The following is a 56,643-nucleotide window of genomic DNA, read 5'->3' on the forward strand; positions in this document are numbered from 1 at the left end:
TCAAGCGCTGGTACGACGCGCTGATGGTCCGCCCTGCCGTCAAGCGCGGCATGGAGACGAAGCTGGATTGAGGGCAAAGCCCAGCGCCACCCTCTCTTCCAGACCCTTATCGTATGGAGCGCCGCGGTTGCGGCGCGTCTCGAACCATGAGGCCACATGGGGGCCTCGCCCTTTGAGACGCCTGCCTGCGGCGTGCTCCTCAGGGTGAGGGTTGAGAGGGGGCCGACAAGCCGGCAGGGGGCTAGCTCGCTGGCGAGAACCGCTAACCCCGCCGCGCCTCCAGCGCCATGCGCACCGCGAGGCCGGCGAGCACCGTGCCCATCAGATAGCGCTGCACCAGCGCCCAGGTCGGCCGTGTCGCCAGGAACAGCGCGATCGATCCCGCGGCCATTGCGATGACGGCGTTGACACTGACGCTGATCACGATCTGGATCGCGCCGAGCACCACCGACTGCGTGAGCACGCTGCCGGCGGCCGGATCGATGAACTGCGGCAGCAGCGCCAGATACAGCATCGCGATCTTCGGATTCAGCAGATTGGTGACGAGCCCCATCAGGAACAGCCTGCGCGGGCTGTCGACCGCGAGCTTCTTTACCTGGAACGGCGAGCGTCCTCCCGGCTTCACCGCCTGCCACGCCAAATAGAGGAGGTAGGCCGCGCCGGCGAGGCGCAGCGCGTCATAGGCGAAGGGCACGGCGAACAGCAGCGCGGTGATGCCGAACGCCGCGGCCAGCATGTAGGCCACGAATCCGACAGCGACGCCGCCCAGCGAGACCAGCCCGGCCGTGTGGCCCTGCGTGATCGAGCGTGAAATCAAGTAGATCATGTTCGGCCCGGGTGTCAGCACCATGCCGAACGAGACCAGCGCGAAGGCAAGCAGGGATGAGGTGTGCGGCATGACCGGCCCGATGATGAGGATTGCCGGTCGATGCTTAGCGCAGCCGATCGTTCACCGTCATCCGATCAATTGCACCGAGAGCAATCAGCCGGCTGCGGGCGGCGCGACGTTGAGTTCGGGCACCTTGCGGCCCGCGCGGTCGAACACGCCGGCGATGCTCAGCACCAGCAGCACCAGCAGCAGCGCCGCCGCGAGCGGAAGGCTGTGCGTGATCATCGCGAGCAGGCAGGCCCCCAATGCGATCACCAGACCGATCTCCAGCGGAGCGATCGGCTCACCCGCATCGACCCGCGCCTTCCAATGGATCGCGATCCCCGCAGCCACCATCGGCATGTCGTAGATCATCGCATAGGGCGTGACGACGATGCTGCCGACCGCGACCAGCGCGATCGCCTGATCCGTCATGCCGCGGCGGCAGGCCTTCCACACCAGCGCGACGATTGAGCAGGACAGCATCAGCTGGATCATGAGGCCAACGGTCGGCGGCGCGCCGAGCGCGTGCAGGCCGGCGATGACCGTCGGCATCATGTGATCGAGGCTGGCCTGGTTGGCCCCGAGCTGCGCCCGGTAGTCCGGAAATCTCGCGATCCATTGCAGCCAGATCCAGGGATCGAGCGCAGCGCTGGTGACGATGACGACGATCATCGTCGTGATGATCGCAGACAGGATGGCGCTCCAATTGCGCGAGGCCAGCAGCACGACCGGCATCAGCAGCACGAATTGCGGCTTGTAGGCGAGCAGGCCGAGCAGGCCGCCTGCGACGACCGGATGGCTCGCGAGCAGCCGCAATCCGCCGATCATCAGCGCCGCGGAGAGAAAGCCGTTCTGGCCGGTGATCGCGTTGATCAGGGTCGTCGGCGCGGCGAGCAGCGCGAGGCCGGCCAGCGAGCGCCAGTCACGACCCAGCGTGGCAAGGCCATAGAGCACGAACGTGACCGAGATCCAGCAGGCATAAGCGACGGGCAGTGCCAGCATGCCCAGCGGGATCATCACCAGCAGGAAGGTCGGCGGATAGGGATAGGGGAAGCCGCCGCCGCCGAGCGTGGGATCGAGCGTCTGCTGGTAGTTGGCGAGCGCGATGGGATCGTAGATCCCGGCGCCTGCGAGTGCCGCGTATTTGCCGAACGACCACAGCCCGAAAAAGTCGCCGAATGCCGGCTGCGGCGACGACAGCACCCAGCTGATGAGATACGCGCCGTTGTAGAGCACGAGCGCGACGAGGCCGATCAGGATCGCGCGCCGGTCGCGCGTCGCGGGGTGAGCTGCGGATGCGATCGCGGTCATGGAGCTGTGCGGGGTCGAGGTGTTCGGCGGCATCGGCATGATCGTGGCATGAATGGGTGGCCCACGTGATCGCTCGCGCGCGGTGCCCCTCGAATTCTGGCCGGACACGGCTGCATGCCGCGTTACCAGCGGTCCGGATGATCAGGCGACGATGCCATCGTGCCTAACGACAGGTAAAGCCGCTGCGGGCCGCGCGGCCTCGATCGGTGAGCCATACCCGCACGAGACGATGCTATCCGACATCCTTCGAAGATTTCGATTGCTATTTTTCAGAAATCATGCTCTACTCCGCGCATCCCGCCCTCATGCAGAGGGGCGTACGCGTCGTCACGATACGTTGAGGCGGGGAGCGGTGGCCGCGGGTCTGTCGGGTGCTCATGCGCTGGACGATGGACAGCTCGCGGACGGTCAAGCCGTGTGGTCCTGGCGCCCCGATGCTGGCGCTAAGTCCGTTGTGACATGATCAGTGACATGACGTGTCGCGAGGGCGACGGGGGCAAGAAAGCCCGGTCCCCGGGGAGAGCACGGAGCAGCCGTTAAACCCATCGCGCAGGGAGGGCCGGGTCTGTCCGGCTGAACCTGTGGTACCTGCCGCCTGCATTTTTTTGAGCAGGCGGGCCACGGGCCTCAGTCGAGGTCCGGCCTTCCCTGCGCCCTTTGCACTATTTGCAGGGGCGGACTGATCGCAAGCCTCGGGCATGATGTGCCGCGAGACAGCGAAGCCGTGCCCTTCATGTCCTTAGCTGTTTGAACCGTGAATGCGCCCACTCACTCCGCCGTCGTCCCGGACAAGCCGTGACGCGCGACAGCGCGGCACGGCGCCGATCCGGGACCCATACTCCGCGGCGGTCGTTTTGGGCAGAAGGCCAATGACCAGAGTGCCTCGAACCGCTCCCTGGGGGTATGGGTCCCGGCTCGAGGCCGGGACGACGGAAGTGGTTGGCGATGCGATCGGGCCTCGACCAAATGTCAACAACGTCGGAAGGAGTAGCGCAATCAGCTCAATGCGCCTCGTCCCAATTGTCGGCAGCACGCGCGTCGACGTGCAGCGGCACCGACAGCAGCACCGCCGGGAAGGGGGCGTCCTGCATCACGTGCTGCACCACAGGCAAGGTCGCGGCGACCTCGTCCTCCGGAACCTCGAAGATCAGTTCGTCGTGCACCTGCAGCAGCATCTGAGCCGACAACTTCTTCGCAGCCAGCGCGTCCTCGACGCGCGTCATGGCGCGGCGGATGATGTCGGCCGCCGTGCCCTGCAGCCGCGCGTTGATCGCGGCGCGTTCGTTGAAGGCGCGCACCGAGGCGTTGGACGCCTTGATCTCAGGATAGTGGCACTTGCGGCCGAACAGCGTGACGACATAGCCGTTCTTGCGGCAGAACTCGCGCGTCGCGTCCATGTAGTCGCGGATGCCCGGGAAGCGCTCGAAATAGCGCTTGATATAGGCCGAGGCCTCCTCGCGGGCGATGCCGAGCTGGTTGGCGAGGCCGAACGCCGAGATGCCGTAGATGATGCCGAAATTGATCGCCTTGGCGCGGCGGCGCACCTCGCTCGGCATGTCCTTGATCGGCACGCCGAACATCTCGGAGGCCGTCATCGCGTGAATGTCGAGCCCGTCCTTGAACGCCTGCTTCAGCACCGGGATGTCGGCGATCTCCGCGAGCAGCCGCAGCTCGATCTGCGAATAGTCCGCCGAGACCAGCTTGTGCCCGGGCGTGGCGATGAAGGCGCGGCGGATCTTGCGGCCGTCCTCGGTGCGCACCGGAATGTTCTGCAAATTCGGCTCGTTCGACGAAAGCCGGCCGGTGGTGGTCGCGGCCAGCGCGTAGGTGGTGTGCACCCGATGCGTCTGCGGATTGACGTAGGTCGGCAGCGCGTCCGTATAGGTCGATTTCAGCTTCGAGACCTGGCGCCATTCCAGGATCTTGCGCGCGAAATCATTGCCCTGCTCGGCGAGGTCGTCGAGAATGGAGGCGGAGGTCGACCACGCGCCGGTCTTGGTCTTGGTGCCGCCGGACAGACCCATCTTGCCGAACAGAATGTCGCCGATCTGCTTGGGACTGCCGACATTGATCGGCTCGCCGGCCAGCTCCTGCAGCTCGGCCTCGACCCGCGCCGCGGTCTGGGCAAAGTCGCCGGACAGCCGCGAGAGGACCTGGCGGTCGATCGAGATGCCGCGCCGCTCCATCCGCGCGAGCACCGAGACCAGCGGCCGCTCCAGCGTCTCGTAGACTGCGGTCATGCGCTCGGCCACGAGGCGCGGCTTCAGCACCCGCCAGACGCGGTGGATGACGTCGGCAGCCTCCGCCGCATGTGCCGTGGCGCGGTCGATCGCGACCTGCTCGAAGGTCAGCTTGTTCTTGCCGCTGCCGATCAGCTCGCTTTCACTGAGCAAGGCATGGGCGAGCACGTGCTCGGCCAGCGAGTCCAGCTTGTGCGAGCCGCGTCCGGCGTCGAGCGCGTAGCTCATCAGCAGGATGTCGTCGACGTTCGCAAGTGTGATGCCGTGCTGCGCCAGCAGCACGGCGATGAACTTGATATTGTAGCCGATCTTGAGCAGCCCGGCGGATTCGAAGACCGGCTTCAGCGCCGCGAGCGCCTCGCTCTCCTTGATCTGGTCCGGTGCCAGCCCGGCATCGAACAGGCCGCCGCCATCGCCGGCCTGGCGGTGCGCCAGCGGGATGTAGCAAGCCTCGTTCGGCGCCAGGGCCAGGGCCAAGCCGCACAGGCTCGCCTGCATCGGATCGATCGAGCTGGCCTTCACCTCGATGGTGATCCGGCCGAAATCATGTGCGCGTGCCAGCCAGGCCTTCAGCTCGGGCAGGGACCGCAGCGTCTGATATTTGTCGCGATCGATGCGGGCGCTCTTCGCCGACTCCGCCCGTGTCTCGGCGAGACCGGCGGGCGTGCCCTTGCTCATCGCCGACTTGTCTGTCCGCAAGTCGCCGGTTCTCGGCGCAGCCGCCGGCTTGCTCGGTGCGCTCGCTCCCCCGCTTGTGGAGGAGGGCTGGGCGGGGGCCGCGGCCGCGACTGCCCCGCTCTTCAACTGCGCGTCCGCCGTCACGTCGGCCGGATCGATCTGCGAGTACTCCGCGACGCGCCGCGTCAGCGTGGAGAACTCCATCGCCTTGAGGAAGGCGATCAGCTTGCGCGGATCGGGCTCGTGCACGGCGAGGTCGTCGAGCGGCACCTCGAGGTCCACCTTGTCGTCGAGCAGCACCAGCTGGCGCGAGATCCGCGCCTTCTCGGCGTTTTCGATCAGCGCCTCGCGCCGCTTCGGCTGCTTGATCTCGGATGCGCGCGTCAGCAGGCTTTCGAGATCGCCATAGTCATTGATCAGCTGCGCCGCGGTCTTGATGCCGATGCCGGGTACGCCCGGCACGTTGTCGGTGGAATCGCCGGCCAGCGCCTGGACCTCGACCACCTTCTCCGGCGGCACGCCGAACTTCTCGACCACCTCGGCGGTGCCGATGCGGCGGTCCTTCATGGTGTCGTACATCGTGACGCAGTCGTTGACGAGCTGCATCAGGTCCTTGTCGGACGACACGATGGTGGTGGTGGCGCCGCGTTCGCAGGCCAGCCGCGCGTAGGTCGCGATCAGATCGTCGGCCTCGTAGCCGGCCTGCTCCAGGCACGGCAGGTCGAACGCGTGCACGGCCTCGCGGATCAGCGCGAATTGCGGGATCAGGTCATCGGGCGCCGGTGGCCGGTGCGCCTTGTAGTCGGCATAGATCTTGTTGCGGAAGGTGACCTCGGACTTGTCGAACACGATCGCCAGATGCGTCGGCCGGTCGGTCTCCGGCATGTCGCGCAGCAGCTTCCACAGCATGTTGCAGAAGCCGAGCACGGCATTGACCTGCAGCCCGTCGGACTTGCGGTTCAGCGGCGGCAGCGCGTGATAGGCGCGGAAGATGTAGGACGAACCGTCGACCAGGAACACATGGTCCCCTTTGGCCGCGCTCTTGGCGGCAGGCGCAGGGGCGGCGGGCGAGACGGCGGCTTTCTGGGGAGCTTTGGGCATGGCCGCAATGTAGGGAATTTGGCGGGGATTGACACCCTCGGAACGCCAGAATCCCGCGCGTTCCCCACGCAATTCGATGCCCCTGTCACGCTGGATCGGCGCCACAAACTTCGTCGTCGTCCCGGGCAAGCCCCGACGGCGCGAAGCGCCGGCGGGGCGCCGACCCGGGACCCATACTCCCAGGCGGTGATGAGGCGGCAAGCTGGAGCCACAGCATGCCCAACACGGACGACGGTGGATATGGGTCCCGGGTCTTCGCCCGGGACGACGCCGAGTTTGACGCTACTCCGCTGGCTGCAACGCGGCGCGCTGCTTCGGCGGCGCGATCCAGAACGCGATCGGCCGCTCGAACAGGAAGCGGGCGCCGACACGCAGCGCGAGGCGCCAGATGACGAGCGCGCCGACAACGCCGGCGACGGTGACCAGCAGCGAGATCGTGCCGACGTCCGCGATGATCCCTGTTTTCAGCAGCACGGTCCGGGTCGCCGCCATCGGCAGGAAGAAGGCGAGATAGATCACGATCGAATGCTCGCCGCAGAACCTGAGCGCGGTGAGCAGCTGGGCGCGCGCGAGCAGCGTGCCGGCGACGATGATGGCGACCGCGCCGGCATAGCCGAGCGTCAGGGAGATCACCGGCCACTCGCTGACGCCGAGCGTCACGAGGCCCTGGTTGACCACCGCCCAGGCCAGCAGGCCGGCGACGGCCAGCAGGGGCTGTGCCCGCGCGCGGTCCGACACTGCGAAGATGTAGTTCGCGAACAGATAGCCCGAATAGATGTAGACGAAGCGGGCGCAGAACTCGTCGATCACGGTCCAGCCGGTGACGATGTGCGACATTTCGAGGCCGGCCGCGATGCCCCAGATCACCGGTGCCGGCAGCTTTCGTGTCAGTTTGATGACGACGAAGAAGATCGGCAGGAGATAGATGAACCACAGCGTGCCGAACGGCTCGATGAAGGACTCCAGGTACAGATAGCCGGCGTGCTGCCAGCCGGAAGCGGCGGCAAAGCCGGGCGCCTTGAAGCCGAACTGGATCGTCACCCACAGCACGTAGAAATAGGCGAAGTGCACGACCTTGCGATCGACATAGGTCCGCCAGTCGCGGTCGATCACCAGTGGCAGAAACAGGCCGGAAATCAGGAAGAAATCGGGCATCCGGAACGGCTTGGCGAAAGCGACGACGGCATGCATGAAGCCGGTCTCGCCGGCGGCCAGCTCGACGCCCAGCACCGAGTGCATCATCACCACCATGATGATGCAGATGCCCTTGGCGTAGTCCACCCAGTCGATGCGCGTCTCGGTTCCGGCCGATTGCGGCGTACCATTCGCGGTCATGCTGTCCCTCTTTGGCGCGGAGCTGCCGCATTGTCGGGCAGAGCCGTTAATACTCCTCCCTGTCATCCAAACGTCATGCCGTTTTCTAAATTCCCCTTGAACCGCAAATGGTTTAAGACGCCAAAGTATTAACCTTGAAGGATGGGTTTCGATGCGAATTGCGATGATCGGCACGGGCTATGTGGGTCTGGTGTCCGGTGCCTGCTTCGCCGATTTCGGTCACCAGGTGACCTGCGTGGACAAGGACGAGAGCAAGATCGCCGCGCTGCATCGCGGAGAAATTCCGATCTTCGAGCCCGGCCTGGATGCGCTCGTCGCAACCAATGTGAAGGCCAAGCGGCTCGACTTCACGACCGATCTGAAGCAGCCGGTCGCGGATGCCGACGCCGTCTTCATCGCCGTCGGCACGCCGTCGCGGCGCGGCGATGGTCATGCCGACCTCACCTACGTCTATGCGGCGGCGCGCGAGATCGCCGCGTCGCTCACCGGATTCACGGTCGTCGTGACGAAGTCGACGGTGCCGGTCGGGACCGGCGACGAGGTCGAGCGCATCATCCGCGAGACCAATCCGGCGGCCGACGTCGTGGTCGCCTCCAATCCGGAATTTCTCCGCGAGGGTGCTGCGATCCGCGACTTCAAATGGCCTGATCGTATCGTGGTCGGCACCGACGATGAGCGTGGCCGCAAGGCGCTCGGGGACATCTATCGTCCGCTGTCGCTGAACCAGGCGCCGGTCATGTACACCGCGCGGCGCACCGCCGAGCTGATCAAATACGCGGCGAATGCGTTCCTGGCGACCAAGATCACCTTCATCAACGAGGTCGCCGATCTCGCCGAGAAGGTCGGCGCCGACGTGCAGGAGGTCGCGCGCGGCATCGGCCTCGACAACCGCATCGGCTCGAAGTTCCTGCATGCCGGTCCCGGCTTCGGCGGCTCATGCTTTCCGAAGGATACGCGCGCGCTGATCAAGATCGCGCAGGACTACGACACGCAGCTGCGCATCGTCGAATCCGTGCTCGCGGTCAACGACAACCGCAAGCGCGCGATGGCGCGCAAGGTGGCGCACGCCGTCGGCGGCAATCTGCGCGGCAAGACGGTCGCGGTGCTCGGCCTCACCTTCAAGCCGGAGACCGACGACATGCGCGAGGCGCCGTCGATCCCGCTGGTGACGGGGTTGCTCGACATGGGCGCCAAGGTGCGCGCGCATGATCCGGTCGGCATCGAGCAGGCCAAGAAGGAGCTGCCGGAGATCGCCTATTACGAGGATCCCTATGACTGCGCGACGGGCGCCGATGCGATCGTGCTGGTGACGGAGTGGGTGCAGTACCGCGCCATGGATCTCGACCGCCTCAAGCAGGTGATGGCCAGTCCCGTCGTCGTCGACCTGCGTAACGTCTACCGCCCCGAGGAGATGGCCGCCCACGGCTTCGTCTACGAGAGCGTCGGGCGGCCGTCGGTGACGCGCGCGTGACACGCCGTTGTCATACGCCGCGCAGGCGGAGTATGCACGACGACCGATCGCCGCGAGGCGATCTGCATGATTGGATCACCCGCCTCGGCGGGTGACAACGGGTTGGTTGATTGCCCCTTCGCTTCGACACACCGCTGCCCATCGATGCCGTGCTGGACGAATTGTCCGGCACGCTCGAACGCCGCAACACCGCCGTGCTGGTGGCACCGCCCGGCGCCGGCAAGACCACGCGGGTGCCGCTGGCGCTGCGCGATGCGCCGTGGGTCGGGGACAACAAGATCATCGTGCTGGAGCCGCGCCGCATCGCGGCCCGCGCCAGCGCCGAGAGGATGGCCAAGTCGCTCGGCGAGCGCGCCGGCGACACCGTCGGCTATCGCGTGCGCTTCGGCTCGAAGGTGTCGCGCGCGACCCGCATCGAGGTCGTCACCGAGGGCATCTTCACCCGCCAGATCCTCGACGATCCCGAGCTGACCGGCGTCGCCGCGGTGCTGTTCGACGAATTCCACGAGCGCTCGCTCGATGCCGATCTGGGCCTCGCTCTGGCGCGTGATGCGCAGCAGGGGCTGCGTGAGGACCTCCGAATTCTCGTGATGTCGGCGACGCTGGACGGCGCCCGGATCGCCAAGCTGCTTGGCGATGCGCCGGTGGTCGAGAGCGAGGGCCGGGCCTATCCGGTCGAGACGCGCTATGTCGGCCGCAAGCCGGACGCCCCGGTCGAGCGGCAGATGGCCGAGACCATCGCGGCCGCGCTGCGCGCCGATGCCGGCTCGGTGCTGGCGTTCCTGCCCGGCGCCGCCGAGATCCGGCGCACCCAGACCATGCTTGCCGAGCGCGTCCATGACGCTGCGATCGAGATCGTGCCGCTGTTCGGCGCGCTCGATGCCGCGGTCCAGGACCGCGCCATCTCGCCGGCGCCGAAGGGCCACCGCAAGGTGGTGCTGGCGACCTCGATCGCCGAGACCTCTCTGACCATCGAGGGCGTCCGCATCGTGGTGGATTCCGGCCTCGCGCGGGTGCCGCGCTACGAGCCGGACATCGGCCTGACCCGGCTGGAGACGGTGCGCGCCTCGCGCGCCGCCGTCGACCAGCGCCGCGGTCGCGCCGGCCGCACCGAGCCGGGCGTGTGCTACCGGCTGTGGGACGAGCCGCAGACCGCCTCGCTCGCGGCCTACACCCAGCCGGAAATCCTGAGCGCCGATCTGTCGTCGCTGGTGCTCGACCTCGCGCAATGGGGCGTCAGCGATCCCTCCACGCTCTCCTTCCTCGACCCGCCGCCGCTTCCGGCCTGGAAGGAGGCGCGCGATCTGCTCAGCGAGCTTGGCGCGCTCGATGCCGACGGCCGGCTCACCGACGAGGGCCGGCGCCTGCGTGCGCTGGCGCTGCCACCGCGGCTGGCGCGCATGATCGTCGATGCCGCCGATTGCGGTGCCGCTGCCCAAGCCGCGGACATCGCCGCGATCCTGACCGAGCGTGGGCTCGGCGGCGATAGCGTCGATCTCGAGGTGCGGCTCGACCAGTTCCGCCGGGACCGCTCGCCGCGGGCACAGAGTGCGCGCGATCTGGCGCGGCGCTGGGCGCAGCAGGTCGGCAGCGCCTCCTCCGCGCAATGGGACGGGGAGCTGACGACCGGCCTGATGTTGGCGTTTGCCTTCCCCGATCGGGTCGCGCGCAATCGCGGCAATGGCAGCTTCGTGCTGGCCAACGGCCGCGGCGCTGCGGTCGAGCCAACCTCGTCGCTGGCACGCGTGCCCTACATCGCCGTGGGCGAGCTGACCGGGACGGCGGCGAGCGGCCGCATCCTGCTGGCGGCGCCGCTCGCCATCGAGGACATCGAGCGTCATTTCGCGGCTCACATCGAGGCGAAGGACGAGGTCAGCTTCGACAAGGAGGCGATGGCGCTGCGGGCGCGCCGCAAGCGCAAGCTGCACGCGATCACGATGGCCGATGCGCCGGTCGCACTGACGCCGTCAGAGGAGACCGCGCGGATCTTCGCTGAGGCAGTCTGCACCGCCGGCCTCGACCGGCTGCCCTGGTCGAAGGCCGCCAAGCAGTGGCGCGACCGGGTCACGTTCCTGCGCAAGGCGGAAGGCGACAGCTGGCCGGACCTGTCGGATGCGGGCCTCGCCGCGCGGCGCGAGGACTGGCTGGTGCCGCTGCTGGCCGACAAGACCGCGCTCAAGGAGGTCTCGCCCGGGGACGTCTCGGATGCCGTGATGGCGCTGTTGCCCTGGGACCTGCGCGCGCGGCTCGACAAGGAGGCGCCGACGCATTTCGAGGCGCCCACCGGCACCATGCTGGCCATCGACTACGAGGCCGAGCAGGGGCCGACCATCGCGGTCCGGCTGCAGGAGCTGTTCGGGCTCAACGTCCATCCGTCGATCGCCCGCGGCGCGGTGCCGCTCGTTCTGGAGCTGCTGTCGCCGGCACAGCGGCCGGTGCAGGTGACGCGCGATCTGCCCGGCTTCTGGCGCGGTTCCTACGCCGCCGTCCGCACCGACCTGCGCGGCCGCTATCCGCGCCATCCCTGGCCGGAGGATCCCGCCAATGCGCTGCCGACCCGGCGGGCCAAGCCGCGAGGCACGTAGCCGATGCAAATTATACCGTCCGCGTCGTCATCGTTAACGGTTCGCTCATCGTTTTCGCCAAAATGGCACCGGCAGCCGCTCCGCTTCAGTCGCCCGTCAGCGGCTTTCATGGTCAAGTCGGTTGCGGGGTAAAGTCGGGCGTTGCGTGATGCGTAACATAATGATCTTCGCGGCCGTTCTCGTCGGCCTCGGCACCTTCATGGCGCAACTGGCCGATCGCCTGACGCCGGCGCCGGCGTCTGCGACGACGTCCGTCCGCAGCGCGACGGTGGAGACCCCCGCCGCAGGCCAGCGGAGCCTCAGCATCCCGACCGATCGCCGCGGCCATTTCCGTGCCGATGGCCGCATCGACGGCCAGCGCATCAGTTTCATGATCGACACCGGCGCCTCGATGGTCGCGCTGAACGAAAGCTCGGCCGCCCGCTTCGGCCTGCGCCCGGCGCGCGGCGACTACACTGCGACCGTGACCACGGCGAACGGAACCGTGAAGGCGGCGCGGGCCAAGCTTGCGATGGTCGAAGTCGGTGAGCTCATCGTGCGCGACGTCGACGCCCTGGTGCTGCCCGACCCGGCGTTGTCGGAGAACCTGCTCGGCCTGTCCTTCCTGTCGAAGCTGAAGCGCTTCGCGTACGCCAACGGCCAGATGGTGCTGGAGCAATAGGCCGCGCCAAGTCTGCTTGGCCTACCCATTGGCGGCCCCCATATACCGGCAGGACCAGTGATCGCGTGGGCAGGGCGATCCTGCCCGATTGTTGCCTGCATTCATCGGCCTTCTGCCATTGTCGTCTGACGTCGTGCGCGGCACGACCGTATTCTTCCATTGATGTGATTTTCCCCGAGGCTCCCTCCCGATGTTTCCCAAGCCGAAGCCGGTCCTGCTCCCCAATACCTACGCGTTCGAATCCGAGCCGATGGTGAAGCCGACGGGCTTCCGCGAATATGACGCGCGCTGGCTGTTCAACAAGGAGATCAACCTGATGGGGGTGCAGGCGCTCGGCATGGGGCTGGGCGCGCTGATCGCCGAGCGCGGCGTCAGCCGGGAGATCGTCACCGGCCACGATTTCCGCGGCTACTCCGCCTCGATCAAATACGCGCTGATCTCGGGCCTGATGGCCGCCGGCTGCAAGGTGCACGACATCGGCCTCGCGGTGACGCCGATGGCCTATTTCGCGCAGTTCGAACTCGACGTGCCCTGCGTCGCGATGGTCACCGCCTCGCACAACGACAATGGCTGGACCGGGGTGAAGATGGGCGCCAACCGGCCGCTCACCTTCGGTCCGGAGGAAATGACCCGGCTCAAGGAGATCGTGCTCAACGCCGAGTTCAAGAACGCCGGTGGCGGCGCCTATCAGTTCCACGAGAATTTCCCGGCGCGCTACATCGCCGATCTCACCAATCGTCCCAAGCTGAAGCGCAAGCTGAAGGTCGTCGCGGCCTGCGGCAATGGCACCGCCGGAGCGTTCGCGCCACAGGTGCTGGAGGCGATCGGCTGCGAGGTGATCCCGCTCGATACCGAGCTCGATCACACCTTCCCGAAATACAATCCCAATCCCGAAGACATGGAGATGCTGCACGCCATCCGCGACGCCGTGCTGGCGCACAAGGCCGATGTCGGCCTCGGCTTCGACGGCGACGGCGATCGCTGCGGCGTCGTCGACAACACCGGCGAGGAGATCTTCGCCGACAAGGTCGGCGTGATGCTGGCGCGCGACATGTCGGCCATCCACAAGGACGCGCAGTTCGTGGTCGACGTGAAGTCGACGGGCCTGTTCATGACCGATCCGGTGCTGCAGGCGCAGGGCGCGCGGACCGAATATTGGAAGACCGGCCATTCCTACATGAAGCGTCGCACCAACGAGCTCAACGCGCTCGCGGGCTTCGAGAAGTCCGGCCACTTCTTCTTCAACCGGCCGTTCGGCCGCGGCTATGACGACGGTCTCGTTTCGGCGATCGCGATCTGCGAGATGCTCGACCGCGCGCCGGGCAAGTCGATGGCCGACCTGAAGGAGGCGCTGCCGAAGACCTGGTCGTCGCCGACGATGTCGCCGCATTGCGGCGACGAGGTCAAATACGGCGTCGTCGACGCCGTGGTGAAGCACTTCCAGGCGCTGCAGCAGCAGGGCGGCAAGGTCGCGGGTCAGTCGATCCGCGATCTCGTCACCGTCAACGGCGTGCGCGTCACGGTCGAGGACGGCAGCTGGGGCCTGGTGCGGGCGTCATCGAACAAGCCGGAGCTCGTCGTCGTGGTGGAAAGCCCGGTATCGGAGCGGCGCATGCACGACATGTTCGAGGCGGTCAACGTCGTGCTGCGGACCCATCCCGAAGTCGGAGCCTACAATCAGACGATCTGACGAGGGAGTGCGAGCATGTCCACCGAGGAGGCATGCTCGCGCTGGTCCGACAGGCCGGGCGAGCTATGCGGCCCGCAATGAATTGAGGAACTGATCGACCTCCGATTTCAGCCGGGCCGATTGGGACGACAATCCGTTCGCCGATTCCAGGAGCCGGGACGCCGCGCTGCCGGTCTCGTCGGACGCCTGGGTGACGGTGCCCATGCTCTGGCTGACCAACCGCGTTCCTTCGGAGGCCTGCTGCACGTTGCCGGAGATCTCACCTGTCGCGAGGCCCTGCTGTTCCACGGCGGTGGCGATTTCCTTGGAGATGCCATCGATCTCGGCGATCGTGCCACCGATCATCTGGATGGCGCTGACGGCGTCCCCCGTGGCGGTCTGGATGCTCTGGACCTGGCTCGAGATTTCCTCAGTGGCCTTGGCGGTCTGATTGGCCAGCGCCTTCACCTCGCTCGCGACGACGGCGAAGCCCTTGCCGTGCTCGCCGGCGCGGGCGGCCTCGATGGTGGCGTTCAGCGCCAACAGGTTGGTCTGGCTGGCGATCGTCTGAATCAGCGTCACCACCTCGCCAATCTTCTGCGTGCCCGCGGCCAGGCTTTCGACCACGCTGTTGGTGCGGCGCGCCTCCTCGGCGGCCTTCGCGGCGATCTCCGCCGAGCGGGTCACCTGCTGGGAAATGCTGCCGATGGAAGCCGTCAGCTCCTCGGTCGCGGCCGCGACCGTCTCGACGTTGGACGATGCCCGCTGCGAGGCGCGGGCCGCGGCCGACGTCTGACGCGAGGCCTCCGCACTGCTCCGGCTCATCGACGACACCAAAGTCTGCACGTCGTTGGCAGCAACCGCCACGGCCTCGACGATGCCGCCGATCTTGCGCTCGAAGCCTTCGGCGAGCGCGCGCCGGGCAACGTCGCCCTGATCCTTGGCGCGCTGCTCGGCCTCGAGCCGCTCGGCATTCGCGCGTGCTTCGGCGGCCATCGCCGCGTTGGCTTCTGCGGTCATGCGCATGCTGGTTTCGAACAGCTGTGTCAGTTTGAGCGCGAGCGCGACGAGAACGCCGGCCTCGATCAGGAGGATGACCGCGTGCAGTACGACGCGGCCGAAATCGGCGCCGCCGGGGTAGATGGCGGCAGGAAAGACGAAGTTGAGAACGAGATGGTGAAGCGCGACGGCGACGGTGCCGGCCACGATGGGCCGGTAGTCGCAATAGGCGACGAGACAGGCCAGCGCGGCGAAGAAGTACATGTGCATGTCGATCTGCCATGCATGACCGGATATCTGGTAGACGAGCACGGACACGCCGCCCATGAGGGCCACGGCGACCGTGAGCTGCGTCGACAGACTGTCGCCGGCGCTGCGCCAGGACAGCGTCGCGGCCAGCGCCAAGGCGACCATCATCATGGTCGGCATCATCCAGTCGCCGCGCGACAGGCCGATGATGAGGGCGAGTGGAACGTGGATCCAGAGCACCGCCAGCAGAAGCTTGCTGGTGGTCGCACGGAGAAGCGCCAGGTCGTCAGTCTCGCCGGTCATTCCCATCCCCCAATATCGGTCTCTGTGAAAAGCAGGCCGAGATTGCCTGCGGATCGATGACGAGCCAGGCTCCTGCCTTGCGCAGCCGCGCCAAGCCCTGGTGATCACCGGGCCGGACCACCAGCAGCGACGATAGGCTCGTCGTGCGCACGAGAGCGGCGTCAGCCGATGCTGCAGCCAGCATCGTCTGTTGCGCGCTCCACCAGGGTGGAAAGGCGACGGCCACGATCTCGCGTCCGGGATGCACCTGCAGCGACAGCGCTGCCACCCCGACGAAGCTCGCGATCAAAAGGGCAATTGCATTCAGCCAGGCGCGCGACGACGAAGGTATGGTTGCACCGGACATCATCGCATCTGAAGATAGATGGATGGAGATAACTTCCGGTAAACGATGACGGGAAACGGTCCGGAAAGCCGAGCGAAGCTCGGCCGGAACGTGCGGCTGACCTAGACTGGCGGCACCGGAAGTGCCGTGACCGACTTGATCTTCTCCATCGCGAAGCGCGACGTGACGTTCTTGAGCGGCACCGCGCTGATCAGCTTCTTGTAGAACACGTCATAGCTCTGCATGTCGGCAACGACCACGCGCAGCATGTAGTCGACGTCGCCGGCCATGCGGTAGAACTCCATCACCTCCGGCATCGAGCTGACGGCCTCGGCGAATTTGCGCAGCCAGGCCTCGGAATGGTCGGCGCTCTCCACCGAGACGAACACGGAGATGCCGAGGCCGATCTTGTTCTGATCGACCAGCGCCACCCGGCGCAGGATCACCCCATCGGCCTCCAGCCGCTGGATGCGCTTCCAGCACGGTGTCGAGGACAGTCCGACCCGATCGCCGATCTCGGCGACCGACAGCGATGCGTCCTCCTGCAGGACCATCAGGATCTTGCGGTCGATGGCGTCGAGCCGGCGGTTGGCTTCGGGGCTCTGGGCGGAGACGTCGGACATGGAGAAATTTGTTCCATATGAAGGTCGAGAAGCCCTCATATAGAGAAAATCGTTCCAAGGCAAGGATCGGTCGTTCACGCCCCCTGGTGCGGTCTGCCGAGAGGATGATTTCGCGCGGCGATGGTGTCTGGGTGCCTTCAGACGCCGTCCTTGAGCCAGCGGCCGACCAGATGGTGGGCAATCGCGAACGGATGCGGGCCTGCCAGCCCGTCCGGATGTTGGCGCTGCAACATCAGCCGGGCCTCGTCGCGGCTGAACCAGCGGACGTCCTCGAGCTCGTTGCGGTCGATGACGATGTCCTCGTTCAGCGCCCGAGCGCTGCAGCCGATCATCAGCGACGACGGGTAGGGCCAGGGCTGGGTCATGTAATAGGCCACATCGGCGCAGCGGATGCCGGATTCCTCGAACACCTCGCGGCGCACCGCATCCTCGATGGTCTCGGCTGCCTCGACGAAGCCGGCGAGGCAGGAATACATGCCGGCCGGAAACTGCTTCTGCCGGCCGAGCAGGCACTTGTCGCCGGAGGCGACCAGCGAGATCACCACCGGATCGGTGCGCGGGAAATGCTCGGTCTTGCAAGCAGGGCATTCGCGCTTCCAGCCGCCCTCGCGCATCGCGGTCTTGGCGCCGCAATTGGCGCAGAAGCCGTGGCGCTGATGCCAGGACACCATGGACTTGGCCATCGCGATGGTCGCGAGCTGGTCGACCGGGATCGCGCCCTGCATCGCCATCCCGCGCAGCTCGGTGACCGACACATCGTCGCGGCCGGCGAGCTTCTCCACCGCGGCCGGCGAGATGCCCATGCCGAACACGGCTGCCCCATCGAGCAGGCCGAGGAAGATCGTCCCCGGATTGGCGCCGAACTTGAGCGCCTCGTCGATCGACAGCAGTGCGCGCAGCTGATCGCCGTCGCGCTTCAAGACCAGCGAATCGCGATGCACGACATAGGCGCGCGTCGACGGCTTGCTCTCGAAGGCGATCAGCTTGTCGTCAGAAAAACGCAGATGCGCGGCGCGCTCGATTGGATGGCCGACGAAGGCCGGCTTGCCCAACGGAAACAAGTCGAATGGCGACATCTCTCACCCTAGCCAGATCTTGCGCCTGATCGCGCTGATGAAACTCTCCACCTCCTGCGGGTCGTGCGGCACAGGCGGGGCGACGCCCCACACCGGGCGCGGCCAGGCGACGTCACTGGCGCGGCGCGCGATGATGTGGACGTGCAGCTGCGGCACCATGTTGCCGAGCGCGGCCACATTGAGCTTGTCGCATTTGGTGATCTCTTTGACGGCCCGCGACACCCGCGTGATCTCGGTCATCAACTGCGCCTGGGCGACCTCGTCGAGATCGATGATCTCGACCGCGCCCTCTCGGCGCGGCACCAGCAAAAGCCAGGGATAATTGGCATCCTTGATCACCAGCACGCGCGACAGCGGAAGGTCGCCGATATTGATCGTGTCCTTCGCAAGTTGCGGATGCAGCGACCAGGCTGATTCGGGCATGCGCTAGTGTTCCTGGCAGGGCGGTCAGGTGGGGAGATCGACGGCACCTAAAGCCTTTCCGAGCTGCGACACAAGCCCGCGCGGTGGCGGGCTGGATCGGCGAAGCTCGCGCTTGCTTTCCGAGCCGTTTGGCCCCAAATAGGCAGCGGGAGATTGGCGGTGGACGAGCCACTCGCCAACCGGGTCAGGTCCGGAAGGAAGCAGCCCTAACGAGGTCCGGATCGGGTCGCTCGTCAGTCTCCTACCTGTTTTCTCGAGCGAATCGCGCAAAGTTGGCGGGGACCCCGCGCAGGGCGGGCGCTCGACCGCACTCCGGTTGATTGCGTCGAGGCCGTTTGCGTCGACGACCGCGATCGAGACCGGCCTGGAATACTCACTTGCGGATCGCTCGATGACTGACGCTGGCGCCCCACCTGTTCCGCCCGACAGCGCCGACGCTCCCGCCAAGCCCTACCGGGTCCTGGCGCGCAAATACCGCCCCTCCAGCTTCGCGGATCTGATCGGCCAGGAGGCCGTCGTTCGCACCGTCTCGAACGCGTTCGAGACCGGCCGCATCCCGCAGGCCTGGATCCTCACCGGCGTCCGCGGCGTGGGCAAGACCACCACCGCCCGCATTCTGGCTCGCGCCCTGAATTATGAATTGCCGGATGGCTCGGTGAAGGGCCCGACCATCCACATGCCGGTGCTCGGCACCCATTGCCAGGCAATCATGGAAAGCCGGCACATGGACATCCTGGAGATGGACGCGGCCTCGCACACTGGTGTCGACGATGTCCGCCAGATCAATGACAGCGTGCGCTATGCGCCGGCCAGCGCGCGCTACAAGGTCTACATCATCGACGAGGTCCACATGCTGTCGACGGCGGCGTTCAACGCCTTCCTGAAGACCCTGGAGGAGCCGCCGGAGCACGCCAAATTCGTGTTCGCGACCACCGAGATCCGGAAGGTGCCGGTCACGGTGCTGTCGCGCTGCCAGCGCTTCGACCTGCGCCGCGTCGAGGCCGACGTGCTGATGAAGCATCTCGCCGGCATCGCGACGAAAGAGGGCGTGACGATCGAGCCCGAGGCGCTCGGCATCATCGCGCGCGCCGCCGAAGGCTCGGTGCGCGATTCGCTGTCGCTGCTCGACCAGGCGATCGCGCACAGCGCTGGCGAAGTGCGCGCCGATGACGTCCGGCAGATGCTGGGTCTCGCCGATCGCACCCGCGTCATCGACCTGTTCCATCATCTCGCGAGCGGCGACATCGCCGCGGCGTTCAAGGAATTCCGCGAGCAGTACGACGTCGGCGCCGATCCGGTGGTCGTGCTGTCGGATCTTGCCGAATTCGTGAACTTCGTGACCCGCGTGAAGGTCGTGCCGGCCACCGCCGACAACGTCGCCTTCAGCGAGACCGAGCGGCTGCGCGCACGCGATTTCGCGACCAAGCTGTCGATGCGGGTGCTGTCGCGGATGTGGCAGATGCTGCTCAAGGGCATCGCCGAGACGCAAGGCGCGACGCGCCCCGCGGCGGCGGCCGAGATGGTGCTGGTGCGTATCGCCTATGCCGCTGACCTGCCGACACCTGACGAAGCGATTCGGATGATCGAGCAGAACGGCGGGGGATCGCCGGTCGTCACCAATGGCGGCGGTTCGCGTCCTGCACCGGCGCCGAGCATGAGCGCGGGAGCTCCGCCGGTGATGGGTTCGGCGCCGATGCAGACACCGCGTGCGCAGGGCCCAACGCTTGCCGCGGTCGGCGGCGGGATGAGGCCGCAGGCCATGGCATCGCAGCCGTCGCCGGCGTCGCAGGACCAGCCGGCACTGCGACTGGGGAGCTTCCAGGAGCTTGTCGCCCTCGCCGGCAAGAACCGCGACTTGATCACCAAGAGCGCGCTCGAGATGGACGTGCGGCTGGTCCGCTTCGAGGAGGGGCGTCTGGAGATCGCGCTGGAACGGACGGCGCAGCGATCGCTTGTCTCGGACCTCGGGCGTAAGCTGGAGGACTGGACCGGCCGGCGTTGGACCGTGATCGTCTCCAATGAGCAGGGCCAGGCGACCTTGCGCGAGCAGAACCTGCGCGCCAAGAGCGAGCGCGAGGCAGCTGCGGAAGCCGATCCACGCGTGCAGGAGGTCCTGGCGCGGTTCCCAGGTACCAAGGTGATCGAAGTGCGCCGGCTTGCCCCCGAGCCGCCCGAATCGGACGCCAGTGCTGTCGAGCCTCCTGACGAGTCCGACAATGATGATGATTTCTAGAGCATGATCCGGACGAGTGAAAACCGGTTTTCCGAAAGATGATGCTCAACATGAACGGCCTGATGATGAGGTGCTCCGATGGCTGACTTTCTCGGCATGATGAAACAGGCGGCGCAACTGCAAACCAAGATGCAGGAGATGCAGGCGGAGCTCGGCAATGTCGAGGTCGAGGGCATTTCGGGCGGCGGCCTCGTCGCGGTCCGAATGACCGCCAAGATGGACGTGAAGTCGGTCAAGATCGATCCGTCGCTGTTGAAGCCGGAGGAGGCCGAGATCCTGGAGGATCTGCTGGTCACCGCCCATGGCGACGCGCGCCGCAAGGCGGAAGCCGCGATGCAGGAGAAGATGCAGGCGATCACCGGCAAGCTCGGCCTGCCGCCGGGCTTCGGCTTCGGTTAGTCCGCTCGATGATCGTCGTGAACTGATGGCCGTCGCCGGTCCCGAGATCGAACGCCTCATCCAGCTGCTTGCGCGCCTGCCCGGCCTTGGGCCGCGCTCGGCGCGACGTGCCGCGCTGCATCTGATCAAGAAGCGCGAGGCGCTGATGGTGCCGCTCGCCTCGGCGCTGCAGGTGGCGATCGACCGCATCCAGGTGTGCAAGACCTGCGGCAACATCGATACGCAGAGCCCCTGCACGGTGTGCACCGATCCGCGGCGCGATCCCGCGATGATCGTGGTCGTCGCCGATGTCGCCGACCTCTGGGCGCTGGAGCGTGCCAAGGCCTCGAACGGCCGCTATCACGTGCTCGGCGGCACGCTCTCGCCGCTCGACGGCGTCGGGCCGCAGGATCTCACCATCGACGCGCTGGTGCAGCGAGCCCATGCACCGGAGGTGCAGGAGATCATCCTGGCTTTGAACGCGACGGTCGATGGCCAGACCACTGCGCACTACATCACCGACCTCCTGCAGGAGGCGAACGTCAAGGTCACGCGGCTGGCGCACGGCGTGCCGGTCGGCGGCGAGCTCGACTATCTCGACGAAGGCACGCTCTCGGCCGCGATGCGCCAGCGGACCTTGTTCTAAGCACAGACGGAAGTGAATGATGACGAACCGCGGATTCGGCAAACGGCTGGCTTTGGGCGCAATTTGCGTGGCACTCTCGGCGCCATCCGTGTTGGCGCAGCAGGGTGAGGCGCCGCAGAAGGCAGGGCGTCCGCTCAATATGGGCGACGTGCTGTCGGGCGAATTGACCGCGCTGAAGCTGAAGGGCGCCAAGCCGGGCCAGCCCTCCGCGGCCTATCAGATCACCAGCGAGCCGCGCCGCCTGCCGCCGCCGAGCGGGCTGTGCAATCTCGAGACCGGCCCGGAGACGTTCCAGCTCGTCACCGCCACCCCGGCGCAGGCCTCGCAGCTCAAGGGCCTGCTCGGCAAGCAGATCGCCGTGAAGGTCGACGAGATCGCCTGCGCCCAGGATGCGGGGCAGCTCAGCGAGGCGGTCGTGACCAAGTGGAGCTTGGTGAAGCGGTGATCCTCGGCTAAGTTCCCTTACAATAGCACCGCGTATTTGTCCGGTGTGTATCGCTTGGGGGGGGCCGGTGAAGGTCGGATTGATGTTCGTTACAGCCACACTCGCGACAATCTCGGCGGCAGTGTCCGAGGAAGTCGCCAAGGTCGATCTCGGCTATCCGGATGTTGCTGCTGCCATGGCCGGCCTGCGGGCCAAGCCGGGGATCAAGAGTTCTACGCGATCCGGCTGGACAATCTTCGAGGACGCCGACGCGCGTGCGGTCTGGTCGTTTCCGCCGCAAGATCACGCGGCCTATCCCACCGCGGTTCGCCGCCGCATGGTGCAGAAGGGCGATGAGGTGGTCATCGATATGGACGTTCGCTGCGAGGCCGCGAAGCCGGCCTGTGACGCCGTCGTTGCGGAGTTCGAGCGCCTCAACGACAAGGTCCGACAAGAACTCAAGCGTTAGCTCAAACGCGGGTCTGCAAACCGTCGAAATGTCCGCGCCGCTGCAGCCAGGCGAGCAGCACGAGACTCGGGATCGCGACCAGCACGCAGATCGCGAAGAACAGCGGCCAGCCCGTCGCCTTCGCCACGTAGCCGGCGCCTGACGACAGATAGGTGCGCCCGACCGCGGCCAGCGCGGTGAGCAGCGCATATTGGGTCGCGGTGTGCAGCGGGTTCTGGCACAGCGCCGAGAGATAGGCGACGAAGATCACCGTGCCGATCGCGCTGGTGAAATTCTCCGCCGAGATCGCCAGCGCCAGGGCCCATTGATTGACGCCGACCACCGCGAGCCAGGAGAACGACAAATTGGCGAGCGCCTGCACCACGCCGCCGATCCAGAGACTTGTCGCAAGCGAATAGCGCCGCGCGACGAAGCCGCCGGCAAAGCCGCCGGCGAGCGTGGCGGCGAGGCCGACGCCTTTGACGATCGCGGCGTAGTCGACCTTGGTGAAGCCGAGATCGATGACGAACGGCGCGGTCATCGTGCCGGAGAAGGCGTCGGTGAACTTGAACAGCACGACGAAGGCGAGCGCGGCCAGCGCGTCGCGGCGGCCGAGGAATTCGAGGAAGGCACCGCTGGCCGCATGCATCACGCGTGTGAGCGCAGTGTCCGCGCTCATCTCGGCCTCGGCCTGCTTCGACTGCGCTGGTTCTGTCGCCGCCAATGCGGTGATGGTGCCAATCAGCACCAGGGCTGCCATGACGACGTAGCCCCACATCCAGGACGACGGACGCGACAGCCCTGCGTTCTCGAATGCGCTGACGACGACGAGCGCGCCGGCGGTCGAGACCAGCATGCCGATCCGGTAGGCCGCGACATAGGCCGCCATGCCGGCGGCCTGCTCGCTTTCCGGCAGGCTCTCCACGCGAAAGGCATCGACCACAATGTCCTGGGTCGACGACGTCGCGGCGACCAGCAGCGCGGCCAGCGCCACCATGAATGGCGCATGCGCCGGGTCGGTCAGCGCCAGCAACAGGATCGCGCCGATGAGCAGGAGCTGCGCGAACACCAGCCAGCCCCGCCGCCGTCCGAACGCGCGTGTCAGCAGCGGCACATGCAGCGCGTCGACCAGCGGCGCCCACAGGAACTTCAAGGTGTAGGGCGTGCCGACCAGCGCGAACAGCCCGATGGTCCCGAGATCGACGCCGAGCTCGCGCATCCAGATCTGCAGGGTCGAGCCGGACAGCGCCAGCGGCAGGCCCGAGGAGAAGCCGAGGAACAGCACCACGAGCACGCGCGGCTGCAGATAGACGGCCATGCTCTCGCGCCAGGTCGGGGCAGGGTTGGCCGGGCCGGGCGCAGCGCTGGTCGCGATATCGTGGGAAGAAGCCTCGGGTGCTGTCATACGCAGGTGGTAGCAGATTCCGCTGGTGCCACAAGCTCAGCTGTCATCGCCCGGCTTGACCGGGCGATCTAGTATCCCAGAGGCCTATCCATCGCCTCCCGCGATCTGCGGATAGAGATCGTTCCAGTCCGGGTTGTCCTTTTCGATCAAGGAGATCTTCCAGTCCCGCTGCCACTTCTTGAGTCGCTTCTCGCGATGAATGGCTTGCTCGATCTGTTCAAAGACTTCGAAGTAGACGAGTCGGGTCACGCCGTAGCGCTTGGTGAAGCTGTCGGAGACCTTGGATCTGTGCTCGGCGACCCGTCGAACCAGATCATTGGTCATGCCGATGTACAAGGTGCCGCCGATGTGGCTGGCGAGTATGTAGACGTAGTACGAGCGCGTACCCATCGGACGCCTCTGGGATACTGGATCGCCCGGTCAAGCCGGGCGATGACAGTGTTGTTGGATTGCCGCCACTTGCAACAACAGCAGATCGCTCTCACTCCCCCGCCTGCATCCGCCCCGCCAACGGAAACAGGTCCGGCGTCGCACCCGTGCCCGGCGCGATCCGCGGCGACTCCACCGCGGCATCCTGCTTGCTGAAATCCAGCTCCTCGATGCGTGCCGCACGTTTCTCGATCTTGTCGGCGGAGATCAGGATCTGGCGGATGTCCTCGCCGACGTCACCGAAATGCTTCTGCAGCTTGAGCACGCGTTCGCGCAGGCGGCCGAGATCGTCGCCGAGATGGATCACCTCGTTGCGGATCTGGTCGGCGGCATCGCGGATGCGGGCGTCCTTCATGATCTGCTGCATGACCTGGATCGCCAGCATCAGCAGCGACGGCGACACCAGCACGACACGGGCGCGATAGGCTTTCTGGATCACGTCGTCGAAGCCGTCATGGATCTCCGCATAGACCGATTCCGACGGCACGAACATCAGCGCCGTATCCTGCGTCTCGCCGACGACGAGATACTTCTCGGCGATGTCGTTGACATGGCGCAGCACGTCGGTGCGCAGGCGCTGCGCGGCGGCGCGCTTCTCCTCCTCGGTGTCGGCATCATGCAGCGCGGTCATGGCTTCGAGCGGAAACTTGGCGTCGATGCAGAGCGGCCTGCTGTCGGGTAGGAATACGACGCAGTCCGGCCGCTTGCCGCTGGCGAGCGTGTACTGGAACGCGTAGCTGCCCTTCGGCAATCCGTCCTGGACGATCGCCTCCATCCGCGCCTGGCCGAATGCGCCGCGCGACTGCTTGTTGGCGAGCACGTCGCGCAAGGTGGACACCTGCGTGGTCAACTCGCTCAGATCGCGATGCGCGTTGTCGATGATGCCGAGCCGTTCGTGCAGGACGCGCAAGCTATCCATGGTGTGCCGCGTGGTCTGCTCCATCGACTGGCCGACGCGGTGGGTGACGGCGTCAAGCCGCTCGTTGACGCTGCGGGCGAGATCTACCTGCCGGCCGGCGAGCAGTTGCGCCATGGCGTCGACCCGGCCGGAGGCCTCGCTCTGCACCCGGATCATCTCGCCGAACCGCTGTTCGATCTCCTCGGTGCGCATCGCCTGCTGGGCGGCAAGCTCCGCGCTCCGCCGTCCGGAGCGGGCCACCGCCAGGCCGATCATCATGAGCAGAAGCAGCACCAGCACGCCAAACCCGATCAGCGCGTCGCTGGCGCGGACGGGCAGGTCGCCGATCATGACGACGACAGGATTGAGCGCAGAATTCAGCGCAGGATTCAGCGATTGGCTGGCGGTCATCACCCCCGTCTATCCGATTCGCAAACCGTCGCGAACGAAGAGAGAACATTTATGGTTAAGGCCGGGTTAAGAAGTATGATTAACGGATCGTTGAAATTCATGGTTAGCGAACTCTTAACCGCGCGTCCTCACATTGACCGCGCCTGTTCCGGGGCTTAAATCGCGCGCCATGTCCCTTAGAGAAATCATCATCCTGCCGGACCGGCAGCTCCGGCTGGTGTCCAAGCCTGTCGAGAAGGTCACGCCGGACATCCGGCAGCTGGTCGACGACATGTTTCAGACCATGTACGACGCGCCCGGCATCGGGCTCGCGGCGATCCAGGTCGCGCAGCCGCTGCGCGTCATCACGATGGATCTGGCCAAGCCTGACGCAAACGGGGAAGGCAAACGCGAGCCGCGGGTCTTCATCAATCCCGAGATCATCGCCAAGTCCGACGAGCTGTCGGTCTATGAGGAAGGCTGCCTGTCGATCCCCGAATACTACGAGGAGGTCGAGCGGCCGGCGCGGGTGCGCGTCCGCTTCACCGATCTCGACGGCGTGGTCCGCGAGGAGGACGCGGAGGGGCTCTACGCCACCTGCATCCAGCATGAGATCGACCATCTCAACGGCGTGCTGTTCATCGACTATCTGTCGAAGCTCAAGCGCGACCGCGTGATGAAGAAGTTCACCAAGGCCGCCAAGCGCGCGGGCGAGTAACGATCAACTCTCTCCTTCGTCATGCCCGGGCTTGACCCGGGCATCCACGTCTCGCCGCTTGTCTTGGTCGCGCGACGTGGATGGCCGGGCCTACGCCGCGCCGAAGGGGCTTCGGCCCCGCAGGCGGGACAAGCCCGGCCATGACAGCGGAGTAGAGGCTTTGCAGGGTCTCAGACCACATGCCACTTCGCCTGATCTTCATGGGCACGCCGGATTTCGCCGTGCCCACTCTGCTCGAGCTCGCCGGCCACGGCCACGAGATCGTGGCCGTCTATACGCGCGCGCCGAAGCCCGGTGGCCGCCGCGGGCTGGCGCTGCAGCCGACGCCGATCGAGATCGAGGCGCGCCGGCTCGGCATCCCCGTGCTCACGCCGAAGACGCTGAAGACCGAGGAGGCCTTGGCAGAGTTTCGCGCCCATGAGGCCGATGCCGCCGTCGTTGTCGCCTATGGCATGATCCTGCCGCAGGCGATTCTCGATACGCCCAAGCTCGGCTGCTACAACCTGCATGCCTCGCTGCTGCCGCGCTGGCGCGGCGCCGCGCCAATCAACCGTGCGATCATGGCCGGTGATGCCGAGAGCGGCGTGATGGTGATGAAGATGGATGTCGGCCTCGACACCGGCGACGTCGCGATGGCCGAGCGTCTTGGTATCACCGATGCGATGACCGCCTCCGATCTGCACGACAAGCTCTCGCGCATCGGCGCCGACCTGATGGTGCGCGCGATGGCCGCGCTGGAGCGCGGCGGACTGACGCTGACGAAGCAAGCCGAGGACGGCGTGACCTACGCCGCCAAGATCGACAAGGCCGAGGCGCGGATCGACTGGGCGAAGCCGGCGCACGCCGTGCTGCGCCACATCCACGGCCTGTCGCCGTTCCCCGGCGCCTGGAGCGAGGTCCTGTTGGACGGCGAGGCGGTGCGCCTGAAGATCCTGCGCTGCGCGCTGGCCGACGGCGCGGGCGAGCCGGGCACCGTCCTCGACGATCACCTCACCATCGCCTGCGCCGGCGGCGCGATCCGCATCACAGAGCTGCAGCGCGCCGGCAAGGGGCCGATGAAGGCCGCGGATTTCCTGCGCGGCACGCCTGTCGCGCCGGGCCTGCGCTTCAGCTGACCATCTCAGCTCGTCATGCGCGGGCTTGACCCGCGCATCCATCTCGCGAACAAGCTTCGTCCCTGGATGGATTGCCGGGTCAAGCCCGTCAATGACGGCCACATGCGATCGAGGCGATGCCCCGCTACAAGCTCACCATCGAATATGACGGCACTCCCTTCTGCGGCTGGCAGTTGCAGGACACGCTGCCGTCGGTGCAGGGGGCACTGGAGAGGGCGGTGCAAGCGACCTGCGGAGTGCCGACCCGCGTGCACGGCTCCGGCCGCACCGATGCCGGAGTCCACGCCACGGGGCAGGTCGCGCATTGCGACATCGACAAGGAGTTCCGGCCGGACAAGCTGCGAGATGCGCTCAACGCGCATCTGCGGCCCAATCCGGTCGCGGTGCTGGATGCCGAAATCGTGCCCGGCACCTTTGAGGCGCGCTTCTCCGCGCGCAAGCGGCACTACCGCTATCGCATCGTCAATCGCCGCTCGAACCTCGCGCTCGAGGTCGGCCGCGTCTGGCGCGTGCCGCAGCGGCTCGACTCCGACGCGATGCACGTTGCGGCGCAACGCCTGATCGGCAAGCATGATTTCACGACCTTCCGCGACACCGAGTGTCAGGCCAAGTCGCCGGAAAAGACGCTCGATCAACTCGACGTCGTGCAAGAGGGCGACGCAATCACGATCATCACCTCCGCGCGGTCCTACCTGCACAGCCAAGTGCGCTCGATGGTCGGCTCGCTGGTGTGGGTCGGGCAGGGCCGCTGGACTGCGGACGATCTCGCGGCTGCGCTCGCCGCGCGCAACCGCGCGGCCTGTGGCGTGGTCGCGCCGCCGGAAGGCCTGTATCTCGTGAAGGTCGATTACTAGAGCGGCGCTTGGCTACGCAAAATAGCGATCGAGAATGCCGCGATAGATCTTCGTCAACGTGGCGATGTCGGCGACGGAGGCGCGCTCGTCGATCTGGTGCATGGTCTGGCCGACCAGGCCGAACTCGATCACCGGGCAGTAGGACGAGATGAAGCGGGCATCCGAGGTGCCGCCGGTGGTGGACAGCTCCGGCTTGCGGCCCGTCACCTCTTCGATGGCGGCGACCGCGAGATCGGTGAACGGGCCCGGCTTGGTCAGGAACACGTTGGAGTTCGACGGCAGCCAGTCGATATGGGCGCGGATGCGGTTGCCGCAGGCTTTCGCCAGCCGCTCCTCGAGCAGCGCGCGCAGCGACTCCTGCGTATGGCAGTCATTGTAGCGGATGTTGAACTTCGCCCGCGCGATCCCCGCGATGACGTTGGTGGCGGTGTTGCCGACGTCGACGGTGGTGAATTCGAGGTTCGACGGCTGGAACTGCGCGCTGCCATGGTCGAGCGGCTCGTCCGAGAGTGCGACGATGAGGCGCGAGATGTCCGGCACCGGGTTGGAGGCGCGATGCGGATAGGCGACGTGGCCCTGCTTGCCCTCGACGATGAGCGTGCCGGACTGCGAGCCGCGGCGGCCGATCTTGATGCAGTCGCCCATGACTTCCTGGTTCGACGGCTCGCCGAGTACGCAGTGATCGAAGCGTTCGCCGCGCTCGGCGGCCCATTGCAGCAGCTTGATGGTGCCGTTGATCGAGACGTCCTCTTCGTCGCCGGTGATGAGGAACGAGATCGAGCCCTTCGGCTGTCCGCCGTGGTCACGCAGATAGGCGAGCGCAGCCGCCACGCTGCAGGCGATGCCGCCCTTCATGTCGACCGCGCCGCGGCCGTAGATATAGCCGTCCTTCACCTCGCCGGAAAATGCGCCAAGGCTCCAAGCGGCTTCGTCGCCGGGCGGCACCACGTCGGTATGGCCGGCGAAGGTGATGTGCGGCCCTTCGGTTCCGATGCGGGCATAAAGATTGTCGATGTCGGCGGTGCCGGCTTCCGAGAAGGTGACACGATGCGTGGTGAAACCCGCGTCTTTCAGCAGGGCTTCGAGCACGCCGAGCGCGCCGGCATCGGCCGGGGTGACGGAAGGGCAGCGGATCAGGTCGCGGGTGATGGTGAGGGCATCGGTCATGCCCTCCGCTTATCATGCTCGTTCGGCGGCGGGCTAGTGCAGCCGATTGCCGCTTCCGCCAGGGCGTGCCGGCGACCTGCGGGGTGAATTCCAGCTCCTGGTGCTGGTTCCATCCGGGGCGCGGCGATCTGGGGCGCTGGCCGTCGGGGCGGACCTTCGGCAGTGGATTGGGTCCGAAGCGGTTGGTCCAAGGGGCGCCGGCCAGGCAGCACAACTCGATGAAACCCCACAGCGAGAGCAGCGCGGCGATCGCTCCAAGGATGATCGGAAGCACAGTCCCCGGCAGCCGGTCCGCGAATTGGTCGACGAGGCCCGGGACGACGAACAACGGCACTGTCCACCAACCGCTCTTGTCGCGGTCATGCAGGCGCTTGACCGCGCCCGCGGCGAAGACCCAGGCGAATACGGGGGTGAGAACGACATGGACCGCCGACCGCACGACATCGGCGCGCGCCAAGCCGCGATAGGTGTCGGGGTCGAGGACCGCAAAAATGCTCGTCAGATTGAAGCTGGCGGCAGCAGTGCCGCCCAGCAGCTTGCTGACGCCGGCCATCAGCGCTGCGGCGAGCAACATCCAGCCGAAGATCACCAGCAGCGACAGCCAGAGCTTGGCGCGGTTGATCCGGCCGTCGAAGCGGAACAGAAACCAGATCCAATCCATGGGCAATCTCCGGACGGCGCGACCGGTCCGGAGATTCGTCGCTGTGGTTGCAGCCGTGGTTCGATCAGTCGCGCAGCAGCTCGTTGATCGAGGTCTTGGAGCGGGTACGCTCGTCGACGCGCTTGACGATCACGGCGCAGGCCGTGCTCGGGCCGATCTGGCCGTTCTTCATCGGCTTGCCCGGCAGTGCGCCCGGCACCACCACCGCGTATTCCGGCACCTCGCCGACGAAGGTCTCGCCGGTCTCGCGGTCGACGATCTTGGTCGAGGCGCCCAGGAACACGCCCATCGCCAGCACCGCGCCCTTGCGCACGATGACGCCCTCGGCGACCTCCGAGCGCGCGCCGATGAAGCAGTCATCCTCGATGATGACGGGGCCGGCCTGCAGCGGCTCCAGCACGCCGCCGATGCCGACGCCGCCGGAGATGTGCACGCGCTTGCCGATCTGGGCGCAGGAGCCGACCGTCGACCAGGTGTCGACCATGGTCGCCTCATCGACATAGGCGCCGAGATTGACGAAGGACGGCATCAGCACGACGTTCTTGGCGATGAAGGCCGAGCGGCGCACGATCGCGCCGGGCACGGCGCGGAAGCCGGCATCGCGAAAACGGTTCTCGCCCCAGCCCTCGAACTTCGACGGCACCTTGTCCCACCACGACGCCTGGCCGGGGCCGCCGGGGATCACGCTCATGTCGTTGAGACGAAACGACAGCAGCACGGCCTTCTTCAGCCACTGGTTGACGCTCCACTTGCCATCCGCAGCCCGCTCGGCGACACGCGCCTCGCCCTTGTCGAGCAGCTCCAGCGCGCTCTCCACGGCGTCGCGCACCTCGCCCTTGGTCGAGGTCGAGACCCCGTCACGGGCGTCGAAGGCGCTGTTGATGGTGGATTCCAGGGCGGACAGTGACATCGGTCGATCCTCGCTTGGTCCCGGGCGGGTCGCCTGGGTCGGTCATGTACGAGCAGGGTGGGGCAGGCGGGCTTTTTCGGAGTTTGGGGCAGGGGAGTCAAGTTCACTCCGCCGTCGTCCCGGACAAGCGGAGCGCCACGCTGTCCGCTCATGCGAAGGCTCTCTCGCGCGAGCGCCGATCCGGGACCCATAACCACAGGGAGATGTGATGGGCACATCCTGAGCCACTAGCGTGCCTCACTCATCCGCCTGTGGTTATGGGTCCCGGGTCAAGCCCGGGACGACACCGAGTTTGGCGGACCGCCGTCGCAACTCATGACCAGCGAGCCGGCCGCTTGTCCGGGACGACGCGGCGAGGATCAGGCAGCCACCAGCCGCTGCAGGAACCCGGTCAAATCGTCCGTGACGTGATCGACATGCGGATCGTCGCGCCCCGCCAGCTCCCAATCCTCGCGCACCACCTCCCTGGTGCCGTCGGGCACCACCAGCACCGTGGTCATGCCGAGGTCGTGCGGCACGACGAGGTTGCGCGCGAGGTCCTCGAACATCGCGGCACGCGTCGGATCGACATCGTGCAGCCCCAGGAATTTGTCATAAGTTTCGCGTGCCGGCTTGGGCGTCAACTCGGCAGCCTTGATGTCGAATACGCCGTGGAAATGATCGGCGATGCCGAGCCGCGCCAGCACGGCGTCGACATGGTCGACCGAGCCGTTGGTCAGGATCAGCTTGCGTCCCGGCAACTGCTCGATCGCAGCCCCCATCGCCGGGTTCGCCTCCAGCGGCGAATGGTCGATCTTGTGCACGTAGGCCAGGAAGTCGTCGGCGTGCACGCCATGTTCGGTCATCATGCCGCGCATCGTTGTGCCGTAACGGCGGTAGTAGTCCTTTTGAATCCGGCGTGCCTCGTCCGCATCGACCTTGAGCCAGTTGGACACGAACTCGCCGATCCGCGCATCCACCTGCTGCCACAGATTGACGTGATGCGGATACAGCGTGTTGTCGAGATCGAACACCCAGGTGTCGACGTGATCGAAGGCGCGGGGGGATTTTGTCATTGTTGCCTCGATCGGTTCTGCCCGGCTGGCGCATCATATTCCGTCGTCGTCCCGGCGAAAGCCGGGACCCATACCGCGGAAGCTATCTTGGGGCACGATGGCTGACGCCGGCGACCCACGCCACGTCCGGTGGTTATGGATCCCGGCGTTCGCCGGGATGACGGCTGAGTTTTTGGCGGTGTTGCAGGCAACATCGACGAGCCCATCACGGCAGCGCAAAGCGCAGCGTCTTGCCGCCGCGGGTGATGTCGACAGCGGTGAAGCCGGTCGCGGTGAAGCCGCGGCTCGGGCAGTCGCCCTGCTCGGTGGTCTCGAACTTGTTCTCGCGCGTGCAGAGCTGCACCAGGCCGCCCCAGTTCAGCGGCTTGTTCTTCAGCTTGATGGTGCGGTTCTCGTCGTCGACCGCCTCCGCAAAGCTGTAGACCTTCTTCGGCTGACCCGTGATGTCCGGATGCAGGCACTTGCCGGCATCGATGCGATACCAGCCGCGGCTGACCACCGTGCGCCCATCATCGGTGCCGACCGCCGCCATCACCTTGTGCGGCGTGTCGTTGCACCAGGTCAACCCGGTCGGCGAGGGCGTCTGCACGGCCTCTACCATGGTCGCGAAAAAACTCGGCTGCGATACGACGTCGGACGACAGGCCTCGGCTCTTCAAAAAGGCGGCGAGCGCAGCCTGCGTCTTCGGCCCGTCGACGCCGTCAATCGGCGAGGCGTCGTAGCCGGCAATGCCGAGCAGCCGCTGGATGCCGGCGAGCCGGGCCTGCTCGTCGTCATACTCCGCGCTCTCGGCGAGATAGGCAATCAGCGTGCCGTCGTCGGTCTTGGTCGGCGTCACCTGCGTGAACGCCGCCGGCGTCTGTCCCGTGCGGCACTGCCGGGCGGCAGCGATGACGAAATTGTCTGATGCCACGCACAGCTGGTCATTGCCGTTCGCGGCGAGCGGCGAGGCGCCATACAGGCTGAGCGCGCGGGCATGAAGGAGGATGCGGTCTGCCGTCAGCGTGCCCTGCAACACCACGCGGCAGGTGGCGGGATCGAGCCGGAACCAGCCGCGCGTCGCGGTCGCCGCCTTCTCGTCGATGCCGATCGCGGCCTCGACGACGTAGCTCATGCGGTTGCAGAGCTTGAGGTCGGCGCGGGCGGGGGTGATCAAGGCGAGAAGTGGCAGGGTGATCAGCAGCGCGTACGTCAACACTGCCGTCATTCCGGGGCGATGCGGAGCATCGAACCCGGAATCTCGAGATTCCGGGTTCGCCTCTTCGAGGCGCCCCGGAATGACGATCCCATCTTGCACTCTCACGGCCCTTATCCGGCGAATGCCCTGCCCATCACTTGTGGATCAGCGTGCCCGTGCCCTGGTTGGTGAACAGCTCGAGCAGCACGGCATGCGATACCTTGCCGTCGAGGATCACGACGCCCTGGACGCCCTGCTCGAGCGCGTAGATGCAAGTCTCGACCTTCGGAATCATGCCGCCCGAGATCGTGCCGTCGGCGATCAGCTTGCGCGCATCCTTGACCGACAGTTCCGGGATGAGCTTCTTCGACTTGTCGAGCACGCCGGGCACGTCGGTCAGCAGCAGCAGCCGCTTGGCCTTGAGCGCGCCTGCGACCGCGCCCGCGAAGGTATCGGCGTTGACGTTGAACGTCTGGCCGTCCTTCGAGGTCGCGAGCGGTGCGAGGATCGGGATCAGCTCGTAGCCGATCAGCTGGTTGAGAAGCGTGAGATCGACCTTGTCGGGTTCGCCGACAAAGCCGAGATCGACCACCTTCTCGATATGGCTGTCGGGATCGACCATGGTGCGGGTCGCCTTGACGGCGCGCACCATGTTGCCGTCCTTGCCGCACAGGCCGACGGCCTTGCCGCCGGCTTCATTGATATAGCCGACCAGCTGCTTGTTGATCGAGCCTGCCAGCACCATCTCGACGATCTCGATGGTCGCGGCGTCGGTGATGCGCAGCCCCGCGGCGAATTCGGAGACGATGCCGAGCCGCTTGAGCATGGTCGCGATCTGCGGCCCGCCGCCATGCACCACCACCGGGTTGATTGCGGTCTGCTCGAGCAGCACGATGTCGCGCGCGAACGCCTTGGCGGTGTCCTCGTCGCCCATGGCGTGGCCGCCATATTTGATGACGATGGTTTCGTCGTCATACTCCTGCATGTGCGGGAGCGCTTCGGACAGGATGCGGGCTTGATCGAGCGGGCTGATGGTGGTCGCGTCGGTCATGTCGGGGGGATCTCGGCTATCGGGACGTCGGGCGCGGTTCTATCCGATTGCCGGGCGGGGCGCAAAGCGCCGGATCAGCCGCGCCGCGGCCACAGCGCCGCGAGGGCGAGAACGAGCCAGCTCGCGATCTGCAAGCTGCCGCCGACCGGCGCCGCGAACGGAAACAGCCGGTCGCCGGTGAACTGCCGCATCAGGAGATCGCCGGCGAAGAGCGCGGGACCCAGCACCAGGCCGAACGCGGCGACGAGTCCGATGCGCCGATGAACCACGCCGCGCTCGGCCAGGGCAACCGCGCCGAGCAGGGCGCAGGCGTGGAACAGCAGCATGGTCGAGGCGGTCGCGAGCCGCGATGCATCGGCATCGTGCGCGGCTTTCGCGGCCAGCGCCACGCCGGCGGCCCCCATCAGCCCGGCGAGCGCGATCAGCAGCCGCCACAGCTTCGTCATGCGCCGCGTTCCTCCAGCAGTCGCGCCATCGCCGCGCGCAGCTCCGGCATGCCGGTGCCCGAGCGGGACGACGTGGCCAGAACCTGCGGGAATGCCGCCGGATGCTTGGCGAGCGCAGCCTCGGTCTCGGCGATGCGGGCCGTGAGCTCGGCCGGCTTGATCTGGTCGGCCTTGGTCAGCACCAGCTGATAGCTGACGGCGGACCGGTCGAGCGTCTTGAGGATGTCCTGGTCGACCTCCTTCAGCCCGTGGCGGGCGTCGATCAGCACATAGACGCGGGCGAGGCTGGCGCGGCCGAGCAGGAATTTGTGGATCAGCTCGGTCCAGGACGCGACCTTGGTCTTGGCGGCAGCGGCATAGCCATAGCCGGGCATGTCCACCAGCCGGAGCGGCGCATAGTCGGGCCCCTCGAAGAAGATCAGCTCCTGGGTCCGGCCGGGCGTGTGCGAGGTGCGCGCCAGCGCGTTCTGGCCGGTCAGCGCGTTGATCAGGCTGGACTTGCCGACATTGGAGCGGCCGGCAAAGGCGACCTCGATCGCCCCCATCGGCGGCAGGCTCTCGATCGACGGCGAGGCGTGCGTGAAGCGCCACGCCTGCGCAAACAGCTTGCGGCCCTTTTCGATCAGGCGCTCATCGATGTCGCTGCTGGTGGTCGTCATAGCTTTCGCCTCTCCGTCATACCCGGGCTTGCCCCGGGCATCCACGTCGTCATTGCCGGCTCTCAAGACGTGGATGGCCGGGACGAGCCCGGCCATGACGCAAACTTTCATCGCTTCAGCGGGTGAACTCTCACGCCGCGGTCCTCGTCACGCCGGCTTCTTCTTGAACGTGCCCTTGATGTTGTCGAACAGCTCCACCTTCACGCCGTTGCGGCGCATGATGAAGCCCTGCTGCAGCACCGACAGCGTGTTGTTCCAGGCCCAGTAGATCACGAGACCGGCCGGGAAGCCCGCGAGCATGAAAGTGAAGATCAGCGGCATCCAGTTGAAGATCATCGCCTGGGTCGGATCCGGCGGCGTCGGGTTCAGCTTCATCTGGAACCACATCGTGATGCCCATGATGATCGGCCAGATGCCGAGCGCGAGGTAATGGCCGAACAACGGCAGCTGCGTCGGATCGAACGGGATCAGGCCGAACAGCGTGAACAGGTTGGTCGGATCCGGCGCCGAGAGGTCCTTGATCCAGCCGTAGAACGGCGCGTGCCGCATCTCGATGGTGACGAACAGCACCTTGTAGAGCGAGAAGAACACCGGGATCTGCAGCACGACCGGAAGACAGCCGGCGACCGGGTTGATCTTCTCCTTCTTGTAGATCTCCATCATCTCCTGCTGCTGCTTCATCCGGTCGTCCGGATAGCGCTCCTTGAGCGCCTGCAGCTGCGGCTGGATCGCCTTCATCTTGGCCATCGAGGCGTAGGACTTGTTGGCGAGCGGGAAGAACAGGAGCTTCACCAGCACCGTCACCAGCAGGATCGAGATGCCGAAATTGCCGAAGAAGCGGAAGAAGAAGTCGAGCGCCAGGAACATCGGCTTGGTCAGGAAGTAGAACCAGCCCCAGTCGATCAAGAGATCGAAATGGTTGAGCCCGAGCTTCTGATTGTAGCCGCCGAGGCCGCCGAGCGGGAAGTTGATGCCGACGACGCCGGCCTCCTTGGCGCCGGCGAACAGCCGGGTCGAGACGGATGCCGAGCCGCCGGCTGGAACCGTCTGCGGGTTCTCGACATAGTCGGTCTGGTAGCGATGCTGGTTGTCGACCAGCTTCGACGAATAGTTCGCCTGCAGCCGCGCATCCGTCATCGGCAGCAGCGCCGTCGCCCAATATTTGTCGGTGATGCCGAGCCAGCCATTGGTGACGTCGAACTTCGCGGCCTTGTCTTCGTCGATCTTCTTGTAGGTGTATTCCTGCAGGCCCTTCTCGCCGAGATAGCCGATCAGGCCTTCATGCAGGATGTAGTAGCCCGACACGTGCGGCGTGCCGTGGCGCGAGATCAGGCCATACGGGTACAGCGTCACCGGCGTGTTGCCGGCGTTGGTGACGTCGTCCTTGATCGTGAAGAGATAGTGATCGTCGACCGAGATGGTGCGCTGGAAGGTCAGACCGTCGCCGTTGGTGGTGGTCAGCTTGACCGGCGTCGACGGCGTCAGCGCGTTGGAGCCGTCCTGCTGCCAGACCGTGTTCTGATCGGGCACCTGGACCTTGGCGCCGGCGGCGTTGACCCAGCCGAATTCCGCATAATAGGGCTCGGCGGTGCTGGACGGCGAGAACAGCACGATGGCCGGCGACTTCGGATCGACCGTCTCGCGATACTGTACGAAGGCCAGATCGTCGATGCGCGCGCCCTTGAGCGAGATGCTGCCGGTGAGGCGCGGCGTGTCGATCTTGACGCGCGGCGTGGCGGCGATCGCAGTCTCGCGCGGCATCACGCCGCTGGCGCTGGGCGCTGCGCCGCCCGGTGCGCTCGGGCTGCCCGACGCCGCCGCTCCCGGCTGCGGCGTGGCAGACGGCGCGGTGCTGTCGGACTGCGCGGCCGGTGCCTGCTTCTTGGCAAGCTCGGCCTGCATCTGCGCGCGCTGCCGCTCCTTCTCCATCTGCGGGCCATTGTAGAAGACCTGCCAGAGGATCAGCACGAGGCCGGACAGGATGACGGCGAGGATGGTGTTGCGATTGTCGGTCATCGTTTTCTTATCGTCTCGTCATTCAATCCGGTTTCACGGGAATGCGCGTCCGGTGCGGGAGCATTGCGCCTGTGCGCATCCGATGGCTTGCGCGGCTGCGGCTTGGCCTGCGGCCGGTCGAGGCGGCGAAGCGTCGCCTGGAGATCGTCGAGCATGGTCTGGAAATCGCGCGACAGCGCATCGCGTCGGCCGATCAGCACATAGTCGCTGTGCGGCCGTAGCGACAGGGGATCGAGCCGTTTCACAAGCTCGCGCAACCGCCGACGGATGCGATTACGCTCCGTGGCGGTGCCATTCTTCTTGGTGACGGTAAAGCCGATCCGGATCGCGCCCTGGTCCGCGCGCTCGCGCCGCTGGACCACGAAGGCAGGGCTGTTCGCCCGCACGCCATCGGCAACGGCGAGGAAGTCCGCCCGCTGCCGCAGCCGATCCATGATGGAAATCTCCGGGACGACGCCCTGGCTTCAGGCGCTGAGACGCTTACGGCCCCGGGCGCGACGCGCGGCAAGGACCTTGCGGCCGCCGGTGGTGGCGAGACGGGCGCGGAAGCCGTGACGGCGCTTGCGCACCAGTTTGCTGGGTTGATAAGTCCGCTTCACGGGTCGTTCTCCGCTGACGGGCAATTTGCCAGTTGACAACTTGCCGGCTTGAAATGTCGAGGATGTCCGGTGATGCTTGCTGGCCCAAAGCGGACCGCTGCCGGCCCTGAAATCGAGCCGCCCCGGACAAGCCGGGTCATCGCGGACAGTTGGCGCGGCTTATAAGGGAGCGTCCTGCCTTCGTCAATCGCGGCAAGGCGTCGCCGAGGAGAGCTCGGCGGGAGCGGCAGCAGCGCTCATCAAGGCCCTGGTAACACGCACCGGGGCAGCGTCGGCCCGGGATGACACAAGCCCAGGATGACACAAGGTGGCACGAGAACAGAACCCGCGATCACGGGCAGGATGGTCGAGAATGACCGCCGCGCTTCGGGGTTCATGGAGCAGGGGGCACGGGAGGAAGCAGGGCGGTCGTGAGATTGCGGGTTCCATTATGAACGATTTGGAAACCTCAACATGAGCGATCCGTAATTTGACCGGACTCCGGTGCAGTCCCATCTTGCGGACCCGTAAGGGTGGGGGTGTCTCTTACAAGGGCGATACGTGACAGAGAGCGACAACCAGCCGATCCTGGAGCGTCTGCGACCCAAGCGGTCGCGTCGCCTCGGCTTGTCCGGAAAGCTGCTGCTGCTGACGATTCCACTGGTGATGATCGCGGCCGTTCTGGTTTACGTGCCTGCGATCGCCAACTTCTGGACCAACCGCCTCAACGATCGCCTCGCTGCGGCCAATACCGCCGCGCTGGTGCTCGATGCCGCCCCCTCCGGCATGGTGCCGGATTCGCTGGCGCGCCAGATCCTGACCTCGATCAACGCGCGCGGCGTCGCGATCAAGATGGGCCAGCAGCGCCGTCTGCTCGCCAGCGCCGACCTGCCGGCGTCGATCGATCATGACTTCGACATGCGCGACATGACGGTGTGGTCGTCGATCGTCAACTCGCTGAAGATGATGACCGAGACCGGCGATCACACCATGCGCGTGATCGGGCCGGCGCCGGGCCGCGCCCAGTTCATCGAGGTCGTCACCGACGAGAAGCCGCTGCGCAAGGCGATGTACCGCTTCTCGCGCAACCTGCTCGGCGTGTCGCTGCTGCTCGCGATGCTGACCGCGGCGCTGGTCTATCTGGCCCTGCATTATCTGTTCGTCCGGCCGATGCGGCGCCTGACCGCGAGCCTGGTCGGCTTCCATGAGAATCCCGAGAGCGCGGCGCGAATCATCGTGCCCAGCCAGCGCTCCGACGAGATCGGCGTCGCCGAGCGCGAGCTCGCCGACATGCAGCGCGATCTCGTCTCGATGCTGCATCAGAAGAGCCGGCTGGCGGCGCTCGGCCTTGCCGTGTCCAAGATCAATCACGATCTGCGCAACCTGCTGGCGTCGTCGCAGCTGCTGTCCGACCAGCTCGCCAGCGTGCCCGATCCGCGGGTGCAGCGTTTCGCGCCGAAGCTGATGCGCTCGCTGGAGCGGGCCATCGCGTTCTGCCAGTCGACGCTGTCCTACGGCAAGGTCCAGGAGCCGGCTCCGGACCGCCGCATGGTCGTCGTCGAGCAGGTGGTCGCCGAGGTGCGGGAGACCGCCGGCCTCGCACCCGACGCTTCGATCACCTGGATCAGCGCGATCGAGCGCGGCCTGAAGATCGACGCCGACCCGGACCAGCTGTTCCGCGTGCTGCTCAACCTCGTGCGCAATGCGGCGCAGGCCCTCGACAGCCTCTCTGCGGATGCCGGCGTTCGCCAGATCCGCATCACCGGCCGCCGCGAGGGGGCGGTGACCATTTTGGAGGTGTCCGATACCGGACCCGGTGTGCCGGCCAAGGTGCGCGAGCACCTGTTCGAGGCGTTTCGCGGCGCCGGCCGGCCCGGCGGTTCCGGCCTCGGCCTCGCCATCGCGGCCGAGCTGGTCCGCGCCCATGACGGTGACATCCAACTGGTCGAGGGCACCCTGGGCGCGACGTTCCGAATCACGGTTCCCGACCGGCCGGTCGAGCTGCAGACGTTCTGGACCGAGCGCGCCAGCGCCTGACCCGGCGTGCAGCGGGGCGCCTGAGGGGCAGCCCTTCAAAAAAGGCGCATAAATTGTCCCGCTCCAGCCTTGCCAAGCGGCCTCCGAGCCGTTAGTCAGAGGCCCTTCGCGAGGCCTGCCGGCGTTTGCCGCTCCGGCCTTCCGGGATCCGGCTCATGCGGCTCGGACCCCGCCAACAGCGAAAAACGCGCCCGTAGCTCAGCTGGATAGAGCATCAGACTACGAATCTGAGGGTCGGACGTTCGAATCGTTCCGGGCGCGCCATTCGCCGATGATATCCCACCCATTGAATTGCCGATCCCGTCCGCTCCGATCGATGTCCAACGGGTCATGTTATGTGACGGGGCCGCAGTAGGTCCGTCTTGAGCCGTTTCTGGTCAGAGCTCGCGTACGGGCTGTCGCCCTATGTGCCGGGCGAGCAGCCGCAGATCCCCGGTCTCGTCAAGCTCAACACCAATGACTGCCCGTTCGGGCCGTCGCCGAAGGCGATCGAGGCGATCCGAGCCGCCGCGGCCGATCCGTTGCGGCTCTATCCCGATCCGCAGGCGATGCGGCTCGCGAGGGATCGAACGGCACCGACTTTTGCTTCGCCTTGCGAAACGGGAGCACGAAGCTCAACACCGTCAGCGCCATCAGCGCGCTCAGGAACATTGTCAGGGAGACGTCACGCCACACCGGGCCGGTCCCCGTCGCGCGTCGTTAGGGATATCGTCACGGCTTGCGTCCTCGCGCGCTCGCCGACATCAGGCGCGCTCATGTGGAGCGCGCTCAGACATAGTCCACGCTGACGCGGGTGTCGCCGCCGATGACGAGATATTCGCCTTCGCCTTTCAGCGCGTGCGACGTCAGCAGGCTGTTGAAGAACACGACCTTGCTGACGGGAATCCGCGCGGTGAGGATCATGTCGCCGAAGCAGCTGGCGGTGTCGCGGTCCGAGGAGAACGACACGAGATTGTTGAGCCGCATCACCGCCTCGCGGCGCGTCGTCTGCTCGATGATCCAGTGCTCGTCGAACGAATTGATGCCACGATGGAGCGTCAGATGCGTCTCGTCCGGGAAGGCGAAGCGGCGGATCGCCCATTGGCAGAACTCGAACAGCAGGTCGAGCTGCACCCAGATCGCGTTGTTGTGGAAGCGGCTCGACATCTTCTCTTCCACATAGCTCGTCCAGGCCCCGGCTCGCCACGCGCTCGATGATCTCTTTGTGGTAGGACGGGCTGAGGCCGAACCGGCTTTCGACCCAGCCCTTCAGGACGGCGCCTTCCGGGCCGTTGCTGTCGAACCCCCAGCCCTGGATCAGCCGCAGGAACGAGGAACGGAAGCGCCTTTGCCCGGCGCGCTGCTCCGGATCGAGGCCGAACATCGCCATCATGTAGCTGGAGAAGGCCTGGCCGGCCTCGCCGAGATCCTCGGCCTGATCGAGCATCGTGAACAGGCTGGGGTTCATCTCGGTGACGCCCCAGATGTGCAGCGGCACCGCGCTGTCGTTGAAGGCGCAGCTCGCCAGCCATTCCGAGGGGCGCCCCACGAGATTGGTCGAATGGCCGATGCCGCGCCGTGTCGGCTGTGCTGCGTCGCTCATGGCCGGCATGATGCCGCGCCGCATGCGAACAGGAAAGGCTTTGGTATCAACCGCGGCGCCGAGCGATTGATTATCAGCTGCAGCCGCCGCAACCGCCGCCGCCACCATCGCCGCCCCCGCACCCTCCGCCGCCGCAGCCACCCCCATTGCCGCCGAGGGCTTTCGAGGTCGCGAGCACCGACGCATAGGCGGTGCCGGACAACACCATGGCGCCCGTCAGTGCCACGGCGAGCAGCAGCTCATGCTCGCGTGGTGCACGTGCTGCACGCGCGTGGGAGGCCTCGTAGCTCTTCAATGCGTCTTCGCCGGCGCGGGTTCGCAGCGGCGCGGATGCGAGCGGCAGCGTCGCGAACACGGTGCCACCGAGGAGAAACATCAGAAATTCGACATCGTGGTGCCGCGCGTGGCCCACGACCGCCTTGACGATGCCAAACAGCATGAGAGCGCCGACGAACGGCAGCACCGAGCGGCGGAAGGCGCTCATCTGCGCGCTGCTCGGGCAGTAGCCCAGGGTCCGAAGACGCTGCTGAAGGCGCCGGGCGAGCGGCTCCAGTGCAGTCTGGAATTGCTCCCGCGTCATGTCGGGCTGGAGCGCGAGGCGGGGCGGCTGCTTGATCAGAGCCGCCAGCGGCGCCTGGTCTGAGACCGTGATCTTGTGGTCGCCGGATGTGAAAGTGACGGCGTTCTGCACGGCGAGCCCGAGCAGCACGGCATCGCCGAGCCGGCGATCGCCGCCAGCCAGATAGGCCAGCTCCAGCTCGCTCAGGGGCTGGATCACCGAAGCTGCCGGACCGATCGTCCGTCGCCACCGATACGCGATCCAGAACAATAGGGCTGCGCTGCCGACATACAGCATGATGAACGGGCCGGCAGTCCAGTCGAACGGATTGAGTGGCAAGCAATCATCTCCTCAACAGTCGCCGCAGCCATGCGCGCGGCCGCGGCAGGGTGAGCCAATCTCTACGGTCGGCGACGAAATAGCGCGGGCCGGCGAAACGGATATGTGTCGCAGGCCACAGATCGGGGCTGGGCGGCCCGAAGAAGCGTTCGTGCAGCGCCAGGGTCTCGGCATATTGGCGGCGGTAGGTCATCTGCGCGTCCGGCCCGCCCGGGGTCGGATCATGATGCAGCGGGGACTGCAGCCGCTCACCGCACCACATGGTCCAATAGTCGCGCGAATAGATCAGGTGCTGATGCCAGACCTCGTCGACCACCTCGCTCGGCGTCACCGGCGTCGGTGACACCATCGCGAGGAAGCAGAACCGGCGATAGGCCTCGATGGCGGCGCGGGCCTCGTCGAGGCTCCAGCCATGATCGCGCGCCAGACGCTGGGTGAAGTTGAACGGTGTGCCCGGCTCGAAATCATGCGCGGCGATGCGCCGCCATAATTCCTGTCGCGCAGGCGTCCAGTCCGGCTCGCCGGCCCGGACATCGACCTTGAGCTGCGCGCGCTGTACCGAAGGGTCTCGGAGATCGTGCACGGCTGGACGATAGCATGGCAGCGCGCCGAGTTCCATGGGGGGGCCGCAGGCTGGTCCAATTGGGCGTCAGCCGCCCAGGCGCACCCTGGTCTGTGCCAATTTGCGCCACTCGGCGTCGAGCCGCGCGGCGAGGTCGCGCGCGGCATCGGGTGACAGCAACTGCGCGATGGCCGGTGCCTCGATCGGGTCGACCGCGGGGAGCGTGGCATAGCCGAGATTGGCTAGGCTCGTGCGGAGCGGCGGGTGGGTCGAATCCGGGTCCTCCATCGGCTCCTCGCCCATCGTCTTGGCCGCGGCAGCGGCGAGCGCGTCATGGTCACGGATGGCGGCGAGATGGCTGGACATGCGCTGCAGCGGCGTGGCCGGCAGGCTGATGGCGCCGAGCATGTCGGTCTCGAGGGGCGCAAAGACCAGCTCGCGCAGCCTCGCCGCGCCGCCGGCGATCAGCACGAGCGATCGTGCCATCTCGGCGGGTCCCATCAGCGCCGCCGCGCGCCGGTCTGCGGCCAGCTCGTTCTGGCGTGACAGTGCGCGATACTCCCTGTTGACCCATTCGAGCACCGCGCGCAGCAGAAATGCCGCGATCCGGCCGGTGACGGTGCGATCGGGGTTCGCGTAGTGGAGAACGTTCTCGCAGGCGCGCAGAAAGTCGAACAGATTGCCAGAGCCGGTGATGTGACGCAGCTCGGCATGGGCGACCTCATGGGCGATAGTGGCGCGGATGGCCCGCTCGTCGAGGATCATCAACAGCGGCAGTCCGACGGTCATCGTGACGTGCTGGCGGAAGATGCCGGCATAGGAGCGCGCTTCGCCAATCGACGCGTTGAAATCGGCGTCGAAGCGCAGGCTGCGTCTCGGCTTGGCGAAGGCCGGGTCGAGCTCCCGCCAGATTCGCCACAGCGCGGGCGCCGTCGCTTCGTCCAGGACGTTGCTCCGGTCGCGCCGCGCTGGCACGAACAGGATTCCGAGCGCCAGCGCGACGGCAGCCGCGATCACGCAGAACATGATGGGCGCGGTGGCCAGCACAAACCGCGTAGAGTGGTCCAGCGCGAGCAGCCAGATGAAGAGCAATCCGCCAGCCAGCCCGACCAGGGGCAGAACCGCATAGCGGCCGAGCAACAGGATGGATGTCAGAACAAGGCGCTTCATCGATGTCCCATGCGATCGGAGCCGTTGACGGCTCGCACATCATCCGTCTCTTTCGATGGCCGTGATCCGAAAGTCGCCCTGCGCGTCGAGCAGCCGCTCGAAGGTAGCTGACAGTTCGTCCTCGGCCAGCATCTTGTTGCGGCGGAAGAGATGGTCGCGCAGGCTCCGGCGTTTGTTGATCGCGATGATCCAGTGAAAATCCTGATCCGACTCCGGCTCGCCGCCGGCGCCGAGCATGTAGGACCAGTTCGCCGTGTAGGCATACCAGCCCCAGTCTTCGCGGGGTCTGTCGTATCGTAGCCCAGCGTCCGGAGTTCGGAGCACAGCCACGCCAGGACAGCCTGTCCTGGAATCGGGTTGCTCGGCGGCAGGATCGAAGCGGTCAGTGATGACATAGATCAGATGATGCGCCATGTCGCTCCCGCTTGCCTGTTTCCTGTCAGCTGCCTCGGGCTCCGAGCTACACGCCACCGTCCTCCGGGCGCACCAGCTTGATGTCCTGCGCCGCGGCCCACGACCAGATGTCCTGGCGCTTCAGCGCCGTCGCCATCAGCTCGGGAAACTGGTGCGGCGTGCAGGCGAACACCGGGCAGCCGAGCGAGGCCAGGATCGCGGCGTGCTTGGCGTCGTAGGCCGGGCGGCCGTCGTCGTTCAGCGCCAGCAGCACGATCAGGTTCACGCCGGACGACACCAGCGCCTTGGCGCGCGCCAGCATCTGCTCGGCGATGCCACCCTCGATGAGGTCGCTGATCAGCACCATGTGCGTCCGTGTCGGCTCATGCACCAGCCGCTCGCAATAGGCCAGCGCCTGGTTGATGTCGGTGCCGCCGCCGAGCTGCACCGAGAACAGCACCTCGACCGGATCGGCCAGCTCCTCGGTGAGATCGATGATGTTGGTGTCGAATACCACGAGCTTCATCGCGATCGCCGGGATCGAGGCCAGCACCGCGGCGAAGATCGAGGAGTAGACGACGGAGGTGCCCATCGAGCCCGACTGATCCACGCAGAGGATGACCTCCTCCAGATTCGTCCGCCGCGACGCGCGGGCGTGGCCGATCAGGGTCTCCGGAACGATGGTGCGATGCTCGGCCTGCCAGTGGCGCAGGTTCTTCCCGATGGTGCGCGGCCAGTCGATGTCGCCGGGACGCGGACGCCGGGTGCGGCGGCGGCGGTCGACCGCGCCACGGATGGCCTCGGTGGTGCGCGTGTCGAGCTTCTCCATCAGCTCCTTCACGACCTTGGCCACCACCTCGCGCGCCGTCGCCTTGGTTTTCTCGGGCATGACCGAGCGCAGCGCCATCAGGTCGGCGACGAGATGCACGTCGGCTTCGAGAGCGGCGAGAAACTCCGGCTGCAGCAGCATCTCCTTCAGGCCGAGCCGCTCGAACGCGTCCTTCTGGATCACCTGCACCACGGGCGCGGGAAAGAACTCCCTGATGTCGCCGAGCCAGCTCGCCACGCGCGGCGCCGAGCCGCCGAGCCCGCCGCGGCGGCCGCCGCTGCGTTTGCCGCCGGCGCCGGCGTCATATAGCCCGGCCAGCGCCGCATCGAGCCGGCGGTCGCGATCGGACAGGCCGGCCTGGTCGTCGCCACCGAGAACGAGGCGCCAGCGGCGATTGCGCTCGGCCTCCGCATCACTTCTCATGTCGGTCATCCCTTCATCGGCCGGTCCGCGCCAAGGATCGTCAGCAGCAAGGGCAGCGCTGCGTCGAAGCCGGCCGCGCTGGACGGCAACGGCGCCAGCGGCTGCAACGGCGCGGCGTCGGTCGCCGTCGACATGGCGGTCGGACGCTGCCTTTCCAGCTCATCGAGCAGCCGCCGCCGCTCGCTGCGGTCGAAGCCCGCAAAGGCGCGGCGCATCACCGGCAGCAGATTGTTGAACGCCTCGTCGTCGATCGCCGCCAGCCAGGCGTCGATGATCCGGCGCAGCGCCTGGTCGTGCAGCAGCACCTGGCCGCTCTGGCCGAGGAAGCCGTCGAGCCAGTCGCCGGCCTCCAATGTCGGCACGCTGTGCGACAGCGCGCGCGAGAGTGCCAGCGCGGTCTGCTCGGGCCGGACGATGCCGTGATCGTACAGCGCGCGGCTCGCCAGTCCCTTCAACAAGGGATGTGCCGAAGTGTCGTTGGCGACGAGCGTCAACGCGCGCCGCCATCCCTCGCGCAGGCCGGTGTCCTCGATCAGGCCGATCGCGGCGTCGAGCCGCGCCAGCTTGCCGCGCAGATCAGCCGCGACGTCCGCCTGCAGGCTGCGGCAGGCATAGACGAGGCCGGCGCAGATCGTCTCGACCAGGCTGATCACGAGGAGGCGCAGCGCCTCTGTCGGCAGCGCCCGCGCGGTGCCGTAGCGCAGGATCTCGGCGAGCGGCGGCACGGCTTCGGTGAGAGTGGCGACGTCGCTGGTCGCCGCCGAGCGCTGTTGCAGCAGCGCGATCGTGGTCTCGGCGGCCTCGCTCAGACCGGCCTCGAGACAGCCGCTCACGATGGCGGCGACCGTGTTCAGCGACGCCGCCGCTTGCGCGCTGCTCACCGCGGCGTTGCCGGCGGCCTGCGCGACCGTCGTGCCATGGACCAGCGCCTCGACCAGACGCACTGAGAATTCCGGCTCCCAGCGCAGCCGCCAGTTCTCGCGAAAGGTGCCGCGACTCTGCCCCGAGCCCTGCAGCCGTCCCCACGGCACCTGGATCAGCGCGAGACGATGCAGCAATTGCGATTTCGCAAGGCCCGCCTCGCTGCGCAGGTCGAGCGCGATGTCGCTGTCGAGCGCCTCGGGCTTGAGCTTCAGCTTGCGCTGCCAGCGCGCGAGATCGGCGGCCAGCGGCACCTGCGGCACGCTGTCGTCGATCTCGCCGACACGCTGGCCGATGATCAGCTGCTGCTCGATCAGGCGGAACAGTGCGGTCTCGCCCTCGCAGAGTGTGGCGAGGCTCGCCTCGCGCATCTCTGCGAGGCCAGGCAGCGCGACGTCGCGCAGCGCGGCGAGCGTGATCGCCAGCCGCGACGCTTCGATCACGGCGGCCGTCGATGCCGGCCGGCCGTTCCGGCGCAACAGCTCGGCGACGCGTGCCTGCCAGCGCGTCGTGAAGCCGGTCGCGTCGGGCGCGGCGACCTGACGATGCTGCAATCCCTGCCAGAGATGCGCGTACCAGCCGGGAGAGATCACGCCGGCGCCATAACCGGAGCTGGCGGCGAGCCGCGTCTCGGTCCACGGCACCCATGTCGCGGTCACCTTGATCTGCGGCAATCCCTTCAGCAGGGCGCGATCGTCCTTCAGGGCGACCTTCTTGCGCAGCGCCGGCACGTGCCAGGCGCCGCACACGACGCCGACAGGGCCTTCGTGCTCGCTCAGCGCAGCGGCGATTTGCAGGCGCATGTGCGCTTCGCGACGCAGCTCGCGCTGGGCCTCGTCGGCGGGCTGATAGGGCAGCGGATCGATCGTCTCCCGCAACGTCGTGATCGCAGCTTCCAACGCGGCAAAGATCTCCGGTCCATGCGTGCCCTGTTCGACGATCGCGTTCCACCAGGACTCGCTGTCGTCATAGCCGGCGAGCGTGGCGAGATAGGCCAGCGGGTCGCGCCGGATCTGTGCCAGCTCCGGGTCGGTGGGCTCGGGCGGATCTTGCGCAGTCGCGTCGGCGTCCTCAGGCGTGGCCTTGCCTTCATCATCCTCCTGCTTCGCCGCCTTAGCCCGTTCGGCGAGCCGATGCGACGCCGGCAGATCGATGAAGCGGACCGGTCGCTGCTTTGCCAGCGCCCAGCGGATCGCCTGCCATTCCGGCGAGAACACCGCGAACGGGAAGAAGCTGGCATTGCTCGCGTCATCCTGCGCATGGACCAGCAAGGCGATGGGCGGCACCATCGCCGGCGATGCGGCGAAGGAGATCAGCTCATCGGCGTCGGGCGGCCCTTCGATCAGCACGACCGCCGGATCGGCGGCGTCGAGCGCCGCCAGCACCGCGCGCGCCGAGCCCGGTCCATGATGACGGATGCCGAGGAGGTGCAGACGATCGGGCGAGGCTGCGGCCACGTCACATCACTTCGCGGATGGCGCCATAGAGATCGGCCCACGGCTTGCGCTCGCGCACCACGGTCTCGAGGTATTCCTGCAGCACGACCTTGTCCTGCACCGGGTCCTTGACGATTGCGCCGACCAGATTGGCGGCCATCGCCTGCGCGTCGATCACACCCGAGCCGAAATGCCCGGCCTCCGCCCATGCGCCGATCGTCACCGCGATCGCTTCCGCCGTCGACAGCGAGCCGGACGGTGATTTGAGCTTGAGACGGCCATCCAGCGTCTGGCCGTCGCGCAGCTCGCGGAACACGGTGACGATGCGCATGATCTCCTGGTCGGCGGGCGCGATCTTCGGCAGCTCCAGCCCGCCGCCGATCTCGCCGACGCGCTTGGTGACGATCTTGACCTCCTCATCCAGGTCGGCCGGCAGCGGCAGCACCACCACATTGAACCGCCGCTTCAACGCCGAGGACAACTCGTTGACGCCCTTGTCCCGCGCGTTGGCCGTCGCGATCATGTTGAAGCCGCGCGTGGCATGAATGGAATCGTTGATCTCCGGGATCGGCATCAGCTTCTCCGACAGCACGGTGATCAACGTGTCCTGCACGTCCGAGGGCATGCGGGTCAGCTCCTCGAAGCGGACGATCCGCCCGGCCTCCATCGCGCGCATCAGCGGCGTCGCCACCATCGCCTCACGTGACGGACCTTTCGCCAGCAGCAGCGCGTAGTTCCAGCCATAGCGGATCTGGTTTTCGTCGGTGCCGGCCGTGCATTGCACGATCATCTCGGAGGACCCTGAGATCGCCGCGGCGAGATGCTCGGACACCCAGGATTTCGCGGTGCCGGGCACGCCGAGGATGAGAAGCGCGCGGTCGGTGGCGAGCGTCGCCACCGCGGTCTCGATCAGCCGGCGGTTGCCGATATATTTCGGCGAGATCTCGACGCCGGATTTGGTGCGGCCGCCCATCAGATAGGTGACGACCGCCTGGGGCGACAGCCGCCATTGCGCCGGCCGTGCCCGCGTGTCCTCCTGCGCCAGCGCATCGAGCTCATGCGCATGGAGTGCCTCGGCGGATCGGCGCAGCTGAGTGTCGGCGGGGCTCGCAGCGGGCGTGGTCATGGGTGTGCTCCAGGCATCATGTGTGGCGCTGCGGTCGGCAGCGCGAGAACGAGGTCGGCGAAATCCCTCGCCGCCCGCGCGGAGGCGGGGGACAGCGGCGCAAGCGAGGCGACGAAGGCCGGCATCGTCGCGTGCGGCATCAGCGCGGCCATCAGCACGAGACGGCCGTCATCCTTCTGCGCCGCAGGCGTCGTTGCGTCGGCAATGTCCTTCACCGCTTTCTGCCAGGTCGACGACGCGATCAGGCGCTCGGCTGTCGCCGGCGCGAGCGGCCGGCGGGCTTTCGCGGCAAGCGACATCAGCGCGTAGCCGTGCAACGACTCGCTGGCGTCGAGGTGTACGCCGATGATGTGCATCACCACGTCGTCATCGCCTTCGGCCGCGGCGGCATCCATCAGCAGCATGAGCACGCGGTGCTCGCGCGGCGGCAACGCGGCGATCAGCGCCTCCTGTGGCACACCGACGGCCGCAGCCAGCGCAGAGAGCTGCAATCCGCCGAACAGCCGCTCGCGCAGCGCCTCGGCTTCCTGCCATTTCAGGCCGTCGATCGGCAGGGTGAATGTCAGGGTCGATCCCGAGCCGAGCCCGATTTTCGCCAGGAACGAGCCTACGCGCTTGAAGCATCGCGCGGCCTCGATGAGCCGGGTGCCGCCTTCATCGCGATCGGCGATGCGTGTCAGCAGTTGCGCGGCGATCTGCTTGACGCTGTCGGCGCGATCGCTGGCGAGGCTCTCCAGGAACGGCTTGTCCTCCGGGCCGAGGCCGACCACCAGCGCATCGAGCAGCGCGCCGCGGACCGGCGCCGGCTCGCTCTTCCACACCGACTCGATCAGCGCGCGGCCGGCTGCGGCATCGTCGCGGCGTATCCCCGCAACGAAGGCACGGCGCTGCGCCTTCGGGAAGGTGGTCCAGTTGTCCGCGGTGATGCGCTCGAAGAACAGGCCCTTCGCCGCATCCTCATCGGAGTCGGAGGCGATCAGCGCGAGAAAGGCGCGTTCGGCGAGACCTTGTCCCTCGGCCTCAGCCTTGATGTGAGCGGCGAAATCCGGCAGATCGAACGGATGCAGCCGGCAACCGGCGCCATGGATCCGGCGCAGCGCCAGCGGGAGGACGTTCGAGGCAATCGCCTTCTCGACGCTGCGCGCCAAGCCCTTGAGGGCGCGCCGCGCCGGCTCCGGCAGGATCGGCCGCGCATCCTGGTGCAGCCGCTGCGCGGCATCGGGGACGGGATCGATGACCGGAGACGGTGCGCCGGCAAAGCGCTGCCATTGCGCGATCAGCGCGAGCAGGGGCAGCGCCGGCTCGCGTCCTCGCGGCAGCAATTCGGCGAGCTCCGACGGCACGGTCAGCGGCTGCCGCACGAGGCCGAGCAGGAACGATTGGCGCAGCCGGGCATGGATTTGCGGATCGATCGCACTGGCCATCGTCAGTCCTCGTGATGCCAGCGGCCCAGCGGCGTGTCGGCGGCGAGCACCTGGGCGGTCCGGCCGTCCCACAGACATAGCAGCGACACGTCGTCGAGGCCGAGCAGCGGCAGCAGCCGATCGAATTGGCTGCCCTCGACCGCGATCGCCGCGCCGCTGACGTCTGCGATCCCCAGCGCATTCTTGCCGGCGGTCCGCAGCGCAACGTTGGACAGCAGCAACGGCCAGCGATCGAGCCATGGCAGCGCAGCCAATCGCGCCGCGTAGTCCTGCAGCGCCGGCGCGAGGCCCGGCAACGATTGCGGCCAACGCGCAGCGGCGGCCGTCTTGCGGCTGGCCAGCAGCCCGCGTAGCGGCGCCGCCGACGGATAGAACACGACCTCGCCTTCGATGAACTCGCCGGGCGAGAACGGAAAACCCGCACCGCCGCCGGACACCTGCACGAAATCGATCAGCACCGCCGCGCGCGGCTGGCTGATGTCGGTGCTTGCATTGATCATCCAGGTTTCGAGCCTGCGCAGCCTGTCCGGTTGCACCTCGGACAGATTGGCGGCGACGATCCACACGCTCGTCACGCGAGGCGCCGTCGTATCGGCGAGCAGCTCCTCGCGCCGCACCGACCAGCCGACCGCGCGGCGGACATCGTCGCGCAGCGGCGCCGGCAACCGGTCCTGATGCCGGTAGGCCGAGGCGATCAGGGCCATCGCGCCCAGCCGCTCGATGGCGAGATCGGCGCGGCGCTCCTCACCGACGCGAAACAGCTCGGTGCCGAGCTGATCGAGCCGCGCGGCCAAGCCGCCGGCCTTGGCGTCCACCAGCCGCGTCGACAGCGTGCGCGCGGCGGAGCCTACGCGGGCGGCGAAATCGGCGAGGCCCTGATTGAGCTGATCGGCGATCCAGCGATCGAGCTCGTCGAGGCCGGCGAGGATCGCCCCCTCGCGCTCGGCCTTGATGCGCTCGCGCTGCGCCTCGGCGCGCGCAGCGGCCTTGGGATCCGCGGGGGTGGTGGTGGCAGCCTCGGCGAGCGCCGCGTCCAGCGAAGGCGGCGTGCCGGCTTCGTCGCCGTCAGGCTTCGGCTTGCCAGGTGCGCGTCCGCCGCCGCGGCGGCGCGCACTCCAGTCTTCGACCCATTGCGGTGGGCTCAGGCTCTCGAACCGCTCCGGCTTGTCGACGCGCAGCCACAGCACGGCGAGCACATGCTTGCAGGGAAACTTGCGGCTCGGGCAGGTGCACTTGTAGCCGCCGCCATCGGCCGCGGTCACGATGCGATACGGCGTCGCGCCGGAGCCCTGGCACTCGCCCCACAGCACCTCGGCATCCGTGCTTGCGGCCAGCACCGGCCAGCTCGCAGGCTTCACAAGCTTCAACGCCGCGGCAAGTGAAGCCTGGTCGGGCGCCAGCCCTTCGATCCGTTCGCGTGTCAGAGACACCCACTCTCCCAACCGGCCGATTGTGCGATGGCGCACTACCTAGCAGATGGCCGGAGAGCCGCACAACAATTCAGAGGAGAAGCCTTGCCGTTTTCGGCATCGCACGGCGACGACGGCGCAGCGTAGTCGCGCGTGCTGTCGCGACGTGCTGCCATTGGAACATGTCGCCGATACGGACGAGCCGCAATCTCCGACGAAGCCGGTGCTCGTGCCTTGTGGCCGCCCGACTATCATCATCATTGAGTCGGCACGCCGCTTCGCACCGTCCGGCGGCGTTGACGATCATGGCCGAATGGCAACGTGCTGATGTCATAGGAGCGGCTGCGGATGCGCGACGGCAATGCGTCGCGCGGCGTAATGCTGCGGTAAGGCCGGGCCGCTACGTCCTCACTGTCCTTACGGTCGTCGTCACGGCAGTTGCGCCACCGACTGCGTGCGCCGGCACCCATGCTCGCCGTCGCGCGATGTGGCGTTCGACCCGAAAGACATCGGAGTGGTGCCGCAGGTGACGCCCGACCGATCTGGTCAGCGTCGCCCGACCTGCGGCATTCTTCCATCATGAGCTGGTGCCGCATGGCTTCGAACGTCGTCGGACTCCAGCCAGCAGGCCGTCCGGGCCGTGTCCCAGCCCCACACTCCCGGACGGCCTGCAATGATGGTCTTCGCTCCGTCGCTGCATCGGCTGCGGGACCGGATGGGGCGCAGGCTTTTCAATCAGAAGGCTTCCAATCGAGAAGCGACGATGTCCCGACATGTAATGAACCCGTAAGCCGCGGCCACGATTCTCCTGCAGCAACGGCTGGGCCGATTGCAAGGAGAACAGAATGAAACGAGCTTTTGCATTTCTTGTCGCGGCATCGACCATCGCCGGCACGGTCGCGACACCGGCGAACGCCGGCGGCAACCGTGGCGCGGCGGTGGCTGCCGGCGTCGTGGGAGGCCTGGCGATCGGGGCCCTGATCGGGTCCGCGGCAACCGCCCATGCTGCTCCCACTTATGTGTACAGCTACGACGCTCCGCCGCCGCGCGTCGTCTACCGCCGTCACCGGGTCTACGAGTATGACGCGGGCTATGGCGGTGGTTACGGTGATGGCTACCAGTCCGGCTACCGCGATGGCTATTCGGACGGCGCCTGGGACGTCGACTGAGACTCACGCACGACCGAGCGCAAGATCCTGCTGGTGCGGGACCTTGCGCTCGACTGTTTAGCCGTTCGAATGCAACCAGGACTCCTCATCGTGTCACGAAATACGCGACGACGGTCCGCTGACATCCTGCCCGTCCCAGCAGGCGCGCTTGCACGAGAAATTCGCGCTTGACGTAGGGTCCCGCGCCAGCGGCCGCTCGCTCCGCCCGCGCGATGCAATCCGGCTGGTCGCGGAAGCAGAGCGAAACCCAGCCGCGCTCCTCGGTCGTCTCGCGCGAGGGATCCGCAGCAGGTTGATCCGCGGCAGCGGGCAGGCCGTAGTGCGGATGGTCGGGGCTGTAGAAGGCCGTCGCAAGCGCGAGGCTTTCGGTGCCGCCGACATGCGCGAGCGGCCGTCCCGTCAACTCGCGCCATTGTCGCGTCGCTTCCTCGGCGGTCTGCCGATAATAGGTACGCCCTTCTTCATAGCCATGGTTGTTGCGATAGAGTGCATGGAGCGGAGCCGCGACGGTGGCGGCTGCGACGGCGATGCCGGCCGTCAGCACCGCGACGTTGACGGTGTGGAAGCGCGCGATGCGATGGCTCGCGCCGCACACGATGATGACCACGAACAGGAAAAGTCCCTGCAGCGCCCACAGCGACGGCAGGTCGGTGCCCATGGTCAGCGCGTTGACGACGGGCAGGCTCACGGTGCCGACGGCGATGGATGACAGCAACCGCAGGCCGCCGTTCAGAGCGGCCATCTCAGCAGGGAGACGTCTGATCCGTGCGCCGACCACCATGATCCAGGTCACGGCCGGAAGTGCCATTGCGGCGAGCAGCCCAAGCACGAAGAACAGCGAATCCCGTGCGGATGTGGCGAGGTCGGACGCGGCGTGCGCCAGCGCATGCTGGATCGGTGCTCCGCCGCTCGCGACCAGCCAGTCCAGATGCAGGGAGAGGGCGCCGAGACCGGCGGCCGCCGAGATCCATGGCGATGCCGAGGTGAAGTAGGCCCGCCGCTGCGGATGCGCGATCGCCGCCAGCGCGAAGCTCATCACGAGAAAGATCGAATAATATTTGCCGAGCACCGCGAGCGCAGCCGTCGTGCCGGCGGCGACCGACCACGGCATCGTTCGGGTCTCGAACGCCCGCAGGAAGCAATAGGTCGCCAGCGGCCAGGTTGCCAGCTGCACCGAGTTCGCGTTGAAGCGCTGGGCGTGAAACTGATAGGTGGTGGTCAGCATCAGCAGCAGCAGCACGATCACGCGCTTGTCGCCGGTCACGAAGCGGCGGGACACCAGGTCGACGAACCACAGCGCCAACGCCGCGTTGGTCATCGCCATCAGGTGAAACGACCAGTCGGACAAGGGGAACACGGTGGTCCAGGCGCGGGCGACCCAGCCCATCAGGGGCGGATGCTTGGCGTAGCCCCAGGCGAGCTGTCGTCCGAATGTCCACGTTTCCAGGACATCGGGATGCAGCCCGGCGCCGGAATAGGCGATGGTGAGATAGCCGGTCCAGACGGCCACGAAGCACAGAAGCAGCAGCGGCACGGCCCAGCCGGCCTCGATGCCGTCGAGCCAGCGCAGCAACGGCTGCCGCCACGCCGCCGGATTGCGATCCGACCGTTCGGCGGTCGCCGCGAAGGCAAGGTCAGGAAACATATCGGCCTGCATCAGGGAAGGAGCGCCCGGCGCGACGTTCGGTCGGCGGTGGCAAGGTCCGGGCGGGGAAGGGGCGGCTGAGCTTCGTCGCAGCCGAAGAACGAGGGCGGTAGCGGAGATGGCGCCGCGGCCGGTGATGGGATCGGGACCGGCCGGCCTGTCCGGTCGATCATGCGTCAGTCTTCACGTGGAGATATCCTCGGCGATTGCTGGGCGCGCAGCTTCGGCCAGGACGATTACGGCAGCCTGACATGCGCGGCCCACGCGCGCCGACCCATGAGAGGTTGGCTCACGGCTGTCATGCGACGTCATACGATGGCAATCGCGCCGGCTGAGACGTCGTGCAGTCTGCAACCGGAGATCATCAGGATGAACGCGGAGCAGACCTCGGAACAGGTACCGGGACGCCGTCGATGTAATCCTATTGTAATCCGTCAGTAATGAATAGAAACACGGGCGTATCGATGGTGCGGGAGAGTGACGTGCGTGTTCTGGTCGTTGAGGATGACCCTCAGCTGGGAATCTGGCTGCGGGATGCACTCGCGACCGCGTTCGGCTCGTCGGATATCGTCACCACGCTCGACGAGGGCCGGGCGGCGATCGCCGTGCGCAATTTCGAGCTCGTGGTGATCGACCGCGGCCTGCCCGATGGCGACGGGCTGGCGCTGCTGCCGCACCTGCGGCAACAGAAGCCGAGCCCGGCGACCGTGGTGCTGACGGCGCTCGACGACCCCGCCGACATCGCGCGGGCGCTCGATGAAGGCGCGGACGACTACGTCGCCAAGCCGTTCGAGCCGATCGAGCTGGTCGCACGCGCACGAGCGGTGCTGCGCCGCCTGTTTCTCGATCGCGGCGCGATCGTCACGATCGCCAATCTGAGCTACGACATCGTCAATCGCGCGGTCTGCGTCGATCAGACGCCCATCGTCGTGCCGCGGCGCGAGCTGGCGATTCTCGAGGCGCTGGTCCGCGGCAGCGGACGCGTGGTCCTGCGTGAGACGCTCGAATCGGCGGCCTACGGCTTCGAGGACGAGATCCAGTCGAATGCGATCGAGGCCCACGTCTCCCGGCTGCGCCGGCGGCTGCGGGAGGCAAGCTGCAAGGCCACGATCAGGCCGGTGCGCGGCCTCGGCTATCTCCTGAGCGGCGAGTAACGGGCATGAGGTGGCAGAAGGTCACGCGCGTCCGTCGCTCCATCACGCTGCTGTCGGCGACGCTGATCGGGGTCGTCAGCACCATCATGCTGATCTGCGCCGCGGCCTTGCTGATCCGGTTCGGCGGCGACGACGACGGAACGTGGGGCGCGGCCGATGTCGCCGATGCGCTGAAGGAGGCGGTGGCGCGGGACGCCGGCGGGCGGCTGCTCGTCAAGCAGACCGCGCGTCTCGACAAGATCATCCAGGATTTTCCGACCTTCTGGTACGTCGTGTCGGACAAGAGCGGCGAGGTCAGCTACGGGCCGATTCCGAAATGGCGGCCGCACAAGCACCCGTCGTCGCAGGACAGCACGCGCTTTCTGGCCTACGCCATCGACGGCGAGACCCGGAACCTGAAGCGCATGACGGCCGTCCGGAACACGCCGGTGGGCGAGGTCTGGATCGAGACCGGCGGCGTGGCCTACACCTCGACGCAGCTGATGCTGGGCACGTTGACCGACGCGACGATCGTGGCGCTCCCGATCATTCTCGTGCTGCTGGCGACGGTGGTTGCGGCCCTGGTGTTCGTGCCGACGCTGATCGCGCGCCCGGTCCGCGCGGTGGCGAGCGCGGCCGAGATGATCGACGGCGTTCCGGACGGCCGCCGGCTGCCGGAGCGGGACGCGCCGGCCGAGTTGCTGCCGCTGGTCACCGCATTCAATCGAGCGCTGTCCCGCATCGACCACGCCGCCGAGGCGCAGCGCAACTTCCTCTCCAACGCCGCGCATGAGCTGAGGACACCACTGACCAATGCACGCACGATGCTCGAGGCGGTGCCGGACGCCGGCCTGCGCGCCAGGCTCGTTGCCGAAAACCAGAAGCTGTCCGCGATCGTCACCATGCTC

The 56,643-nt window shown here is 66.9% G+C and carries 49 protein-coding genes, 1 tRNA gene, 1 other RNA gene and 3 pseudogenes (2 of these 54 running past the window's edge); 20 read left to right on the forward strand and 34 right to left on the reverse strand.

Annotation, left to right across the window (positions count from 1 at the left end; translation table 11 throughout):
* Positions 1-71, forward strand: partial view of a glutathione S-transferase family protein gene (locus QXZ94_RS29030; protein WP_315724191.1) — the final stretch only. 556 nt of this gene lie to the left of the window's left edge; 71 of the gene's 627 nt are visible here — the last part of the coding sequence; its start codon lies off the left edge, out of view; the stop codon is at positions 69-71.
* 191 nt (positions 72-262) lie between these two features.
* On the opposite strand, the gene QXZ94_RS29035 is transcribed toward QXZ94_RS29030, so the two are convergent.
* The 4 genes from QXZ94_RS29035 to QXZ94_RS29050 form a co-directional block, all read right to left on the reverse strand.
* On the reverse strand, positions 263-898 hold the full coding sequence (locus QXZ94_RS29035) for a LysE family translocator (protein WP_315724193.1): 636 nt from the start codon (positions 896-898) through the stop codon (positions 263-265).
* Between the two features lie 84 nt (positions 899-982).
* Entirely contained in the window at positions 983-2,182 is a 1,200-nt protein-coding gene (locus QXZ94_RS29040; RefSeq protein WP_315724195.1) for a glycosyltransferase family 87 protein, read from the reverse strand.
* A 1,001-nt stretch (positions 2,183-3,183) separates the two neighbouring features.
* Positions 3,184-6,201: a DNA polymerase I gene (gene polA / locus QXZ94_RS29045; protein ID WP_315724197.1), complete on the reverse strand. Its 3,018-nt coding sequence runs from the start codon at positions 6,199-6,201 to the stop codon at positions 3,184-3,186.
* Positions 6,202-6,483: 282 nt separating this feature from the next.
* Positions 6,484-7,536 (reverse strand): acyltransferase family protein, encoded by a 1,053-nt coding sequence (locus QXZ94_RS29050; protein ID WP_315724199.1) that lies wholly within the window; start codon positions 7,534-7,536, stop codon positions 6,484-6,486.
* A 151-nt stretch (positions 7,537-7,687) separates the two neighbouring features.
* Here QXZ94_RS29050 and QXZ94_RS29055 point away from each other — a divergent pair, with 151 nt between their 5' ends.
* From QXZ94_RS29055 to QXZ94_RS29070, 4 genes are all read left to right on the forward strand, one after another.
* Positions 7,688-9,007 (forward strand): UDP-glucose/GDP-mannose dehydrogenase family protein, encoded by a 1,320-nt coding sequence (locus QXZ94_RS29055; RefSeq protein ID WP_315724201.1) that lies wholly within the window; start codon positions 7,688-7,690, stop codon positions 9,005-9,007.
* A 110-nt stretch (positions 9,008-9,117) separates the two neighbouring features.
* Positions 9,118-11,592: an ATP-dependent helicase HrpB gene (hrpB, locus tag QXZ94_RS29060; protein WP_315724203.1), complete on the forward strand. Its 2,475-nt coding sequence runs from the start codon at positions 9,118-9,120 to the stop codon at positions 11,590-11,592.
* A gap of 160 nt (positions 11,593-11,752) precedes the next feature.
* Complete coding sequence (locus QXZ94_RS29065) at positions 11,753-12,253, forward strand: TIGR02281 family clan AA aspartic protease (protein WP_315726601.1); 501 nt, start codon at positions 11,753-11,755, stop codon at positions 12,251-12,253.
* Between the two features lie 190 nt (positions 12,254-12,443).
* Positions 12,444-13,943: a phosphomannomutase/phosphoglucomutase gene (locus QXZ94_RS29070; protein WP_315724205.1), complete on the forward strand. Its 1,500-nt coding sequence runs from the start codon at positions 12,444-12,446 to the stop codon at positions 13,941-13,943.
* Between the two features lie 63 nt (positions 13,944-14,006).
* On the opposite strand, the gene QXZ94_RS29075 is transcribed toward QXZ94_RS29070, so the two are convergent.
* The 5 genes from QXZ94_RS29075 to QXZ94_RS29095 all read right to left on the reverse strand — a co-directional run bounded on the left by QXZ94_RS29075 (position 14,007) and on the right by QXZ94_RS29095 (position 17,920).
* The gene (locus tag QXZ94_RS29075; protein ID WP_315724207.1) at positions 14,007-15,473 is read right to left on the reverse strand and encodes a methyl-accepting chemotaxis protein; all 1,467 of its coding nucleotides are present in this window, start codon (positions 15,471-15,473) and stop codon (positions 14,007-14,009) included.
* Complete coding sequence (locus QXZ94_RS29080; RefSeq protein WP_315724208.1) at positions 15,457-15,819, reverse strand: hypothetical protein; 363 nt, start codon at positions 15,817-15,819, stop codon at positions 15,457-15,459. Before QXZ94_RS29080 ends, QXZ94_RS29075 begins: the two co-directional genes overlap by 17 nt.
* 101 nt (positions 15,820-15,920) lie before the next feature.
* Complete coding sequence (locus QXZ94_RS29085; RefSeq protein ID WP_172131335.1) at positions 15,921-16,421, reverse strand: Lrp/AsnC family transcriptional regulator; 501 nt, start codon at positions 16,419-16,421, stop codon at positions 15,921-15,923.
* A 137-nt stretch (positions 16,422-16,558) separates the two neighbouring features.
* Positions 16,559-17,497, reverse strand: coding sequence for an NAD(+) diphosphatase (gene nudC / locus QXZ94_RS29090; protein WP_315724211.1), 939 nt, complete (start codon positions 17,495-17,497; stop codon positions 16,559-16,561).
* 3 nt (positions 17,498-17,500) lie between these two features.
* Complete coding sequence (locus QXZ94_RS29095) at positions 17,501-17,920, reverse strand: HIT family protein (RefSeq protein WP_315724213.1); 420 nt, start codon at positions 17,918-17,920, stop codon at positions 17,501-17,503.
* Positions 17,921-18,068: 148 nt separating this feature from the next.
* Here QXZ94_RS29095 and ffs point away from each other — a divergent pair.
* The 6 genes from ffs (at position 18,069) to QXZ94_RS29125 (ending at position 22,070) form a co-directional block, all read left to right on the forward strand.
* Positions 18,069-18,165, forward strand: an RNA gene (gene ffs / locus QXZ94_RS29100) — signal recognition particle sRNA small type.
* Positions 18,166-18,311: 146 nt separating this feature from the next.
* Positions 18,312-20,153 carry a DNA polymerase III subunit gamma/tau gene (locus QXZ94_RS29105; protein WP_315724215.1) on the forward strand — a complete coding sequence of 614 codons (1,842 nt, stop codon included), beginning with the start codon at positions 18,312-18,314 and terminating at the stop codon, positions 20,151-20,153.
* A 78-nt stretch (positions 20,154-20,231) separates the two neighbouring features.
* Positions 20,232-20,552 carry a YbaB/EbfC family nucleoid-associated protein gene (locus QXZ94_RS29110; protein WP_172111653.1) on the forward strand — a complete coding sequence of 107 codons (321 nt, stop codon included), beginning with the start codon at positions 20,232-20,234 and terminating at the stop codon, positions 20,550-20,552.
* Positions 20,553-20,577: 25 nt separating this feature from the next.
* Positions 20,578-21,177, forward strand: a complete 600-nt coding sequence (gene recR, locus QXZ94_RS29115) for a recombination mediator RecR (RefSeq protein WP_006609565.1) — start codon at positions 20,578-20,580, stop codon at positions 21,175-21,177.
* A 19-nt stretch (positions 21,178-21,196) separates the two neighbouring features.
* Entirely contained in the window at positions 21,197-21,622 is a 426-nt protein-coding gene (locus tag QXZ94_RS29120) for a hypothetical protein (RefSeq protein WP_315724219.1), read from the forward strand.
* Between the two features lie 82 nt (positions 21,623-21,704).
* Positions 21,705-22,070 (forward strand): hypothetical protein, encoded by a 366-nt coding sequence (locus QXZ94_RS29125; protein WP_315724221.1) that lies wholly within the window; start codon positions 21,705-21,707, stop codon positions 22,068-22,070.
* Between the two features lies 1 nt (position 22,071).
* Here the strand turns inward: QXZ94_RS29125 and QXZ94_RS29130 are convergent, their stop codons facing one another.
* The 3 genes from QXZ94_RS29130 to QXZ94_RS29140 all read right to left on the reverse strand — a co-directional run bounded on the left by QXZ94_RS29130 (position 22,072) and on the right by QXZ94_RS29140 (position 25,192).
* Positions 22,072-23,454 carry an AmpG family muropeptide MFS transporter gene (locus QXZ94_RS29130; RefSeq protein WP_315724223.1) on the reverse strand — a complete coding sequence of 461 codons (1,383 nt, stop codon included), beginning with the start codon at positions 23,452-23,454 and terminating at the stop codon, positions 22,072-22,074.
* 84 nt (positions 23,455-23,538) lie between these two features.
* The gene (locus QXZ94_RS29135) at positions 23,539-23,844 is read right to left on the reverse strand and encodes a GIY-YIG nuclease family protein (protein ID WP_315724225.1); all 306 of its coding nucleotides are present in this window, start codon (positions 23,842-23,844) and stop codon (positions 23,539-23,541) included.
* A 91-nt stretch (positions 23,845-23,935) separates the two neighbouring features.
* Positions 23,936-25,192, reverse strand: coding sequence for a DNA recombination protein RmuC (locus tag QXZ94_RS29140; RefSeq protein ID WP_315724227.1), 1,257 nt, complete (start codon positions 25,190-25,192; stop codon positions 23,936-23,938).
* Positions 25,193-25,361: 169 nt separating this feature from the next.
* Between QXZ94_RS29140 and def the strand changes: the two genes are divergently transcribed.
* The 3 genes from def to truA all read left to right on the forward strand — a co-directional run bounded on the left by def (position 25,362) and on the right by truA (position 27,858).
* The gene (gene def / locus QXZ94_RS29145; RefSeq protein WP_315724230.1) at positions 25,362-25,889 is read left to right on the forward strand and encodes a peptide deformylase; all 528 of its coding nucleotides are present in this window, start codon (positions 25,362-25,364) and stop codon (positions 25,887-25,889) included.
* Positions 25,890-26,068: 179 nt separating this feature from the next.
* Positions 26,069-27,004: a methionyl-tRNA formyltransferase gene (gene fmt / locus QXZ94_RS29150; RefSeq protein WP_315724232.1), complete on the forward strand. Its 936-nt coding sequence runs from the start codon at positions 26,069-26,071 to the stop codon at positions 27,002-27,004.
* A 116-nt stretch (positions 27,005-27,120) separates the two neighbouring features.
* On the forward strand, positions 27,121-27,858 hold the full coding sequence (truA, locus tag QXZ94_RS29155; RefSeq protein ID WP_315724234.1) for a tRNA pseudouridine(38-40) synthase TruA: 738 nt from the start codon (positions 27,121-27,123) through the stop codon (positions 27,856-27,858).
* A 12-nt stretch (positions 27,859-27,870) separates the two neighbouring features.
* On the opposite strand, the gene dapE is transcribed toward truA, so the two are convergent.
* The 11 genes and pseudogenes from dapE to rpmH form a co-directional block, all read right to left on the reverse strand.
* Positions 27,871-29,025 carry a succinyl-diaminopimelate desuccinylase gene (gene dapE / locus QXZ94_RS29160; RefSeq protein ID WP_315724236.1) on the reverse strand — a complete coding sequence of 385 codons (1,155 nt, stop codon included), beginning with the start codon at positions 29,023-29,025 and terminating at the stop codon, positions 27,871-27,873.
* A 223-nt stretch (positions 29,026-29,248) separates the two neighbouring features.
* A pseudogene (locus tag QXZ94_RS29165) lies at positions 29,249-29,686 on the reverse strand (DUF805 domain-containing protein); the annotation flags it as partial.
* 64 nt (positions 29,687-29,750) lie between these two features.
* On the reverse strand, positions 29,751-30,596 hold the full coding sequence (dapD, locus tag QXZ94_RS29170) for a 2,3,4,5-tetrahydropyridine-2,6-dicarboxylate N-succinyltransferase (RefSeq protein WP_006609574.1): 846 nt from the start codon (positions 30,594-30,596) through the stop codon (positions 29,751-29,753).
* A 359-nt stretch (positions 30,597-30,955) separates the two neighbouring features.
* Positions 30,956-31,651 carry a pyrimidine 5'-nucleotidase gene (locus tag QXZ94_RS29175; RefSeq protein ID WP_315724239.1) on the reverse strand — a complete coding sequence of 232 codons (696 nt, stop codon included), beginning with the start codon at positions 31,649-31,651 and terminating at the stop codon, positions 30,956-30,958.
* Positions 31,652-31,856: 205 nt separating this feature from the next.
* Positions 31,857-32,858, reverse strand: a complete 1,002-nt coding sequence (locus QXZ94_RS29180; protein WP_315724241.1) for a DUF1036 domain-containing protein — start codon at positions 32,856-32,858, stop codon at positions 31,857-31,859.
* Between the two features lie 124 nt (positions 32,859-32,982).
* Positions 32,983-33,879: an acetylglutamate kinase gene (argB, locus tag QXZ94_RS29185; protein WP_315724243.1), complete on the reverse strand. Its 897-nt coding sequence runs from the start codon at positions 33,877-33,879 to the stop codon at positions 32,983-32,985.
* Between the two features lie 74 nt (positions 33,880-33,953).
* Positions 33,954-34,325, reverse strand: coding sequence for a DUF423 domain-containing protein (locus QXZ94_RS29190; protein WP_315724245.1), 372 nt, complete (start codon positions 34,323-34,325; stop codon positions 33,954-33,956).
* Positions 34,322-34,984, reverse strand: coding sequence for a ribosome biogenesis GTP-binding protein YihA/YsxC (yihA, locus tag QXZ94_RS29195; protein WP_315724247.1), 663 nt, complete (start codon positions 34,982-34,984; stop codon positions 34,322-34,324). The genes QXZ94_RS29190 and yihA overlap by 4 nt, the downstream gene beginning before the upstream one ends.
* A 147-nt stretch (positions 34,985-35,131) precedes the next feature.
* The gene (gene yidC, locus QXZ94_RS29200; protein WP_315724249.1) at positions 35,132-37,000 is read right to left on the reverse strand and encodes a membrane protein insertase YidC; all 1,869 of its coding nucleotides are present in this window, start codon (positions 36,998-37,000) and stop codon (positions 35,132-35,134) included.
* A complete protein-coding gene (gene rnpA / locus QXZ94_RS29205; protein ID WP_315724252.1) occupies positions 36,997-37,434 on the reverse strand; it encodes a ribonuclease P protein component in 438 nt (145 codons plus the stop codon). Before rnpA ends, yidC begins: the two co-directional genes overlap by 4 nt.
* Before the next feature lie 30 nt (positions 37,435-37,464).
* Entirely contained in the window at positions 37,465-37,599 is a 135-nt protein-coding gene (rpmH, locus tag QXZ94_RS29210; protein ID WP_006609582.1) for a 50S ribosomal protein L34, read from the reverse strand.
* 540 nt (positions 37,600-38,139) lie between these two features.
* Here rpmH and QXZ94_RS29215 point away from each other — a divergent pair.
* From QXZ94_RS29215 to QXZ94_RS29225, 3 genes and pseudogenes are all read left to right on the forward strand, one after another.
* Positions 38,140-39,615: a HAMP domain-containing sensor histidine kinase gene (locus tag QXZ94_RS29215; RefSeq protein ID WP_315724254.1), complete on the forward strand. Its 1,476-nt coding sequence runs from the start codon at positions 38,140-38,142 to the stop codon at positions 39,613-39,615.
* Positions 39,616-39,802: 187 nt separating this feature from the next.
* Positions 39,803-39,879, forward strand: a tRNA-Arg gene (locus tag QXZ94_RS29220).
* Positions 39,880-39,977: 98 nt separating this feature from the next.
* Positions 39,978-40,172: pseudogene (locus tag QXZ94_RS29225) on the forward strand (histidinol-phosphate transaminase); the annotation flags it as partial.
* A 211-nt stretch (positions 40,173-40,383) separates the two neighbouring features.
* Here the strand turns inward: QXZ94_RS29225 and QXZ94_RS29230 are convergent.
* The 10 genes and pseudogenes from QXZ94_RS29230 to QXZ94_RS29275 form a co-directional block, all read right to left on the reverse strand.
* A pseudogene (locus QXZ94_RS29230) lies at positions 40,384-41,206 on the reverse strand (NAD(+)--dinitrogen-reductase ADP-D-ribosyltransferase).
* A 64-nt stretch (positions 41,207-41,270) separates the two neighbouring features.
* A complete protein-coding gene (locus QXZ94_RS29235; RefSeq protein ID WP_315724256.1) occupies positions 41,271-42,095 on the reverse strand; it encodes a TIGR04222 domain-containing membrane protein in 825 nt (274 codons plus the stop codon).
* Between the two features lie 4 nt (positions 42,096-42,099).
* Entirely contained in the window at positions 42,100-42,714 is a 615-nt protein-coding gene (locus tag QXZ94_RS29240; RefSeq protein WP_315724258.1) for a hypothetical protein, read from the reverse strand.
* A gap of 30 nt (positions 42,715-42,744) precedes the next feature.
* Complete coding sequence (locus tag QXZ94_RS29245) at positions 42,745-43,797, reverse strand: M48 family metalloprotease (RefSeq protein WP_315724259.1); 1,053 nt, start codon at positions 43,795-43,797, stop codon at positions 42,745-42,747.
* 69 nt (positions 43,798-43,866) lie between these two features.
* Complete coding sequence (locus QXZ94_RS29250) at positions 43,867-44,241, reverse strand: hypothetical protein (protein ID WP_315724261.1); 375 nt, start codon at positions 44,239-44,241, stop codon at positions 43,867-43,869.
* A 46-nt stretch (positions 44,242-44,287) separates the two neighbouring features.
* Complete coding sequence (locus QXZ94_RS29255) at positions 44,288-45,472, reverse strand: VWA domain-containing protein (protein ID WP_315724263.1); 1,185 nt, start codon at positions 45,470-45,472, stop codon at positions 44,288-44,290.
* Between the two features lie 5 nt (positions 45,473-45,477).
* Positions 45,478-47,850, reverse strand: a complete 2,373-nt coding sequence (locus QXZ94_RS29260) for a DUF5682 family protein (protein ID WP_315724265.1) — start codon at positions 47,848-47,850, stop codon at positions 45,478-45,480.
* Between the two features lies 1 nt (position 47,851).
* The gene (locus tag QXZ94_RS29265) at positions 47,852-48,955 is read right to left on the reverse strand and encodes an AAA family ATPase (RefSeq protein ID WP_315724267.1); all 1,104 of its coding nucleotides are present in this window, start codon (positions 48,953-48,955) and stop codon (positions 47,852-47,854) included.
* The gene (locus tag QXZ94_RS29270) at positions 48,952-50,379 is read right to left on the reverse strand and encodes a DUF5691 domain-containing protein (protein ID WP_315724269.1); all 1,428 of its coding nucleotides are present in this window, start codon (positions 50,377-50,379) and stop codon (positions 48,952-48,954) included. Before QXZ94_RS29270 ends, QXZ94_RS29265 begins: the two co-directional genes overlap by 4 nt.
* A gap of 2 nt (positions 50,380-50,381) precedes the next feature.
* Positions 50,382-51,809, reverse strand: a complete 1,428-nt coding sequence (locus QXZ94_RS29275) for an SWIM zinc finger family protein (RefSeq protein WP_315724271.1) — start codon at positions 51,807-51,809, stop codon at positions 50,382-50,384.
* Between the two features lie 824 nt (positions 51,810-52,633).
* Between QXZ94_RS29275 and QXZ94_RS29280 the strand changes: the two genes are divergently transcribed.
* Positions 52,634-52,957, forward strand: a complete 324-nt coding sequence (locus QXZ94_RS29280; protein WP_315724273.1) for a hypothetical protein — start codon at positions 52,634-52,636, stop codon at positions 52,955-52,957.
* Between the two features lie 85 nt (positions 52,958-53,042).
* Here the strand turns inward: QXZ94_RS29280 and QXZ94_RS29285 are convergent, their stop codons facing one another.
* A complete protein-coding gene (locus QXZ94_RS29285; RefSeq protein WP_315724275.1) occupies positions 53,043-54,602 on the reverse strand; it encodes a glycosyltransferase family 39 protein in 1,560 nt (519 codons plus the stop codon).
* Positions 54,603-55,084: 482 nt separating this feature from the next.
* On the opposite strand from QXZ94_RS29285, the gene QXZ94_RS29290 reads away from it, so the two are divergent.
* Positions 55,085-55,756 carry a response regulator transcription factor gene (locus QXZ94_RS29290; protein WP_315724277.1) on the forward strand — a complete coding sequence of 224 codons (672 nt, stop codon included), beginning with the start codon at positions 55,085-55,087 and terminating at the stop codon, positions 55,754-55,756.
* Between the two features lie 5 nt (positions 55,757-55,761).
* Positions 55,762-56,643: the 5' portion of a HAMP domain-containing sensor histidine kinase gene (locus QXZ94_RS29295; protein ID WP_315724278.1), read on the forward strand. 570 nt of this gene lie beyond the right edge of the window; only the first 882 of its 1,452 coding nucleotides appear in the window; the start codon lies at positions 55,762-55,764; its stop codon lies beyond the right edge, outside the window.

The sequence above is a fragment of the Bradyrhizobium sp. SZCCHNS2022 genome, from assembly GCF_032377575.1.
Taxonomy (GTDB): Bacteria; Pseudomonadota; Alphaproteobacteria; order Rhizobiales; family Xanthobacteraceae; genus Bradyrhizobium; species Bradyrhizobium aeschynomenes.

What these genes read in the sequence shown, in the direction of transcription:
- QXZ94_RS29050 (WP_315724199.1), bottom strand. Translation starts at nt 7,536, where the DNA reads ATGACCGCGAATGGTACGCCGCAATCGGCCGGAACCGAGACGCGCATC.
- yihA (WP_315724247.1), bottom strand. Translation starts at nt 34,984, where the DNA reads ATGACGACCACCAGCAGCGACATCGATGAGCGCCTGATCGAAAAGGGC.
- rnpA (WP_315724252.1), bottom strand. Translation starts at nt 37,434, where the DNA reads ATGGATCGGCTGCGGCAGCGGGCGGACTTCCTCGCCGTTGCCGATGGC.
- QXZ94_RS29285 (WP_315724275.1), bottom strand. Translation starts at nt 54,602, where the DNA reads ATGTTTCCTGACCTTGCCTTCGCGGCGACCGCCGAACGGTCGGATCGC.
- fmt (WP_315724232.1), top strand. Translation starts at nt 26,069, where the DNA reads ATGCCACTTCGCCTGATCTTCATGGGCACGCCGGATTTCGCCGTGCCC.
- QXZ94_RS29075 (WP_315724207.1), bottom strand. Translation starts at nt 15,473, where the DNA reads ATGACCGGCGAGACTGACGACCTGGCGCTTCTCCGTGCGACCACCAGC.
- QXZ94_RS29080 (WP_315724208.1), bottom strand. Translation starts at nt 15,819, where the DNA reads ATGTCCGGTGCAACCATACCTTCGTCGTCGCGCGCCTGGCTGAATGCA.
- yidC (WP_315724249.1), bottom strand. Translation starts at nt 37,000, where the DNA reads ATGACCGACAATCGCAACACCATCCTCGCCGTCATCCTGTCCGGCCTC.
- QXZ94_RS29255 (WP_315724263.1), bottom strand. Translation starts at nt 45,472, where the DNA reads ATGAGAAGTGATGCGGAGGCCGAGCGCAATCGCCGCTGGCGCCTCGTT.
- QXZ94_RS29070 (WP_315724205.1), top strand. Translation starts at nt 12,444, where the DNA reads ATGTTTCCCAAGCCGAAGCCGGTCCTGCTCCCCAATACCTACGCGTTC.
- QXZ94_RS29265 (WP_315724267.1), bottom strand. Translation starts at nt 48,955, where the DNA reads ATGACCACGCCCGCTGCGAGCCCCGCCGACACTCAGCTGCGCCGATCC.
- QXZ94_RS29135 (WP_315724225.1), bottom strand. Translation starts at nt 23,844, where the DNA reads ATGGGTACGCGCTCGTACTACGTCTACATACTCGCCAGCCACATCGGC.
- dapE (WP_315724236.1), bottom strand. Translation starts at nt 29,025, where the DNA reads ATGACCGATGCCCTCACCATCACCCGCGACCTGATCCGCTGCCCTTCC.
- QXZ94_RS29120 (WP_315724219.1), top strand. Translation starts at nt 21,197, where the DNA reads ATGACGAACCGCGGATTCGGCAAACGGCTGGCTTTGGGCGCAATTTGC.
- QXZ94_RS29140 (WP_315724227.1), bottom strand. Translation starts at nt 25,192, where the DNA reads ATGACCGCCAGCCAATCGCTGAATCCTGCGCTGAATTCTGCGCTCAAT.
- recR (WP_006609565.1), top strand. Translation starts at nt 20,578, where the DNA reads ATGGCCGTCGCCGGTCCCGAGATCGAACGCCTCATCCAGCTGCTTGCG.
- dapD (WP_006609574.1), bottom strand. Translation starts at nt 30,596, where the DNA reads ATGTCACTGTCCGCCCTGGAATCCACCATCAACAGCGCCTTCGACGCC.
- QXZ94_RS29190 (WP_315724245.1), bottom strand. Translation starts at nt 34,325, where the DNA reads ATGACGAAGCTGTGGCGGCTGCTGATCGCGCTCGCCGGGCTGATGGGG.
- QXZ94_RS29250 (WP_315724261.1), bottom strand. Translation starts at nt 44,241, where the DNA reads ATGGCGCATCATCTGATCTATGTCATCACTGACCGCTTCGATCCTGCC.
- QXZ94_RS29280 (WP_315724273.1), top strand. Translation starts at nt 52,634, where the DNA reads ATGAAACGAGCTTTTGCATTTCTTGTCGCGGCATCGACCATCGCCGGC.
- polA (WP_315724197.1), bottom strand. Translation starts at nt 6,201, where the DNA reads ATGCCCAAAGCTCCCCAGAAAGCCGCCGTCTCGCCCGCCGCCCCTGCG.
- def (WP_315724230.1), top strand. Translation starts at nt 25,362, where the DNA reads ATGTCCCTTAGAGAAATCATCATCCTGCCGGACCGGCAGCTCCGGCTG.
- QXZ94_RS29085 (WP_172131335.1), bottom strand. Translation starts at nt 16,421, where the DNA reads ATGTCCGACGTCTCCGCCCAGAGCCCCGAAGCCAACCGCCGGCTCGAC.
- QXZ94_RS29035 (WP_315724193.1), bottom strand. Translation starts at nt 898, where the DNA reads ATGCCGCACACCTCATCCCTGCTTGCCTTCGCGCTGGTCTCGTTCGGC.
- truA (WP_315724234.1), top strand. Translation starts at nt 27,121, where the DNA reads ATGCCCCGCTACAAGCTCACCATCGAATATGACGGCACTCCCTTCTGC.
- QXZ94_RS29270 (WP_315724269.1), bottom strand. Translation starts at nt 50,379, where the DNA reads ATGGCCAGTGCGATCGATCCGCAAATCCATGCCCGGCTGCGCCAATCG.
- argB (WP_315724243.1), bottom strand. Translation starts at nt 33,879, where the DNA reads ATGACCGACGCGACCACCATCAGCCCGCTCGATCAAGCCCGCATCCTG.
- QXZ94_RS29065 (WP_315726601.1), top strand. Translation starts at nt 11,753, where the DNA reads ATGATCTTCGCGGCCGTTCTCGTCGGCCTCGGCACCTTCATGGCGCAA.
- QXZ94_RS29110 (WP_172111653.1), top strand. Translation starts at nt 20,232, where the DNA reads ATGGCTGACTTTCTCGGCATGATGAAACAGGCGGCGCAACTGCAAACC.
- QXZ94_RS29105 (WP_315724215.1), top strand. Translation starts at nt 18,312, where the DNA reads ATGACTGACGCTGGCGCCCCACCTGTTCCGCCCGACAGCGCCGACGCT.
- QXZ94_RS29240 (WP_315724258.1), bottom strand. Translation starts at nt 42,714, where the DNA reads ATGGAACTCGGCGCGCTGCCATGCTATCGTCCAGCCGTGCACGATCTC.
- QXZ94_RS29180 (WP_315724241.1), bottom strand. Translation starts at nt 32,858, where the DNA reads ATGACGGCAGTGTTGACGTACGCGCTGCTGATCACCCTGCCACTTCTC.
- QXZ94_RS29095 (WP_315724213.1), bottom strand. Translation starts at nt 17,920, where the DNA reads ATGCCCGAATCAGCCTGGTCGCTGCATCCGCAACTTGCGAAGGACACG.
- QXZ94_RS29040 (WP_315724195.1), bottom strand. Translation starts at nt 2,182, where the DNA reads ATGACCGCGATCGCATCCGCAGCTCACCCCGCGACGCGCGACCGGCGC.
- QXZ94_RS29125 (WP_315724221.1), top strand. Translation starts at nt 21,705, where the DNA reads ATGTTCGTTACAGCCACACTCGCGACAATCTCGGCGGCAGTGTCCGAG.
- QXZ94_RS29055 (WP_315724201.1), top strand. Translation starts at nt 7,688, where the DNA reads ATGCGAATTGCGATGATCGGCACGGGCTATGTGGGTCTGGTGTCCGGT.
- QXZ94_RS29130 (WP_315724223.1), bottom strand. Translation starts at nt 23,454, where the DNA reads ATGACAGCACCCGAGGCTTCTTCCCACGATATCGCGACCAGCGCTGCG.
- nudC (WP_315724211.1), bottom strand. Translation starts at nt 17,497, where the DNA reads ATGTCGCCATTCGACTTGTTTCCGTTGGGCAAGCCGGCCTTCGTCGGC.
- QXZ94_RS29175 (WP_315724239.1), bottom strand. Translation starts at nt 31,651, where the DNA reads ATGACAAAATCCCCCCGCGCCTTCGATCACGTCGACACCTGGGTGTTC.